58 protein-coding genes, 3 tRNA genes and 6 pseudogenes (1 of these 67 only partly in view) are annotated in these 55219 nt (G+C 49.2%); 31 read left to right on the top strand and 36 right to left on the bottom strand.

The window, feature by feature from the left end:
• Positions 1-356 precede the first annotated feature (356 nt).
• A complete protein-coding gene (uspC, locus tag ACO7SM_RS09400) occupies positions 357-785 on the top strand; it encodes a universal stress protein UspC (RefSeq protein ID WP_490470592.1) in 429 nt (142 codons plus the stop codon).
• A gap of 17 nt (positions 786-802) precedes the next feature.
• Here uspC and otsA read toward each other — a convergent pair whose 3' ends face one another.
• The 6 genes from otsA to ACO7SM_RS09370 form a co-directional block, all read right to left on the bottom strand.
• A complete protein-coding gene (otsA, locus tag ACO7SM_RS09395) occupies positions 803-2221 on the bottom strand; it encodes an alpha,alpha-trehalose-phosphate synthase (protein ID WP_490470591.1) in 1419 nt (472 codons plus the stop codon).
• Positions 2196-2999, bottom strand: coding sequence for a trehalose-phosphatase (gene otsB / locus ACO7SM_RS09390; RefSeq protein WP_490470590.1), 804 nt, complete (start codon positions 2997-2999; stop codon positions 2196-2198). The genes otsA and otsB overlap by 26 nt, the downstream gene beginning before the upstream one ends.
• Before the next feature lie 164 nt (positions 3000-3163).
• Positions 3164-4150 carry an arabinose ABC transporter permease AraH gene (araH, locus tag ACO7SM_RS09385; RefSeq protein ID WP_490470908.1) on the bottom strand — a complete coding sequence of 329 codons (987 nt, stop codon included), beginning with the start codon at positions 4148-4150 and terminating at the stop codon, positions 3164-3166.
• A 14-nt stretch (positions 4151-4164) separates the two neighbouring features.
• The gene (gene araG / locus ACO7SM_RS09380) at positions 4165-5679 is read right to left on the bottom strand and encodes an L-arabinose ABC transporter ATP-binding protein AraG (protein WP_490470589.1); all 1515 of its coding nucleotides are present in this window, start codon (positions 5677-5679) and stop codon (positions 4165-4167) included.
• A gap of 81 nt (positions 5680-5760) precedes the next feature.
• Positions 5761-6750, bottom strand: coding sequence for an arabinose ABC transporter substrate-binding protein AraF (araF, locus tag ACO7SM_RS09375; RefSeq protein WP_490470588.1), 990 nt, complete (start codon positions 6748-6750; stop codon positions 5761-5763).
• 319 nt (positions 6751-7069) lie between these two features.
• Positions 7070-7627 carry a DJ-1 family glyoxalase III gene (locus ACO7SM_RS09370; RefSeq protein WP_490470587.1) on the bottom strand — a complete coding sequence of 186 codons (558 nt, stop codon included), beginning with the start codon at positions 7625-7627 and terminating at the stop codon, positions 7070-7072.
• A 556-nt stretch (positions 7628-8183) separates the two neighbouring features.
• Here ACO7SM_RS09370 and ACO7SM_RS09365 point away from each other — a divergent pair.
• The gene (locus tag ACO7SM_RS09365) at positions 8184-8687 is read left to right on the top strand and encodes a non-heme ferritin-like protein (protein WP_490470586.1); all 504 of its coding nucleotides are present in this window, start codon (positions 8184-8186) and stop codon (positions 8685-8687) included.
• 173 nt (positions 8688-8860) lie between these two features.
• Here the strand turns inward: ACO7SM_RS09365 and ACO7SM_RS09360 are convergent, their stop codons facing one another.
• From ACO7SM_RS09360 to ACO7SM_RS09350, 3 genes are all read right to left on the bottom strand, one after another.
• A complete protein-coding gene (locus ACO7SM_RS09360) occupies positions 8861-9112 on the bottom strand; it encodes a DUF2766 family protein (RefSeq protein ID WP_490470585.1) in 252 nt (83 codons plus the stop codon).
• A 115-nt stretch (positions 9113-9227) separates the two neighbouring features.
• On the bottom strand, positions 9228-9311 hold the full coding sequence (gene azuC / locus ACO7SM_RS09355) for a stress response protein AzuC (RefSeq protein ID WP_004136622.1): 84 nt from the start codon (positions 9309-9311) through the stop codon (positions 9228-9230).
• 399 nt (positions 9312-9710) lie between these two features.
• Positions 9711-10349 carry an RpiB/LacA/LacB family sugar-phosphate isomerase gene (locus tag ACO7SM_RS09350; RefSeq protein WP_490470584.1) on the bottom strand — a complete coding sequence of 213 codons (639 nt, stop codon included), beginning with the start codon at positions 10347-10349 and terminating at the stop codon, positions 9711-9713.
• Positions 10350-10619: 270 nt separating this feature from the next.
• Here ACO7SM_RS09350 and ACO7SM_RS09345 point away from each other — a divergent pair, with 270 nt between their 5' ends.
• Both ACO7SM_RS09345 and ftnA read left to right on the top strand, forming a co-directional pair.
• A complete protein-coding gene (locus ACO7SM_RS09345) occupies positions 10620-10955 on the top strand; it encodes a YecR-like family lipoprotein (RefSeq protein ID WP_490470583.1) in 336 nt (111 codons plus the stop codon).
• Positions 10956-11153: 198 nt separating this feature from the next.
• Positions 11154-11651 carry a non-heme ferritin gene (gene ftnA / locus ACO7SM_RS09340; RefSeq protein ID WP_192612533.1) on the top strand — a complete coding sequence of 166 codons (498 nt, stop codon included), beginning with the start codon at positions 11154-11156 and terminating at the stop codon, positions 11649-11651.
• A 46-nt stretch (positions 11652-11697) separates the two neighbouring features.
• On the opposite strand, the gene ACO7SM_RS09335 is transcribed toward ftnA, so the two are convergent.
• A complete protein-coding gene (locus ACO7SM_RS09335) occupies positions 11698-11937 on the bottom strand; it encodes a YecH family metal-binding protein (RefSeq protein WP_490470582.1) in 240 nt (79 codons plus the stop codon).
• A gap of 228 nt (positions 11938-12165) precedes the next feature.
• Between ACO7SM_RS09335 and tyrP the strand changes: the two genes are divergently transcribed.
• Positions 12166-13377 (top strand): tyrosine transporter TyrP, encoded by a 1212-nt coding sequence (tyrP, locus tag ACO7SM_RS09330; RefSeq protein WP_490470581.1) that lies wholly within the window; start codon positions 12166-12168, stop codon positions 13375-13377.
• 56 nt (positions 13378-13433) lie between these two features.
• Here the strand turns inward: tyrP and ACO7SM_RS09325 are convergent, their stop codons facing one another.
• The gene (locus tag ACO7SM_RS09325; protein ID WP_490470580.1) at positions 13434-14099 is read right to left on the bottom strand and encodes a YecA/YgfB family protein; all 666 of its coding nucleotides are present in this window, start codon (positions 14097-14099) and stop codon (positions 13434-13436) included.
• 511 nt (positions 14100-14610) lie between these two features.
• On the opposite strand from ACO7SM_RS09325, the gene ACO7SM_RS09320 reads away from it, so the two are divergent.
• From ACO7SM_RS09320 to ACO7SM_RS09300, 5 genes are all read left to right on the top strand, one after another.
• On the top strand, positions 14611-15684 hold the full coding sequence (locus ACO7SM_RS09320) for a branched-chain amino acid ABC transporter substrate-binding protein (protein ID WP_490470907.1): 1074 nt from the start codon (positions 14611-14613) through the stop codon (positions 15682-15684).
• A 110-nt stretch (positions 15685-15794) separates the two neighbouring features.
• The gene (locus tag ACO7SM_RS09315) at positions 15795-16709 is read left to right on the top strand and encodes an ABC transporter permease subunit (RefSeq protein ID WP_192612538.1); all 915 of its coding nucleotides are present in this window, start codon (positions 15795-15797) and stop codon (positions 16707-16709) included.
• 19 nt (positions 16710-16728) lie between these two features.
• Positions 16729-18015, top strand: a complete 1287-nt coding sequence (livM, locus tag ACO7SM_RS09310) for a high-affinity branched-chain amino acid ABC transporter permease LivM (protein ID WP_490470906.1) — start codon at positions 16729-16731, stop codon at positions 18013-18015.
• A complete protein-coding gene (locus ACO7SM_RS09305; protein WP_490470579.1) occupies positions 18012-18887 on the top strand; it encodes an ABC transporter ATP-binding protein in 876 nt (291 codons plus the stop codon). Before livM ends, ACO7SM_RS09305 begins: the two co-directional genes overlap by 4 nt.
• Positions 18884-19600 (top strand): ABC transporter ATP-binding protein, encoded by a 717-nt coding sequence (locus ACO7SM_RS09300; RefSeq protein ID WP_490470578.1) that lies wholly within the window; start codon positions 18884-18886, stop codon positions 19598-19600. The genes ACO7SM_RS09305 and ACO7SM_RS09300 overlap by 4 nt, the downstream gene beginning before the upstream one ends.
• A gap of 173 nt (positions 19601-19773) precedes the next feature.
• Here the strand turns inward: ACO7SM_RS09300 and ACO7SM_RS09295 are convergent, their stop codons facing one another.
• Genes ACO7SM_RS09295 through ACO7SM_RS09285 form a run of 3 tightly spaced genes read right to left on the bottom strand, consistent with a single transcriptional unit; the run spans position 19774 to position 22884 of the window.
• Positions 19774-20835: a mannonate dehydratase gene (locus ACO7SM_RS09295; RefSeq protein WP_490470577.1), complete on the bottom strand. Its 1062-nt coding sequence runs from the start codon at positions 20833-20835 to the stop codon at positions 19774-19776.
• Positions 20836-20863: 28 nt separating this feature from the next.
• On the bottom strand, positions 20864-22162 hold the full coding sequence (locus ACO7SM_RS09290; RefSeq protein ID WP_490470576.1) for an MFS transporter: 1299 nt from the start codon (positions 22160-22162) through the stop codon (positions 20864-20866).
• A gap of 35 nt (positions 22163-22197) precedes the next feature.
• A complete protein-coding gene (locus ACO7SM_RS09285; protein WP_490470575.1) occupies positions 22198-22884 on the bottom strand; it encodes an RraA family protein in 687 nt (228 codons plus the stop codon).
• A gap of 243 nt (positions 22885-23127) precedes the next feature.
• Between ACO7SM_RS09285 and ACO7SM_RS09280 the strand changes: the two genes are divergently transcribed.
• The 5 genes from ACO7SM_RS09280 (at position 23128) to ACO7SM_RS09260 (ending at position 26446) form a co-directional block, all read left to right on the top strand.
• The gene (locus ACO7SM_RS09280; protein ID WP_490470574.1) at positions 23128-23835 is read left to right on the top strand and encodes a FadR/GntR family transcriptional regulator; all 708 of its coding nucleotides are present in this window, start codon (positions 23128-23130) and stop codon (positions 23833-23835) included.
• 230 nt (positions 23836-24065) lie between these two features.
• A complete protein-coding gene (locus tag ACO7SM_RS09275) occupies positions 24066-24404 on the top strand; it encodes a hypothetical protein (protein WP_490470573.1) in 339 nt (112 codons plus the stop codon).
• A complete protein-coding gene (locus tag ACO7SM_RS09270) occupies positions 24404-24847 on the top strand; it encodes a DUF2231 domain-containing protein (RefSeq protein WP_490470905.1) in 444 nt (147 codons plus the stop codon). The genes ACO7SM_RS09275 and ACO7SM_RS09270 overlap by 1 nt, the downstream gene beginning before the upstream one ends.
• Positions 24848-24949: 102 nt before the next feature.
• Complete coding sequence (locus tag ACO7SM_RS09265; RefSeq protein ID WP_490470572.1) at positions 24950-25675, top strand: ferredoxin--NADP reductase; 726 nt, start codon at positions 24950-24952, stop codon at positions 25673-25675.
• 51 nt (positions 25676-25726) lie between these two features.
• Positions 25727-26446, top strand: coding sequence for an RNA polymerase sigma factor (locus ACO7SM_RS09260; protein ID WP_490470571.1), 720 nt, complete (start codon positions 25727-25729; stop codon positions 26444-26446).
• Positions 26447-26479: 33 nt separating this feature from the next.
• Here the strand turns inward: ACO7SM_RS09260 and ACO7SM_RS09255 are convergent, their stop codons facing one another.
• On the bottom strand, positions 26480-26965 hold the full coding sequence (locus ACO7SM_RS09255; RefSeq protein ID WP_490470570.1) for an SRPBCC family protein: 486 nt from the start codon (positions 26963-26965) through the stop codon (positions 26480-26482).
• A 15-nt stretch (positions 26966-26980) separates the two neighbouring features.
• On the bottom strand, positions 26981-27652 hold the full coding sequence (locus ACO7SM_RS09250) for a sigma-E factor regulatory protein RseB domain-containing protein (protein ID WP_490470904.1): 672 nt from the start codon (positions 27650-27652) through the stop codon (positions 26981-26983).
• A 174-nt stretch (positions 27653-27826) separates the two neighbouring features.
• On the opposite strand from ACO7SM_RS09250, the gene ACO7SM_RS09245 reads away from it, so the two are divergent.
• Positions 27827-28222 carry a hypothetical protein gene (locus ACO7SM_RS09245; RefSeq protein ID WP_490470569.1) on the top strand — a complete coding sequence of 132 codons (396 nt, stop codon included), beginning with the start codon at positions 27827-27829 and terminating at the stop codon, positions 28220-28222.
• Between the two features lie 15 nt (positions 28223-28237).
• Here the strand turns inward: ACO7SM_RS09245 and ACO7SM_RS09240 are convergent, their stop codons facing one another.
• Positions 28238-29149: a LysR family transcriptional regulator gene (locus ACO7SM_RS09240; protein ID WP_490470568.1), complete on the bottom strand. Its 912-nt coding sequence runs from the start codon at positions 29147-29149 to the stop codon at positions 28238-28240.
• Positions 29150-29263: 114 nt separating this feature from the next.
• Between ACO7SM_RS09240 and ACO7SM_RS09235 the strand changes: the two genes are divergently transcribed.
• From ACO7SM_RS09235 to ACO7SM_RS09215, 5 genes are all read left to right on the top strand, one after another.
• Positions 29264-30412 carry a M20 family metallopeptidase gene (locus ACO7SM_RS09235; RefSeq protein WP_490470567.1) on the top strand — a complete coding sequence of 383 codons (1149 nt, stop codon included), beginning with the start codon at positions 29264-29266 and terminating at the stop codon, positions 30410-30412.
• Positions 30393-31790 carry a YfcC family protein gene (locus ACO7SM_RS09230; RefSeq protein WP_490470566.1) on the top strand — a complete coding sequence of 466 codons (1398 nt, stop codon included), beginning with the start codon at positions 30393-30395 and terminating at the stop codon, positions 31788-31790. The genes ACO7SM_RS09235 and ACO7SM_RS09230 overlap by 20 nt, the downstream gene beginning before the upstream one ends.
• Positions 31791-32188: 398 nt before the next feature.
• A complete protein-coding gene (locus ACO7SM_RS09225; protein ID WP_490470565.1) occupies positions 32189-33010 on the top strand; it encodes a hypothetical protein in 822 nt (273 codons plus the stop codon).
• A 190-nt stretch (positions 33011-33200) separates the two neighbouring features.
• Entirely contained in the window at positions 33201-36023 is a 2823-nt protein-coding gene (locus ACO7SM_RS09220; RefSeq protein WP_490470564.1) for a C1 family peptidase, read from the top strand.
• A 377-nt stretch (positions 36024-36400) separates the two neighbouring features.
• Positions 36401-36679: a YdgH/BhsA/McbA family protein gene (locus tag ACO7SM_RS09215; protein WP_490470563.1), complete on the top strand. Its 279-nt coding sequence runs from the start codon at positions 36401-36403 to the stop codon at positions 36677-36679.
• A 20-nt stretch (positions 36680-36699) separates the two neighbouring features.
• Here ACO7SM_RS09215 and ACO7SM_RS09210 read toward each other — a convergent pair whose 3' ends face one another.
• Positions 36700-37080 (bottom strand): hypothetical protein, encoded by a 381-nt coding sequence (locus ACO7SM_RS09210; protein WP_490470562.1) that lies wholly within the window; start codon positions 37078-37080, stop codon positions 36700-36702.
• Positions 37061-37273 (bottom strand): hypothetical protein, encoded by a 213-nt coding sequence (locus ACO7SM_RS09205; RefSeq protein ID WP_490470561.1) that lies wholly within the window; start codon positions 37271-37273, stop codon positions 37061-37063. Before ACO7SM_RS09205 ends, ACO7SM_RS09210 begins: the two co-directional genes overlap by 20 nt.
• Positions 37274-37327: 54 nt before the next feature.
• Here ACO7SM_RS09205 and ACO7SM_RS09200 point away from each other — a divergent pair, with 54 nt between their 5' ends.
• A complete protein-coding gene (locus ACO7SM_RS09200; protein WP_490470560.1) occupies positions 37328-37696 on the top strand; it encodes a hypothetical protein in 369 nt (122 codons plus the stop codon).
• Between the two features lie 525 nt (positions 37697-38221).
• Here the strand turns inward: ACO7SM_RS09200 and ACO7SM_RS09195 are convergent.
• From ACO7SM_RS09195 to ACO7SM_RS09175, 5 genes are read right to left on the bottom strand one after another with little or no spacing between them, the layout of a single operon-like run.
• Positions 38222-38386 (bottom strand): hypothetical protein, encoded by a 165-nt coding sequence (locus ACO7SM_RS09195; protein ID WP_490470559.1) that lies wholly within the window; start codon positions 38384-38386, stop codon positions 38222-38224.
• A gap of 40 nt (positions 38387-38426) precedes the next feature.
• Entirely contained in the window at positions 38427-39179 is a 753-nt protein-coding gene (locus ACO7SM_RS09190) for an antitermination protein Q (protein ID WP_490470558.1), read from the bottom strand.
• Entirely contained in the window at positions 39176-39322 is a 147-nt protein-coding gene (locus tag ACO7SM_RS09185; protein ID WP_490470903.1) for a YlcG family protein, read from the bottom strand. The genes ACO7SM_RS09190 and ACO7SM_RS09185 overlap by 4 nt, the downstream gene beginning before the upstream one ends.
• Positions 39322-39633 carry a Ref family recombination enhancement nuclease gene (locus ACO7SM_RS09180; protein WP_490470557.1) on the bottom strand — a complete coding sequence of 104 codons (312 nt, stop codon included), beginning with the start codon at positions 39631-39633 and terminating at the stop codon, positions 39322-39324. The genes ACO7SM_RS09185 and ACO7SM_RS09180 overlap by 1 nt, the downstream gene beginning before the upstream one ends.
• Positions 39630-39977, bottom strand: coding sequence for a hypothetical protein (locus ACO7SM_RS09175; RefSeq protein ID WP_490470556.1), 348 nt, complete (start codon positions 39975-39977; stop codon positions 39630-39632). The genes ACO7SM_RS09180 and ACO7SM_RS09175 overlap by 4 nt, the downstream gene beginning before the upstream one ends.
• 327 nt (positions 39978-40304) lie before the next feature.
• Here ACO7SM_RS09175 and ACO7SM_RS09170 point away from each other — a divergent pair, with 327 nt between their 5' ends.
• The 6 genes and pseudogenes from ACO7SM_RS09170 (at position 40305) to ACO7SM_RS09145 (ending at position 45270) form a co-directional block, all read left to right on the top strand.
• Complete coding sequence (locus ACO7SM_RS09170) at positions 40305-41225, top strand: lysozyme inhibitor LprI family protein (RefSeq protein WP_490470555.1); 921 nt, start codon at positions 40305-40307, stop codon at positions 41223-41225.
• A 422-nt stretch (positions 41226-41647) separates the two neighbouring features.
• Positions 41648-42100, top strand: coding sequence for a DUF4760 domain-containing protein (locus tag ACO7SM_RS09165; protein ID WP_490470554.1), 453 nt, complete (start codon positions 41648-41650; stop codon positions 42098-42100).
• A 1-nt stretch (position 42101) separates the two neighbouring features.
• The gene (locus tag ACO7SM_RS09160; protein ID WP_490470553.1) at positions 42102-42494 is read left to right on the top strand and encodes a BRcat domain-containing protein; all 393 of its coding nucleotides are present in this window, start codon (positions 42102-42104) and stop codon (positions 42492-42494) included.
• Between the two features lie 239 nt (positions 42495-42733).
• Positions 42734-42995 (top strand): annotated as a pseudogene (locus tag ACO7SM_RS09155) (thioredoxin domain-containing protein); the annotation flags it as partial.
• A 355-nt stretch (positions 42996-43350) separates the two neighbouring features.
• Positions 43351-43754: pseudogene (locus tag ACO7SM_RS09150) on the top strand (cell envelope integrity TolA C-terminal domain-containing protein).
• Positions 43755-43962: 208 nt separating this feature from the next.
• A complete protein-coding gene (locus ACO7SM_RS09145) occupies positions 43963-45270 on the top strand; it encodes a DUF3644 domain-containing protein (protein ID WP_490470552.1) in 1308 nt (435 codons plus the stop codon).
• Between the two features lie 254 nt (positions 45271-45524).
• Here the strand turns inward: ACO7SM_RS09145 and ACO7SM_RS09140 are convergent, their stop codons facing one another.
• From ACO7SM_RS09140 to ACO7SM_RS09125, 4 genes and pseudogenes are all read right to left on the bottom strand, one after another.
• Entirely contained in the window at positions 45525-46202 is a 678-nt protein-coding gene (locus ACO7SM_RS09140; protein WP_490470551.1) for a hypothetical protein, read from the bottom strand.
• A gap of 243 nt (positions 46203-46445) precedes the next feature.
• Positions 46446-46755: pseudogene (locus tag ACO7SM_RS09135) on the bottom strand (transposase); the annotation flags it as partial.
• Between the two features lie 22 nt (positions 46756-46777).
• On the bottom strand, positions 46778-48040 hold the full coding sequence (locus ACO7SM_RS09130; protein ID WP_490470550.1) for a hypothetical protein: 1263 nt from the start codon (positions 48038-48040) through the stop codon (positions 46778-46780).
• Between the two features lie 327 nt (positions 48041-48367).
• Positions 48368-49142 (bottom strand): annotated as a pseudogene (locus ACO7SM_RS09125) (phage replication protein O).
• Positions 49143-49297: 155 nt separating this feature from the next.
• Here ACO7SM_RS09125 and ACO7SM_RS09120 point away from each other — a divergent pair.
• Positions 49298-49609: pseudogene (locus ACO7SM_RS09120) on the top strand (site-specific integrase); the annotation flags it as partial.
• A gap of 130 nt (positions 49610-49739) precedes the next feature.
• Here the strand turns inward: ACO7SM_RS09120 and ACO7SM_RS09115 are convergent.
• The 6 genes from ACO7SM_RS09115 to uvrY form a co-directional block, all read right to left on the bottom strand.
• A tRNA-Leu gene (locus tag ACO7SM_RS09115) sits at positions 49740-49826 on the bottom strand.
• Between the two features lie 12 nt (positions 49827-49838).
• Positions 49839-49912 (bottom strand) — tRNA-Cys (locus ACO7SM_RS09110).
• Positions 49913-49964: 52 nt separating this feature from the next.
• A tRNA-Gly gene (locus ACO7SM_RS09105) sits at positions 49965-50040 on the bottom strand.
• A gap of 151 nt (positions 50041-50191) precedes the next feature.
• Positions 50192-50740, bottom strand: coding sequence for a CDP-diacylglycerol--glycerol-3-phosphate 3-phosphatidyltransferase (gene pgsA / locus ACO7SM_RS09100; RefSeq protein ID WP_192612565.1), 549 nt, complete (start codon positions 50738-50740; stop codon positions 50192-50194).
• A 56-nt stretch (positions 50741-50796) separates the two neighbouring features.
• Positions 50797-52629 (bottom strand): excinuclease ABC subunit UvrC, encoded by a 1833-nt coding sequence (gene uvrC, locus ACO7SM_RS09095; RefSeq protein WP_490470549.1) that lies wholly within the window; start codon positions 52627-52629, stop codon positions 50797-50799.
• Positions 52626-53282, bottom strand: a complete 657-nt coding sequence (uvrY, locus tag ACO7SM_RS09090) for a UvrY/SirA/GacA family response regulator transcription factor (RefSeq protein WP_490470548.1) — start codon at positions 53280-53282, stop codon at positions 52626-52628. The genes uvrC and uvrY overlap by 4 nt, the downstream gene beginning before the upstream one ends.
• 352 nt (positions 53283-53634) lie before the next feature.
• On the opposite strand from uvrY, the pseudogene ACO7SM_RS09085 reads away from it, so the two are divergent.
• Both ACO7SM_RS09085 and ACO7SM_RS09080 read left to right on the top strand, forming a co-directional pair.
• Positions 53635-53757, top strand: a pseudogene (locus ACO7SM_RS09085) (hypothetical protein); the annotation flags it as partial.
• Positions 53744-53968, top strand: coding sequence for a DUF2594 family protein (locus ACO7SM_RS09080; RefSeq protein ID WP_490470547.1), 225 nt, complete (start codon positions 53744-53746; stop codon positions 53966-53968). The pseudogene ACO7SM_RS09085 and the gene ACO7SM_RS09080, both read left to right, overlap by 14 nt.
• Before the next feature lie 61 nt (positions 53969-54029).
• Here ACO7SM_RS09080 and sdiA read toward each other — a convergent pair whose 3' ends face one another.
• Positions 54030-54752: a quorum-sensing transcriptional regulator SdiA gene (gene sdiA / locus ACO7SM_RS09075; protein ID WP_490470546.1), complete on the bottom strand. Its 723-nt coding sequence runs from the start codon at positions 54750-54752 to the stop codon at positions 54030-54032.
• 234 nt (positions 54753-54986) lie between these two features.
• Positions 54987-55219, bottom strand: the 3' portion of a protein-coding gene (gene tcyN / locus ACO7SM_RS09070; RefSeq protein ID WP_490470545.1) for an L-cystine ABC transporter ATP-binding protein TcyN. It continues 520 nt past the right edge of the window; only the last 233 of its 753 coding nucleotides appear in the window; the start codon falls outside the window, past its right edge — the gene reads right to left on this strand; its stop codon occupies positions 54987-54989.

The raw sequence follows: 55219 nt of genomic DNA, 5'->3' as shown, positions 1-55219 counted from the left end.
ACTTTGTGAAAATATAAGATTATTGGGTATGCTGTTTTTTGCAGGGTAATATTTAATTCTATTAAAACAATAAGTTAAATATTAAGGCCAGTTAATTAATACCCCATAGTTACCATAGGTTATATGTTAATTTTTGTTACATTGCAATTAACATTTTATTTTCATACCCACAAAATTTAATTTAAATCACACAATATTGTCTTGCTGATGATTTTTACCACAATTTCAACCATAAGATTACCTAATGAATAATTATGATAACCTTCACACAATTGCCCTCTCTAAGCGTTGCAGTATTGGTTTAAACAGAGTAAAGCTGAACTACCACCTCATATTCTTGCAATAAGGAGCGAGTTATGAGCTACACCCATATTCTTGTCGCCGTTGCTGTAACGCCAGAAAGCCGCCAACTGTTAGCCAAAGCCGTTTCCATCGCACGCCCTGTCAATGCCCGCATTAGTCTGATAACTCTCGCCTCCGATCCTGAGATCTATAACCAGTTCGCTGCGCCGATGCTGGAGGATTTACGCGAGGTGATGCAGGAGGAGACACAGGATTTTCTTAATACGCTCAGTCGTGACGCAGGTTATCCCATTGAGCAAACCTTTATCACTTACGGTGAGCTTAACGAACATATTCTGGATGTATGCCGAAAACATGCGGTGGATTTGGTCATTTACGGAAATCATAACCACAGTTTCTTTTCGCGAGCCTCCTGCTCTGCGAAAAGTGTGATTAGCTCCAGTCAGGTAGATGTTTTGCTGGTTCCGCTGGCGGGGGAATAAGCACAGAGAAGAGAATGTCAGGCCAGTTTAGGAAAGGTCGCGACTTTATTGTGCTGCTGACTTTCGGCGCTACGCGGTGAAACTTCCTTTAGGTCGTGAATAAAGCGTTCCTGCCAGTGATGAATATCATTTTTAACGATCACCGCCAGCATTTGGGCATGGCGCGAAATACGCTCGGCAAGGGGCATGGTTAATGCGCAATCCAACGCGGCGGCAACCTCGTCCCTGTCATACGGATTCACGATTAACGCGGATGTCAGTTCGTTGGCCGCGCCAGCAAACTGAGAAAGCACCAGTACGCCAGGGTTGGCGGGGTCTTGCGCGGCAACATATTCCTTCGCCACCAGGTTCATGCCATCCCGTAATGGCGTCACCAGCCCCACATCAGAGTAACGAAAGACTTTCATCAGCAGCTTGCGATCAAAATGTTGGTTCAGGTAGTAGAGCGGCGTCCAGCCCAGTTGACCGTATTTGCTGTTGATCCGCCCGGCTTCCGTCTCCAGTTGGTGGCGAATATCCTGGTAAGCCTGCACATCGCCACGCGACGTCGGCGCAATTTGCGTATAGCGAATGTTGCCGTGATGCTGGGGATAATGCTCCAGTAGCGCCTCATAAGCCTGAAAACGCTCGGGCAACCCTTTGGAATAGTCCAGTCGCTCGACAGAAAAAATATTCTGCACACTCTTCAATTCCGCCTTCAACTGCGCCAGTTTTGGCGGCAGCGCGCCTTTCGCCTGCTGAGCTATCTCCTCCGGCGCAATACCAATTGGATACACGTCAGTACAAAATGCCTTTCCCCACGCCGTATGACGTCGACCACGCGTGGTGACTTTGGTCTGACTCGCCAGACAGTCCAGGAAAGCCAGTCTGTCGTTTTCAGTCTGGAATCCAAGTAAATCGAAATGACACAACTGCTCCAGCAGCGAATGATGGGGTGGCAAGGCGTTAAAAATTTCGGGCGTCGGGAACGGAATATGCAGAAAAAAGCCAATGCGGTTATTCACGCCACGCTGGCGCAATTCGCTGGCAAACGGCAGCAAGTGATAGTCATGAACCCAGATCATGTCGTCTTCTTTCAGCAGCGGCAGCAGTTTGTCCGCCAGCAACGCATTGACCCGCAGATATCCCTCCCAGGCATTGCGCTGAAACTGCACTAAATCCAGCCGGTAATGAAATGCAGGCCACAGAACCGCGTTCGAAAACTGGCAGTAATACTCTTCGTAATCCTGCTCGCTCAGATTAAAAGACGCCCAGGTCATATTCCCGCGTGTCACTTTTTTTAACGGCTTATCTTCGTCCCCCGTCTCCCCACTCCAGCCGAACCACAGCCCCCCGGTTGCTTTCAGAGCGCCCAGTACACCAACCGCCAGCCCACCCGCACTGCCTTTATTATCGGGGGGAGCAATTCGATTAGATACTACGACTAAACGACTCATAGCCATCTCTCCTGTCACTCGCTGATTTTTGTTTTTGTTGTGGATAATGGATTTTTTCCAGCCAACGCCAGACGTCAGCCACGCTGGCTAAACGCCAGTTGGCCTGCGTCTTCCCGCCGCCGACTTTGACAGAAATGCCGCCCGCCCGATTCACCGCCGCGAACCCTGCTTCATCGGTCAGATCGTCGCCGATAAACAAAGGAATACGACCTGCAAAGGGGGCCTCCTGCATAAATGCGGCAATGGCTTCGCCTTTATCAGTCCCCCGGGGTTTAATTTCCAGCACACATTTACCCGGTTGTAACGCTAACTGCGGCCAGCGGGCGGTGATCTGTTTTGCCAGCGTTAGCAGCGCCGCTGCATGATGCGGCGCCTGTCGGTAATGCAGCGCGAACGCCATGTTTTTGCTTTCCAGCTCCGCACCAGGCAGGTTTTCCAGCGCCGCAGCTAACTGATTGTAGACGTCACGTTTTAACGCCTGTGGAAGCGTCACGATATGGGTTTGACCATGGATATCACGCCGCTCGGCTCCGTGTACGCCGGCAAGCGGAAAACGAAAAGGGGTTGTCAGCGCGTCGAGTTCAACCATCGAACGCCCTGAAATCAATGCCAGAGCCCCCGCATTCTGCGTGGCAAGGCGGTGAAGCATCTGGAGAACGGCATCCGGTATCGCCACCTGATCGGGGTGCGGCTTGATCTCCGCCAGGGTTCCATCGAAGTCAAAAAACCAGGCATGGTTTGCAGATAATTCAGGGGATACGGTTAACAAGTCTGTCACCCTGTTCTCCTCCTTATCATGGTTTTGGGAAGGCGAAAAACGCCCCCATTAGCCTGTAAGTATAGACAGTGTGACAATGCTCGCCATTTTGAAAGACAATCGCCAGCCTTATTAGGGGCTGGCGATCAGGGGGAACTATACTGAAAAGTTGGCTGTTAAAAACGTTACACGGTACGTTTCGCTTTTTGTTTGTAACGGTCGAAGATAACCGCAGCCAGCAGGATCAGGCCACGCACCACGTACTGCGCGAAAGGCGAAATATTCAGCAGGTTCATGGCATTTTCCACGGTTCCCAGAATCAACACCCCAGCCACCACATATGAGATTTTCCCGATGCCGCCTTTGAGGGAAACGCCCCCAAGTACACAGGCAGAAATCACAATCAGCTCATACCCAATCGAGGTCATTGGCTGACCGCTGGTCATACGCGATGCCAGAATGATCCCTGCCGCAGCAGAAACCAACCCCGAGAGCACAAAGATGATGATTTTGGTGCGAACAACCGGAACCCCAGCCAGACGCGCCGCTTCTTCATTACCGCCAATCGCCAGCGTGTTACGGCCAAAGGTGGTTTTGTTGAGCAGCAGACCAAAGATTATCAGGCAAGCGACCGTCAACCAGATAGGCGCTGGCAGTCCGAACCAGTTAGCATAGCCGAGGGTAAAGAAACGTTCGTCTTCAATACCGACCGCTTTCCCGTCAGAGATGATATACGCCAGGCCGCGCACAATCTGCATCGTTGCAAGCGTGGTGATCAGGGCGTTGATCTTTAAACGGGCAATCACGAAACCATTCACCAGACCACACAGCACACCGAGCAGCAGTCCCGCCGCCACGCCGATCCACAGGCTTTCGGTCATATTGATGACCACCGCGGTCGTCACCCCGGCGCAGGCAATAACGGAGGCGACAGAGAGGTCGAAATCGCCGGATGCCAGACAGAACAACATCCCGCAGGCCACCATGCCTGACATGGAAATAGCCAGCCCCAGCCCCTTCATATTAATAAAGGAGGCAAAGTTCGGCACAAAAATAACGCAGGCCAGGAACAGTACCGCGAACACAACCAACATTCCGTACTGATCCCAAATGCGACCAAGGTTAAACGGCGACTTAGGTGCGCCTGACCCCGATGTAGATACAGAGGACATCATACTCTCCTTAATCAGGCGACAGCCTGGCTGACTTTTGGCATAGCAAGGCTCAGAGCCTGCCGTTCATCCGCCTGTTCGTGAAGCAATTCACCGGCGATCTCACCTTCCCTCATCACCACAATACGGTCGGCGACGCCCAGAACTTCCGGCAAATCACTGGAGGCAAACAACACAGCAACGCCCCGCGCCGCCAGGGCGTAGATAACGTTGTAGATTTCGTGTTTTGCGCCCACATCAATGCCGCGTGTTGGCTCATCAAGCAAAATGACTTTCATCTCTTCCGACAGCCAGCGACCCAGAATCGCTTTTTGCTGATTCCCACCGGAAAGGTTCATGATCAGTTGCTCCGCTCCCGGTGTTTTAATGTTAAGTGAACGGATATGGTGGTCAGCGTTAGTCTCTTCCCAACTGTTGTTGATAAGACAGCCGCCCCGGACATGCTTACGACGCGCGCTGATGTTGATATTGTCGCGTACAGAGTGTACGGGGATTATCCCCTCGGCTTTACGGTCTTCCGGGCATAGCATCATGCCTGCCGCAATGGCATTGGCTGGCTTGCGGATATCAATCGGTTTTTCATCGATATACACCTGACCTTCGGTGATACGCGTGCCACCGAACAACCCTTTCATCAGCTCACTGCGTCCGGCACCGACCAGGCCAAACAGCCCGACAATCTCGCCGCTGCGTACCGTCAAACTGATCGGTGTTCTTACGCCTGGCGCTTTCACCTCATGCAGACGCAAACGCTCTGCACCATAGGGTCTTGATTCCCAACCGTAAATATCGCCGAGATCGCGCCCCACCATCGCCTGCACTAACGCGTCGTGGTTCACCTGCTGCATGTCGGCAAATGTTTTGACATAGCGACCATCTTTGAACACGGTAATGGCATCGCTCAACGCGAATATTTCTTCCATACGGTGCGAAACGTAGAGAATGATGCGGCCTTCTTTACGCAGTTCACGAATGACGCGGAATAAGTTCTCAATCTCTCTGGCTGACAGTGAGCTGGTCGGTTCATCAAAGGCGATAATTTTGGCATTACGCGCCAGCGCTTTGGCGATTTCGACCATCTGCCACTGCCCGATCGAGAGATATTTCAGCGGGGTAGCAGGATCAATATCCATACCCAAATGTTTTAGCTGCAACCCGGCTTCATAATTAAGCAGCGATCGGTTTACAATTCCGCCTTTATGCGGCAACTGACCAAGATAGATATTCTCCGCGACGGTCATTTCCGGCACGAGATGTAATTCCTGGTAAATAATAGCGACACCGGCGTTCAATGCGGCAGTGGTGTCAGCAAACGTGACCTCCTGCCCCAGAATCGCCAAAGAACCCGTGGTAGGCGCGTAATTACCGCTGAGAATTTTTAAGAGTGTTGATTTCCCGGCGCCATTTTCACCCATCAGCGCATGCACCTGACCGGCATAACAGTCAAAACTGATATCCGTTAGCGCTTTGACGCCAGGAAAGGTTTTCCCAATGCCGCGAAATGAGAGATACGGGGTAGACTGTTGCATAACGTCTCCGTGAATCTGGGTCGTTAGTCGTTAATCAAACCCTCTGCCGCCGCAGCGACAGAGAGTGTTTTCACCTGCTGATTACTTACCGCCCAACCCTTTTTTGGCCAGTTCTTCCTTGAAGTTGTCACGGGTGATCAGCACCACGTCAGTCACTTCAGTGAATTTTGGTGGTTCAGCGCCTTTGGTCACCCAGTTGTAGAGCATTTCACTGGATTTATAGCCATGTACGTCCGGGCTTGGCAGCAGCGAACCGTAGAAGCCGGTCGCTTGTGCCTTGGACAGCTCACTGACCGCGTCCACGCCGTTGATACCGATACCGATGACATCGGCTGCTTTAAAGCCCTGGCCTTCCGTCGCGCGCACGCCACCCAGTACGGTGTTGTCGTTCATACCGACAATCAGCCAGTGTTTCACTTCTGGATGCTGAACCAGCATGGAGTTCGCGGCATCAAATGCGCCAGGGATGTCATTGGATTTTGTCGGCACCTGGTAGATCTGTTTTTCCGGGAAGCCAGCGGCTTTCAGCGCTTCCATTGAGCCACCGGTACGGCGACGCGCGGTATCCAGCTCGTTTGCCGTGATAGCCATTACTGCGGACTCTTTCACATCCCAACCGCGTTTCTGCATCTCTTTGTACAGCTCTTCACCCTGACGCTCGCCAATTTTGGTCGCCGCCATCATGACCAGAGGAACGGTATCCATCGGCTTGCCTTTGGCGTTAACAAACTGGTCATCCACCGCGATGACTTTCATGTCGTAACCGCGCGCCTTGGCTGCGATTGCCGAGCCCAGTTTCGGGTCTGGGGTACAAATGACAAACCCTTTCGCGCCGCTGGCGGCCAGGCTGTCGATAGCATTCAGAGTCTTCTCACCATCAGGGACAGCGATTTTAATCACTTCAAAACCCAAATCTTTTCCGGCTTTATCAGCAAATTTCCACTCCGTCTGGAACCAGGGTTCTTCTGGCTGTTTCACCAGAAAACCGAGTTTCATGGTTTCTGCCATAGCGGATTGTGACATAACGGCAGCCAGACCAATGGCCGCCAGCGCTTTAGTGAATTTGTGCATGGTTAACTCCAGCTTTAGCGTTCTTTTATGTAGGGTAAAAACGACCGGTTTTTTGTAATTAAGACGAAAAACAAGGCATTACCATTTATATCAACGATGAATGCCAGTGCTGGAATAAGTTTTAGCGGGAAATTGATTCTCCATAGGAGAGCGGCATCACACCACAGAATTACAGTAATTGCGTGCATACATTTAGCGGGAAATGACATAAGAAAATGAATATTTGTCAGACAAATAAAAAGAGGTGTAGCAGATTAGTCCATAAGGTCAGCAAACGAATCCTTGTTCCCGAATACCGGTATATTCGGGAACATTTTATTTACCAGCGATAGTAAATATGGTCCGCATGATCGCGAACCGCCGCCTCGTCACCAAGCAAACGGGCGCTGAGCGTCAGTGCAAAATCAAATATATGGCCTAACCCTTTGCCGCTAATCAGATTGCCATCTTCGACGACCGGCGCATCCACATATTCGCCATCGGTCACATTCTCCCACAGCTCACCAGAGCAGACGTAGCGACGTCCCTTCAGCAATCCATTCCCCCCGAGAACGCGGGCCGCCGCAGAGCAGATCGGGCAAACTAATTTGCCTGCCGCATCATGGCGGGAAACGAAATCGACCACTTCAGCACTCGCTGCCAGATTCACGCTTCCCTGGGGGCCGCCTGGCAATACCACTGCGTCAAAAAGCGTGTCCAGTCGCTCAGTCAGCGTATTGTCTGCCACCATAGGAATGTTGTGGTAACTCACCACCGCGCGGGACTCTGCACAGGCTATTGTTTCAACGTCGATATGCAGTCGACGTAAAATATCGATGGTAACAATGGCCTCTGCCTCTTCAAATCCAGGCGCCAACAGAACAGCTACCTTTTTCATTCACTACTCCTCTTTTCTATCCGTGCAAATCAAACAGCCAATGACAAAAGGTGATTGGCTTTACGTTTTAACGTTTCTAAAAATGATCTGGCGCACACTTCAACCCTGGTGGAAGACCTGCCAGTACAGCTTCATCTAATAATTTCCGAAACAGGCGTAATGGATAATTATCATTGAACAAATGATACCCGATGAAACTATTTCATTCTGTGATTTGAAACAATGTTTCAAAAATAAACTTTCACTTTAATCAGCGTTAAATCATGACGTTGGACGGTTGAGGCATAATGTCTAAAATTCCTGGTTCACAACCAATTTTTACGGAAAATATGTAAAAAACTTTAAACATTTCACTATAAGGATTTTCTTATATCCATACAGGCGGTATGCTTATTTCGATCATCAACGGAAATGACTACGTGATCACATAAAGGACCGGCAGAACGGATTTATTCTGCTAACAGTATCACTTGTGCGTAGATGTTAAGTGTGGCAGCAGCCTGCTGCGCTGATGCGGGTTACGCACAGCCCCTTTTCTGGAAATAAGGATATTGACATGGCTGCAGTAGGAATGGCTCACAAACTCAACGCCCAGATGAATCTTGAGTTTTACGCATCCAATCTTTACCTTCGCCTGGGCGACTGGTGTGCGGATAACAGTTTGACGGGCACTGCGATGTTTCTTCGCACTCAGGCGCAAAGTAACATCACCCAAATGATGCGCATGTTTAATTTTATGAAGAGCGCAGGCGCTAACCCCATCGTTAAAGCGATTGATATTCCCGGCGATGAGTTAACGTCACTTGAAGAATTATTTCAGAAAACACTCGACGATTACCAACAGCGTTCCAGCACCCTGTCGAGTTTAACCCGCGAAGCAAAAGCGTTGAATGACGACCTCACGCTTGATTTTCTCCACGATCTGAAAAAAGAACAGCAGCAGGATGGCGTGCTATTACAGACGATCTTCGATGAAGTTCGCAGCGCCAAACGCGCAGGTCTGTGCATGGCACAAACAGACAAGCACTTACTCAACGTCGTCAACCATCAGCACCACTAATGGCGCTATAGCGTCGGATTAACGCCATAACCCCCGGTCTGGCCTGCAAGAACATCTACCGCAGGCCGGGCAACCGCAGTATTGCCGACTCCCCCGATGATTCAGAAACGATTACGCCCCCTGATTCAGGAGGCGTAATAAACAGGTTTCTGCACTCTACTACATTGATTTATTTAGTGCGCTTCGCCCTGCGGCGTGAATTTCAGCTCGATCAAGGCGATGGCTTTCTGGATTGCACGCATCGTCACGGGGTCGGCTGCAGCAGGATGGCTTAAAAAATCGATGTTTTTCAGTTGGGTAGCCATTTTCTCGCGAACTTCGACGGGGGCGATCACGTCAAGAACGTCCAGAATTTGTTTGAGAACCAGTTGGCAGGCAACAACGTCAGAGACCAGTTCCTGATCGACGTTCAGTGTTTGGGACATAATGAGCTCCTTATAGAAAGGTCGTCATAGTACCTATTCAGGAGCAGAAACGATAGCCGCGTAAAGGCAGCAAAAAAATGGGTATAAAAAAACCTGCCGTAGCAGGTTTTTTTTATCAGAACATACCGCCTGGCGGTACATCTTTGAATGTTTTGCAATAATTTTCGAACATGCTTTTCAGAATTTTGCGCAGTTTCATAGCATTGCTCCGTTTGATTGTTGTTCAGGTTTTATTGTCTACGAGCAATATAATATGACATCCGTCACAAAAATCAATATTTATGTGACGCAGATCACACACCAAAATGTGCAAATTCTCTTCGTTTTTATGTTTTTAGTATATAAATCATAAATTTAATGCATTGCAGGTTTTAGTAAATTTTTATAATTTTTTTTGATACACACCATCATCAGCGGCAAAAGATGGGGTTTTGCAGGGTGATTGCTACGCAGAAGTCAGCCAGTAAGAGAGGAAGCTCGGAATCAAATAATAAAACAACACTGTCGCCCGGCCGCGCAATGCTGGCCGGGCCGACATGCGGCATCTTACGGGCCAGTAAGCGTTGCGCTATCCGGCCCCAATACCCTCTAAAGTGCCTTACCCCAGGATTTCACGCACAAACGCTTCGATCGCTTTGTCCTGGCCATTGTCGAAAAGACACTGCTGGAAACGCGGACCCGACACAGCGGTTCTCACCAGCTCAGGGTCGATTGCATGCAACGTATCCAGATAGTTCTCTTTCACCACGGCGGCTTTCACCTGGTTCAGAATGCCTGCGTTGCGAACCTGCGGCTCTTTACGCTCCGGCGGGTAGCCTTCGCCGTTACGACCGGTGAACGCTTTTTCAAAGATGAAACGCACATTCAACTCGGCGCCCCAGCCAAAACCTTTCGCGAACGGCAGAGAAAGCGCATTGCCGTTGTTGATCTGGGCAAACAGAAACGCATCAGCCGGGTCGATACAGTATCCGCAAATCACGCCCGGATGGATGTTCAGAGACATCAGCGCCCCCTGACCCGTTCCGCAGCCGGTCACGACAAAATCAACCGCTTTAGCATTGAGCAGAATACTGGCCATAATGCCAAGATGAATATAGGTCAGATGATGGTCATTCTCATCGCTCATGCCCACGTTAAAGACGGGAAATCCCTTCTCATCTGCGACGGCCTTGAGTTCGTTATGAATGATGGCATTTTTGCTTGCCTGGCTGTTTTCCATCATCAGTGCAATTTTCATACTGTATCTCCTGAATGCGTCGCGATAAATCCCGACGTGAGTCTCTGAAATTGACGCCACAGTACTACGCAATGAACGTACTTTCAAATTTAATGAAAGCTGGTTTTAAAAAACAAAAACAGGCTCACGTTTTTTCTGCCTGCGGCGCATTTTTTGCACATTGCCCCCGGTCGTTGCCATTAAACATGGGTGATCTTCAGGCTATTCAAGCCATTGGACAGAGGGTGTATCAGGTAGGATAGCGTATCACCGAACTTTCAGAGCGATATCATGAAGAGCCTTTTTCTTGCCCTCTCGCTGTTAATGTTGGCGGGATGCACCGTCACCCGACAAGCCAACGTCAGCGAAGCCAACGCAACCAGTGGGATTGTTCGCCTCACCTGGAATCAGGCGATGCTGCAAACGGCACGTACTGACGACTATGTCGCCAAAGGTACCGCCACGCGTGAATGTCAGCAAATGGGCTACGCAAACGCCGTCGGATTTGGTCAGCCTGTCTCCACCTGCAGTGTTTATGCGGGTTCTCTGTGTCTGAATACGAAAATAACTTTATCGTATCAGTGTCAGGGTGTGGCGATCCCCTCTACAACGCCTGGCTATTATTAAACGTTCAGGTCAGTGTATTAATAACTGGCCTTTTATTATGTCAACGGGCCTTTATTTATAATTTAATAGCGCTAATGCGTTTTATTCCCATTCGCATTTTTAATAATTGATTTTATTATTTTACCTTTTGCAAATAATTAAATAACAAATTATAGTGGCGCCACATCGACATATCATTAACATGTGTGGAGCAGAATAATGCTGAAAACAGAAATGATCGAAAAACTGAATGAACAGATGAACCTCGAGTTATATTCGTCTCTGCTCTATCAGCAAATGAGTGCGTGGTGCAGCTATAACAGCTTTGAAGGTGCCGCCGCGTTCCTGCGCCGTCACGCTCAGGAAGAGATGACGCATATGCAGCGTCTGTTCGATTACCTGACCGACACTGGCAGTCTGCCGCGTATTAATACCGTCGCGTCTCCTTTCGCTGAATATGCGTCACTGGATGAACTGTTCCGCGTCACGTACGAACACGAGCAATTGATCACCCAGAAAATTAACGAACTGGCTCACGCGGCGATGACCAACCAGGATTATCCTACTTTTAACTTCCTGCAATGGTACGTCGCTGAACAGCATGAAGAAGAGAAGTTATTTAAATCAGTCATTGATAAGTTAACGCTGGCAGGTAAAAGCGGTGAAGGCCTTTACTTCATCGACAAAGAACTGTCGACGCTGGATACACAGAATTAATTTTTCTCCGGTGAAGCGGGTATTCAGCCCACTTCACCGGACGCTCTTAATGACGGCAGATTTTGCTTTCGTGCGTCGTAAAACCGTCATCCTTCGCAATAAATTTCCCCTTCGCCGCCAGAAAAGCCACCAGCTCTGCTGCCGTCATCCCTGTCGCTGAACAGGTATGAAAACGCGCCTGTGCGCCAAACCGTGAAACGATCGCCGCCTCAAGACTGGCATGGGTGTATTGCTCGCCTGATGCAATCATCATGTTAAGCACGTCGTGGCCGTGAATAGAATCCATACATCCTCCTCAATAAAGCGCCTAGCCTAAAATGAAGCCGCATGATCTGCTTTGCGCTAACGCAGGTTTACATCTTTCGGCCACCGACATGATGCGGGGCCACCCACGCTTATAAAAACCGTAAACAAAACTTCACATTCATTGTAACGACGATTTGACGAAAATCGCGTAATGCCTTACCCTGCGCCGCAGATACCACTATTGATTATCTCTGGAACAGAGGAAAGCGTGAAGAATAGAACTCTGGGAAGTGTTTTTATCGTGGCGGGAACCACAATCGGTGCAGGTATGCTGGCCATGCCGCTGGCAGCGGCGGGTGTGGGTTTCAGCGTCACGCTGGCGTTATTGATTGGGCTGTGGGCGCTGATGTGTTACACCGCGCTGTTGCTTCTCGAAGTGTATCAGCATGTTCCGGCAGATACGGGGCTGGGTACGCTGGCAAAACGCTATCTCGGACGCTACGGTCAGTGGGTGACCGGTTTTAGCATGATGTTTTTAATGTATGCCCTCACCGCGGCCTACATTAGCGGCGCCGGTGAGTTACTCGCGTCCAGTATCAACGACTGGACTGGCAGCGAAATATCGCCCGCCGCTGGCGTACTGCTGTTCACCTTTGTTGCCGGTGGCGTGGTCTGCGTAGGAACGTCGCTTGTCGATCTGTTCAACCGTTTTTTGTTCAGCGCCAAAATAATCTTCCTGGTGGTGATGCTGGCGCTGCTGATGCCGCACATTCACAAAATCAATCTTCTTACCCTGCCGCTGCAACAAGGGCTGGCGTGGTCTGCCATTCCGGTAATTTTTACCTCGTTTGGTTTTCACGGCAGCGTGCCCAGCATTGTCAGCTACATGGACGGCAATATTCGCAAATTACGCTGGGTGTTTATCACCGGCAGCGCAATCCCGCTGATCGCCTATATCTTCTGGCAGCTTGCAACCCTCGGCAGTATCGACTCCTCAACGTTTATGGGGCTGCTGGCCAATCACGCTGGATTAAACGGTTTGCTTTCGGCATTACGGGAAGTGGTCGCCTCACCTCACGTTGAGCTGGCGGTACACCTGTTCGCCGATCTGGCGTTGGCGACCTCGTTCCTCGGCGTGGCGTTGGGATTATTTGATTACCTGGCGGATCTGTTCCAGCGTCGCAATACCGTTGCCGGACGTCTGCAAACTGGCGCGATTACTTTTCTGCCACCGCTGGCGTTTGCCCTCTTCTATCCGCGCGGATTTGTTATGGCGCTGGGGTATGCCGGTGTCGCGCTGGCGGTTCTGGCGTTGCTGATCCCTTCTTTGCTGACATGGCAGAGCCGAAAGCATAATCCTCAGGCGGGATATCGCGTTAAAGGCGGTTCAGTGGCGTTAGGTCTGGTGTTTCTTTGCGGGATTGTGGTGATCGGGGTTCAGTTCTCTATCGCGGCGGGACTGCTGCCCGAACCAGGATAAAAGGTGCAGATGGCGCTTAAACTGCGGGTTAAGCGCCATCTGACCAAAACGCGCAATTAATGCAGGCAGCACTGCTTATATTTTTTACCGCTACCGCAAGGACAAGGATCGTTACGCCCTGGTTTGGCTTCCGCTTTCACCGGTACCTGCAACGGCGTTTCTTGCGGATGCGCCATCCACCAGGCATGAAGATCCAGCGCCGCCAATCGGATAGCGTCTACGCTTTCTTCAAATGCCTCTGGCGTCATCTTCTCTACCACGGCAAAGTTCTCTTCCGTACCGTGCAACGCAATCGCCTCCAGCGCCGGTTTCAGCGAGTCTGGCAACGCTGACCAGTCAGAAAGCGCCACACCGCGCATATAACCAAAACACCACTCTTCGACAATCGTCAGCTCATGACCTTCAATTTCGCGCAGACCAAATAAAGGTTCAAATTGCTCCGGAAACTCGTTTAGTCTGTCGGCGGTATCAGCCATATGCTGGAACGCAAGATTCATAAAGCGCGTCATCTCTTTTTCCGATGACCAGCGCGGCACATATTGCGGCCCGCCCCATACAGCCACCAGCCACTGCTCCGGCTCAATCTCACGTGGAGAACTCAGTACCGCCGTCAGCAGACCATCCAGCTCTGACACATCCAGAATCGCGTGTTCGGTGTTGTACTTCGTCAGTACATCATCCAGCCACTCCAGTTCGCTTTCGTTCAATGGTCCCGTTTTCATAACGCTCATCCTCAGTGAAATACGCTTGCCTGCGCCCATCTTACAGGGTGGACGGGGATTTTTCTAAACAAAACGGGGAGTTCAGAAACCCGGACTTTCTGAGCCTTGCGCATCGCTGGAGTGATCCTCTCCGCATTTTTGCACCGACAAGGTGCGCAGCCTGACTTTTCTGCATCTATGTTTAAGATTCTGGACGGTTTGGATACCACGCATCCCAGTCTGCCACGTGAAGGCAACCTCCTCCTTAGATAACGATTGACACTGACCTGATGAAATTGCGACGTCGTATTTCACATCGCCTCGCTACGTCTGTCAGAAAACAATGTCGATATTTATCAACCTGGCGGAGTTTTTGCTTAAAAAAAGACAGCCGTACGCGGCCCGCTTGATAACGCAATAAATGACGAAGTTTATGATTTTCCCCGCGCCTCCCGGCGCCTGGTATTGAACAGTACTGAGGAATATCCAAATGTCTATTAAAATGATTAAGTTACCTCTGCAGATTGCCGTTATGGGTTGTTTAAGTACCGCATTTTATGCACAGGCAGATATCACGATTGGCGTGGCCGGGCCGTTTACTGGCCCCAATGCCACATATGGGGCGCAATACTGGAAAGGGGCATCGCAGGCGGCGGCAGATATCAATGCGGCAGGCGGTATTAAAGGTGAGAAAATCGTGTTGGTGCAGGGCGACGATGCCTGCGAGCCAAAGCAGGCCGTCGCGGTAGCAAACCGCCTGGTCGATGAATCTAAAGTCTCCGCCGTGGTCGGCCATTTCTGTTCGTCTTCCACCATGCCAGCGTCCGAAGTCTATGATGAAGCGGGCGTATTGACGATTACCCCGGGGTCAACCAACCCACTGATTACCGAACGCGGAATGAAAGGTATGCTCCGCATGTGTGGCCGTGACGATCAGCAAGGCGTCACCGCGGCAAACTACATGCTGGACGTGCTGAAAGCGAAAAAAATCGCCGTCATTCACGACAAAGATACCTACGGTCAGGGCTTAGCCGACGCAACCAAAGCCGCACTGCAAAAACGGGGCACCAAAGAAGTTCTGTATGAGGGACTGTCGCGCGGTGAAAAAGATTTCAATGCCCTGGTGACCAAAATCGGCGCGCTGAAACCGGACGTGGTCTACTTTGGCGGTTGCCACCCGGAAGCGGGCCCGTTGGTGCGTCAAATGCGGGAGCAAGGGGTACAGGCGAAATTCTTCTCCGGCGACTGCGTGGTGACGGAAGAGATGGTGACGGCGGCCGGTGGCGCGCAGTACACCAATGGCGTGTTGATGACCTTCGGTAAAGACCCTCGCACCATTGCGGAAGGCAAAGCGGTCATTGAGAAATTCCGCGCCAGCGGTTTTGAACCAGAAGGCTACACCCTGTATGCCTATGCCTCAATTCAGGCCATTGCTGCTGCCTACAGCGCCGCAGGCAAGGACAACGCCAAAGCGGGAGAATGGCTGAAATCACACGATGTTGACACGGTGATGGGGCCCAAATCCTGGGACGAGAAAGGCGATCTGAAAGTGTCTGATTACGTCGTCTACCAGTGGGATGACAAAGGTAAGTACCACCAACTCTGATACCGTCAGCTCGGTACTGACTTCTCGCTCCCCTCTCGGGTGAGGCATTGCAACCCTGAAGGCAACCGGATTGTGCGACCCGGTTGCCTTACCACTGGCGGGAATTTCAAATGGATGCTTTCTTCTTACAACAGATGATCAACGGTCTGACGTTGGGAGCGGTGTATGGCCTGATTGCCATCGGTTACACCATGGTCTACGGCATCATCGGCATGATCAATTTCGCGCATGGCGAAGTTTACATGATCTCCGCGTACCTCTGTGCTATTGGTCTGGGCCTGCTCTCCTACTTTGGCATTCACTCTTTCCCTCTGCTGATTTTTGGCACCCTGATCTTCACCATCGTGATAACGGGGGTCTATGGCTGGGTCATCGAACGTATTGCCTATCGACCCCTGCGAAATTCAACCCGTCTGGCGCCCCTCATCTCTGCCATCGGTATGTCACTCATTTTGCAAAACTATGTGCAAATCAGTCAGGGGCCTAACCAGCAAGGCATCCCGACACTGATGAGCGGCGTGCTGCGTTTCAACGTTGGCGATGGAATGGTGCAAATCACCTGGACCAAAATCTTTATTCTGCTGGCGGCGTTTGTCGGTATGGCGGTTCTGACCTGGGTTATCCAGTACACGCGACTGGGGCGCATTTGTCGCGCGACGCAGCAGGACAGGCGTATGGCCTCCATTCTGGGCATTAACACTGACCGGGTTATCTCGCTGGTGTTTGTGATGGGCGCATCAATGGCGGGGCTGGCGGGCGTTCTGGTGACCATGAACTACGGAACGTTTGACTTTTATGCTGGCTTTATCATCGGCATCAAGGCGTTTACCGCCGCGGTACTGGGCGGGATCGGTTCGCTTCCCGGCGCGATGTTGGGCGGCCTGCTGCTCGGCATTGCAGAGGCGCAATTCGCCGGGCTTGTGAACTCCGATTATAAGGACGTGTTCTCCTTTGCCCTACTGGTGGTGATCCTTATCTTCCGCCCGCAGGGGTTGCTGGGACGTCCAATGGTCGTGAAGGTGTGAGGGCAAAACGATGACAGAGATGACAGAGGCCGTCGTGAAATCAGAATTTGATCTTAAAAAATGCCTGCTCGACACCGTATTAGCCGGACTGTGCGCGCTGATAGTATTTGGCCCCATCGTGGGGATCGTTCTAAAAGGCTACAGTTTCACGCTGGCCCCCACCCGCGTAGCGTGGCTGGTCGCCGTGGTCATGGCAGGACGCTTTCTCGTCAGCCTGGCGCTGCAAACCCAGATCGGGCAGAAATTCACCAGTCGATTTGAAGGCGCTGACGACGGGGTGTACGTCCGCCCGGTGGGTTACGTCTCCCGTATGCGTTGGGTAATTCCAGGCTTGATGTTGCTGGCTATCGCCTTCCCCTTTGTGGCGACCAAGTATCTGCTGACGGTGGCAATTCTGGGGCTTATCTACGTGCTGTTGGGGCTGGGCCTTAACATTGTGGTCGGACTCGCCGGATTACTGGATTTGGGGTACGTGGCCTTTTACGCCATCGGCGCGTATGGGCTGGCGCTGGGATATCAGTATCTCGGGCTCGGTTTTTGGGTCATGCTGCCCATTGGTGCCGTTATGGCGGCGCTGGCAGGCGCGCTACTCGGGTTTCCGGTCTTGCGAATGCACGGAGATTACCTGGCGATTGTCACCCTGGGATTTGGTGAAATTATCCGTCTTATCCTGAACAACTGGCTGAGTTTTACCGGTGGGCCAAATGGGGTGTCAGTGCCTGCCCCCACGCTTTTTGGTCTGGAATTTGGCCGACGGGCGAAAGACGGCGGCGTACCGTTTCATGAGTTTTTCGGTCTGACGTATAACCCTAACCTGAAGTTTATTTTTATCTACACGGTTCTGGTTCTGGTGGTGTTGCTGGTGCTGTTCATCAAACATCGCTTAACCAAAATGCCTATTGGTCGCGCCTGGGAAGCGCTGCGTGAAGATGAGATTGCCTGCCGCTCTCTGGGCTTAAACCATGTGTTAGTCAAACTGTCCGCCTTTATGATGGGAGCCTCGACAGCCGGGATTGCTGGTGTTTTTTTCGCGACCTATCAGGGATTTGTGAATCCCACCTCCTTCACCTTCTTCGAATCTGCGCTCATTCTTGCCATTGTTGTACTCGGCGGAATGGGGTCCACGCTCGGTGTCGTGCTGGCGGCCTTTGTTCTGACCGTGGCCCCTGAGTTACTGCGGGATTTTGCCGAATACCGGGTACTGCTGTTTGGCGTATTAATGGTGTTAATGATGATCTGGCGTCCCCGTGGACTGGTTCGCACCAGCCGCGCCGGTTTCGCTATTCGCAAGGGGGTCGCGCCATGACTGACAGCATTTTACGCGTTGAAAATCTGATGATGCACTTTGGCGGGATAAAAGCCCTCAACGATGTCAATCTGGAGGTCGCCCGGGGTTCAATCACAGCGTTGATTGGCCCCAACGGTGCCGGTAAGACCACGGTGTTCAACTGCCTGACCGGATTTTATCAGGCCTCTGGCGGCGCGATTGTGTTTAATACCCGCGCCAAAACCACCGATGTGATTCAGGTGTTAGGGCAAAAAATCCACACCACTGATTTTTTCAATCCTGCGCGTCTGGCCTCACGCATCTACTACAAAATGTTCGGCGGTACGCATCTGGTCAACCGCGCCGGACTGGCGCGAACCTTCCAGAATATCCGCCTGTTTCGCGAAATGTCGGTGATCGAAAATCTGATGGTGGCCCAGCACAGGCAGGCGAACCGCAACCTGATTGCCGGAATTTTTAACACGCCCGCATATCAGAAAGCCGAAAATCAGGCGCTCGACCGCGCCTTTTACTGGCTGGAGGTGGTGAACCTGGTGGATTGTGCAAACCGCCTGGCCGGCACTCTTTCCTATGGTCAACAGCGCAGGCTGGAAATTGCTCGCGCGATGTGTACAGGGCCGGAGATGATTTGCCTCGACGAACCGGCAGCCGGACTCAACCCGGTGGAAACCGAGGCGCTCAGCAGTATCGTGCGCGTCCTGCGTGAACGGCATGGCGTTACCGTGTTGTTGATTGAACATGATATGAGCATGGTCATGGAGATTTCCGACCACGTTATCGTGCTCGATCATGGCGATGTGATTGCCCGGGGAGCACCCGCGGAGATCCAGCACAACGTCAGCGTGATTGCCGCCTATCTGGGGACAGATGAAGAGGAGCTTGCCAGATGAGTCAGCCATTGCTGGAGTTTCGCCATGTGGACGTTTTTTATGGCCCGATTCAGGCGCTAAAAACGATTTCGCTGACGGTAAATGAAGGAGAAACCGTCTCGTTGATTGGCGCCAACGGTGCCGGAAAATCGACCTTGCTGATGTCCATTTTTGGGCAACCACGCATCGCGCGCGGGCAGATTTTTTATCGTAACGACGATATCAGCCACAAATCCACCCATTTTATCGCCACTAACGGGATTGCCCAGGTCCCGGAAGGACGGCGAATCTTCCCGGACATGACGGTCGAAGAGAATATACTGATGGGCAGCATCCCTATCGGCAACCGTTACCATAAAGAGGATAAAGAACGGATGTATCACCTGTTTCCCATCCTTGAGGAGCGGCGCAATCAGCGCGCCATGACCCTCTCAGGAGGAGAGCAGCAGATGCTGGCTATTGCCCGCGCGCTGATGAGTCGCCCCAAATTACTGCTGTTAGATGAACCGAGTCTGGGGCTAGCGCCGCTGGTAGTGAAACAAATTTTCCAGACGTTGCGCGAGTTAACACGGGCGGGGATGACGCTTTTTTTAGTCGAACAAAATGCAAACCACGCGCTTAAACTGTCGGATCGCGCCTATGTGATGGTCAATGGCGAAATTCGCCTGAGCGGCAGCGGTCAGGAACTGTTGGTCGACCCCGAAGTGCGAAAAGCGTATCTGGGCGGTGCATAACTATTTCGTCGCGGAATAACCCTAGACGCTGTAAAAAATAGCCGCTGTAAAAAGCGGCTATTGTTTTATTAAACAGGGTCTGACCGTTCGGCATCTAAAAATTCATACTTCCATGCCTGGTGTTGACTGCCCGCCATTCCCTCTTATCAATTTTATTATTTACGCAACGGTCATCAAATAACTTGCATTAAGGCTTTCATATATCCCATGGCGTAGGCCATTCCTGAATGCCATGGCGCAGGACAGGTCATTTGTGGTGAATGATCCGGAATTAATACGCCATCAAAGTTATTTTCTTTTAGTATCCGTAATACTTTCACCATATCAATGTCCCCTTCGTCGATAAAGGTTTCATGATAGTAAGGGACTTTCCCTTTTACGTTACGGAAATGCATATACGCAATGGCATCCTGACGCGCATACTGTTCTACCGCCTCGTAGACATCGCCTTCTGACATTTCAGCAATGGTACCCAGACAAAACTCAAGTGCATTAGAAGAACTGGGAACCAGATCCAGCAAATCTTGATAGAGATGCGGTTGGTTAACCAGTCTCGGTTGACCACGTACGAATTCAAGCGGCGGATCGTCAGGATGCGCTGCCAGCCTCACACCGGCTTCTTCTGCCACCGGCACAATCTCTTTCAGGAATGCGTCCAGCCGTTGCCAGAGCTGTTCTTTGGTCACCGGTGGTCTGATACCCTCAGCCTCTTCATCCACCACCATATTCCATGCCATGCTGGCCGGTAACGGACTTTCGGTTTGTTCGTTTACACCGTTTAAGCCAACTGTTTTTGCGCCGCCTCGTGCCTTATTTTCCTGAATTCTTCCGGCGACGCCCGCCAGGCTAAAGTTATAACCGAAGACGGGGATACCCGCAGCGCCGACATTACGGATAACCTGTTTTACCGTCTCGATTTGTTCTGCTTTCCGGGGGCCATCAAATAAGATGTCATCCCAGTGGCAAGGGTCGAAATTTTCAATAGCAAAAAAGGTTAAATCGAATTTCGCCATTCTAGCGCGAATATCTAACAATTCTTCTATTGTCCAGACATCTGCCTGCGCCGTTCCCCAACCACCGGTATCACCGACCGGCTGATCGCTACGGGAAAAACGTGCATTCTGATGAAAATAATCAACCATATGAACGACAATATGCGTCGCACCACACTGTCTGGCAAAAGCAAAATGTTCGTCGTCCAGCATGTGACGGTACAGTCCAAAGCCTAATTTCATGTTCTGAATCTCCGGTGGAAAGAAATTATCATTCTTGTCTGATTACATCGGCAACATTTTCGCGCTGCATTGGAATGGGTTTAACAAAGACAGCCACGGCAAGTGCGCCAAGTACGGCAATCCCCCCCGCAATAAAGAACGCTGCATTATATGCCCCTGTCCATTGAATAATGTAACCCGTCACAATCGGTCCTAATATTCCGGCAATATTCGCCGTGGCATGAACCATACCGCCCACTGCGCCCATATTCTGGCGTGCGACGGTGTCTTGCAAAATAGCCCAATAGGTTGTTGCCGATAAATAGAGGAAGAAAATGCCGCATGCCATAAGGGAGACCGCCCCTGCGGCACTGGAAACATTTCCAACGCACATCACAAAAATCGCCGAAGCCCCCAGGCAGGTCACGAGCACGATTTTACGGGAAAACAGAGGACGCCCTGTTTTACGCAGTACGTAATCACACAGGAACCCGCCAGCCGCCATTCCGACAGAACCCAGCAGCCACGGAATCACACTCACAATACTCATATCCTTCAGGCTGAGATGTTGCGAGTTCGACAAATAACTTGGGAACCATGAGAGAAAGAAAAAGAGAATATAGTTCAGGCCAAAAAAGGCAAATGCCGTTGCCAGTATCGTAGGCTGCTTGATATAAAAAGAGAGCGGCATGGATACTTTTTCAATCTCTTGGTTATTATCGTTTTGCTCCTGCTGTCCTTCCTGAATTAACGCTAATTCCTCACGGCTGATGGTTTTGTGTTCTTCCGGCTTGTCCTTTGCCATTTTGACCCAAAACAGCAGCCAAACAATGCCTAAACAGGCAATGGCAACAAACGCCATTCGCCAGCCGATAATCAGCACCAGCGACCCCATGATAGGCCCGGCCAGCGCGCCGCCAAGCGGGTTACCGGCAGTGGCGACGCCGATGGCGCTGGCGACTTCGCGGCGAGGAAACCAGTTACTGACGATTTTATTTAAGGTCGACGCAAACGGCCCTTCCCCGGCACCAAACAATACCCTGATGACGAGCATTGAGGTAAATCCGACGGCGACGCCAATCAACCCGCAGAAGAATGACCAAAATGCCATACTGACCGCAAAGACCATTTTTGGCCCAAAACGGTCAGAAGCATAGCCACCAACAAAGTTAAAAAGCGCATAGCCGATAGAGAAACTACTAAAAATAATACCTAATTCACCTGGCGTTAATTGCAAGTCTTTAGCAAACATGGGGGCTGCGATTGCAAAGGCAGAGCGATCCATGTAATTGATCGCCCCACCCAGCGAGAGTAGGAAAACAATACTCCATCGTTTACTTTTGAACATACTGATGTCCTCATATCATCAAGACTGAAGGGGATTTACATCACACCAAAGCGATTCCATGCTTCTACAGCACCCATGCCACCACGAATGGCATCGCGAACTTTGTTTTCCGTCACGCCTTTTTCTAACGCCAGACCAATAACCTCTTCTTCGACCCGTCTCGGGACAACCAGAACGCCCTCTTCATCTGCCACAATAAGATCACCCGGCGTTATCATCACGCCATCAATCGTTACCGGAACCCCATAATCGAGAACTTTTCCGCGAACCTTTTGATCCTGAGAATAAGATCCCAGGGAAAAGACAGGGAAATTGAGTTCAAGGATCTCGTGTTTATCCCGTGAATAGCCGTTAAGAACCGCCCCTGCCGCGTTAAGGTGAACAGCGCGAGTCGACATCAATCCCCCCCACAATGCATACGTCGGGGACGAACCGCTGGCAATATACACTTCGTTTTCTTGCAGGCTGTCCAGCGCTTCGAACATCACGCCAAATGCTTTATCGCCGAGGGGGCCGTTGGAATGCGAACCGGTAAACGTCGGGTAATCCGCTTCCAGCACCGGCATTGCACGCCCGGCGATGCGCATCCGTTTTTCCAGTGGTTGCAGCCGTGGATTGAGGAATTGATTCTGTAAGCCAATGGTGTCCATGACATCACCCAGCAGAGCGGTACTGAGATTGTTCTTTATCTTTTCAAAAAATTGCCTTTCTTCTGAGTGCATAATTCATTCCTGTGTGGTTAAATTAAAACAACCTTACTGTCTACCTGTAGGACAGGTTAGCCAGGATTAAGTGATCAGAAAACACTCAAATCGCCGTGATGTGACAGACCCGGCAAAAATTTACGCCGGCATGTTGTTGGTAATAGTGAAGATGAGTCGATAACATATGCAGAATTTCAGCCCAAACATCCTGTCCCGGATGGATACGGAACGACCGCTTACGAAGAGAGGGAGAGTTGTCGCATGAACATGAATAAACCCATCATTGAGAAAAGCACGCTCTCCGAACAAGTTCGTAACTACATCCTCAATGTCATCACCACAGAACAGCTCGAACCCGGAGCCAGAGTGCCCAGTGAAAAACAGTTGACCGAAACGCTGGGGGTCAGTCGGGGTGTGGTGCGGGAGGCATTCCAGGCGTTGTCGATTCTTGGCATTCTGGACATCAGCAGCGGTAAATATCCGCGCGTGCAATCACTGAACTCTGCAGCGCTGGAAACGATTTTCAACTATTCGGTCGTAACGCAACAGATTTCAGCACACCAGATACTTTCTCTGCGCAGTACTCTTGAAGTTCACTGTGTCGTACTGGCGGCGCAAAATGGTACAGAAGAGGACTTTTCCCGCTTACGCGTAGAGATGGATAAGATAAGTGAAGTCTTCGGCGATCATCAGTCATTTATTTATCATGATGCACGCTTTCACATGATTTTAGCCGAGGCATCCGGCAACCCTCTTTACGCCCTGCTCTTACAGGCACTTCGTGTTCCTCTGGAAAAATCGATCTCGGCAGGTCTGCATGCCCACGATACCCATGACCGTCGTCAGCAAATTATCGATGCGCATCAGGCCATTGTGGAAAAAGTGTGCCAAAGAGATGCTCAAGGCGCGGCCCAGGCAATGCAAAAACATTTCTCATCAGCAATTAACGCATTGATTATTGAAGAGTAATCCTGTCTATCACGCTATGGCGTTCTGACATCGCTGTTCAGCCCGCCATCTACGCGCTCACCACATCCCGTTTTCGGGAACGTCACCGCATCTCACACCATCTAATGGTAAGAAGTGAAGCAAATCTGTCTGGCTGACAGAGTAAAAAAGATCCGTCAAGACCGGAGAGATTGCCTTACGCCCCGGGCAATGACGAGCCGCACTATCCGCAGCTTCTCTGGAGAATACACATGCTCAATTACGCCATCCTCGTTTTTGCCATCGGCGCGCTCGGTGGACTGGTGCTGGCCGCACATGTACTGCGCAACAAATTCGCCCCCTGGTTTCTGTCTCTTTTACATGCCGGGTTAGGCGCGACAGGGCTGATTTTGCTGATCCTGATGCTTGTTCAGGGCAATGCGCCGCAGCAGGTACTTATCGCCTTCGTGTTACTGCTGGTGGCTGCATTGGGCGGATTCTTTCTGGCCTCGTTCCATTTGCGCAAGACGTTACCGCCGAAAGCCATTGTCGCCGTTCATGCCAGCGTCGCCGTCGTCGGTTTTCTCACGCTGGTTAGCGTGTTCCTGTGATGTCCCGTCATCCGCTGCATCCGGCGCTGGTTCATTTTCCCATCGCCTGCTGGTCACTGGCCGTTGCCGCCGATGTTGCCGGGGTGTGGTTTGGTGAGACGGCCTGGCAGTGGTCTGGCGGACTGCTCGCCGTTGGCTGTTTGATGGCGTTAATCGCCATGATTGCGGGCATGTTAGAACTGTCTCGCGTGCCTGAGGGCGCGCCAATGCGGATGGTCTGGTGGCACATGGGCCTGATGTGCGTCGCGTTCGCGCTCTTTGGTACCCGTCTGTTGATGGGGATTGAGAATATGCACCTGCAGGCGCCGGACACACTATCTTTATTGTTAGATGCCACAGGATTTATTTGCCTGATGGCAGGAGGCTGGCTTGGCGGAACACTCGTCTATCATCATGGCGTCGGGCGTTCCAGTGACCAGAATCCTCCCCCATCCGTAAAATAATCATGAGGTCATCATCCCTAAGTTCGACGCTGACATGCTGAGAGACGGTGTTGTATTCAGGGTAAAAAAACACCCTCCTCAGTTTAATACCGGAGTTTCATCATGGTCGAATATAACGTTCATCTGACCGCCCGCCACCAGATTGCCAAAGGCACGATGGCCTTCCACTTCGAAAAACCCGTCGGGTTCAGCCACAAACCGGGGCAAGCCATCGATCTCATTTTGCCGGGACATCAAACTGACACCCGGCCATCGGATACCCGCCACACCTTTTCCATTGTCACTGCGCCTGAAGAGGACGAACTGGTGGTCGCCACTCGCCTCGGCGAAAGCGTTTTTAAACGTGCGTTGTGTACGTTGCCGATGGGGACTGAAGTTCAGATCAATGGCCCATTTGGATCCTTCACATTACCCAAAAATCCGGAGCGCACTGCCGTGCTTATCGCCGGGGGGATTGGGATAACTCCCTTCATGAGCATGTTGCGCCACGCAGCCAAACAGCAGACGCCGCAGCAATTGATCCTGCTGTATAGCAATCATCACCCCGAAGATGCGGCCTTTCTGGATGAATTACAGCAGCTTGAGCAGCAGAATCAGCGATTTCAGTTAATGGCGACCATGACGGATATGGCGCATTCGACCCAATCCTGGGACGGCGCTACGCAGCTCATCGACAGCGACTGGATAACGCGGATTGTCGCAGGGCTGGATAACCCGGCCTTCTACGTTTCCGGCCCACCCGCCCTGGTGGAGGCAATGCGTCAAACGCTCACGCTGTCTGGCATTGATGAGGACAACGTGCGCAGTGAAACGTTTTACGGTTACTAACGCGGTATCCACTGTCGCTGCGAAAAACAGATCCCGCACACAGGAGACGCTATGCAGAATACACGATCGCTGTCCTCTGGCCTGCCGTCGGCCCCTCCCCCCGATGCTGATCTCGTCACACGCGCCGCGTTGGGGGATGCGGCGGCATTTACGGAAATCATGCGCCGCCACAACCGGTTGCTGTTTCGGACCGCGCGCAGCATTTTGAAAAACGACGCGGAGGCTGAAGATGCGCTTCAGGAGGCCTATCTGAGCGCCTGGCGCGCACTGAAGGGATTTCGTTCTGAAGCCACGCTTTCAACCTGGCTGGTGCGTATTGTGGTGAATGAATCATTGGGGCGTCTGAGGCGAAAAACCGCCTCCGTTATTCCCCTTGATGCTGCCATGAATGCCATTGATTCTGACATCCAGGCATCGTTAAGCGATACGCCTGAACATCACCCGGACTATGCCGTGATGCAAACCCAAATGCGCCAACTTCTGGAAGCCCGTATCGACTTGCTGCCCGAGGCTTTTCGTACCGTTTTCATGCTCAGGGCAGTTGAGGAGCTGAGTGTGGAACAGATTTCACAGGCGCTGGATATCCCCGAAGCGACGGTGCGAACCCGTTTCTTTCGCGCCCGCAGTCTGCTCCGTGAGGGACTGGCCAGCCAAATGGATATCGCCCTGAACGACACCTTCGCGTTTGACGGCGCACGGTGCGATCGGATCGTTGCGGGGGTACTGGACAACGCAAAGGCCGAAGGGCTCTCAAATCCAAAAACAGAATAACGTGGTGCCACTGACGGGTAATACGATCGTGCATTACCCGTTGTCGATGCCATACATTTCGACATGTGTGCCTAATTTACGGGCCAACCCCTTTGCGCCATCGCGCATCACGGTATGGTGATTCCAGCGAAAAACAGGCGCCGCCAGAGGCGCGAGATAATTCATCCACCGGGTGTTGGTCCGAATATTCCAGTCATACCTGACAATCGTTTCCACCCCATTTTCTGAAAATGACCACACTCCACGCCCTTCAACTTCACCACTGGCTTCGCCTTCCAGCAGATAAAAAGGGGTGATGTTAAGGACATGGATGTCAAAGGTGATTCGATAAGGTAAAGCCCCTTTCCAGGTATAACGATGCAACGCCCCGATCCCCTGGACATCCCCTTTTTCGATTTCAGTGATCTGCTCCAGGCTCGCCCACCACTCAGGCCACTGGTCAGGATGAGAGAGCACCTCCCACACCTCCTGTACAGAGGCCGCAACCCGCCAGGTGGTGGTAAACTGGTATTCAGCCATAAACCCAAACTCCCATTACGGTGTGAAAAAATCAGCGGGGAACTGAATGTTGACCACCATGGCATCCATCAGGACGGTTTCCAGCAGGCTTCCCTGCCGGTCGTAGCTGACAACTTTGGCCGGGAGTCCATGAGATTTATCTAACCAAATTTCATACCGATTAACGTCGTCGACACTTACACCTTTAGGCCCCGTCACGGACAGATGTAATGTGGCGCGTCCCGCCAGCGTCTCGTCACCGACAGTCACTGTTGTCCCATCGTTCTGTAACCGGCGAATATTACTCAGCAATACGCCAATGTCGGATTGATCCACCCGATGACCGTGATCGTCTTGTATCAATGAATCTGTCGGGGAAAGGTTCAGCACCGGAAATGTCCCCAACCCAAAGGGCCATAGCTTCACTTTACGACTGAGCGGGCTATAGATAAGCACCGCACCGGGATGGGGGCGGGTGAAATCCATCCTCACAAATCCCGGTTTGCGATAGCTATAGCGAATGATTTTGCTTTCATCCTGCGGTGACGAGGAGCGCAACAGCACCTGATAAGATTGAATGTGTTGAAATTGTTGCTGAGATATACCGATCGGATTAGTCGTCTTTTCACTTTGCGAAAAAGCCGATGCCACAGCGAAATTTTCCGCTGAAGGCGCCATACCGCTAAAGAGGAGTAATGCCGCACACATTACCGCCAAAGAGATGTAGTCGCTAATGATTGTCTCCTGCCTTAAGAGGGTCAGCAAACAGTAACCATCACCTGCTGTCATTCGTCAGTATAGTGCTTATTTGAACCGCCCAAACGGGTGTCACGCCTGCAAAAAGCTATACTTTAGTAACCACACTTAAAATGAGGATTAATCATGAAACTGCTACGGGCGTCTTCATCCATCGCCCTTGCGCTACTTCTGATGACCTCCTCTTATGCCGCAGCCAGCGCCCTGCAGCACCAGGTCGACAGGGAGCGAGAATTACGCATCGCGGTGATTACCGGTAATGGTCTAAACCGTTTCGGGGGAGACGTTGGCTTTACGCTCAACGCGCAAAACAGGAAGATCCGGTCATTTGGTACTCACCACGTCGTCATCATTGATCCCGTCATCATTGATAGTTTTGGGATGCGCGGCGGAAATCCTGCCCGCGATGGCTTTATCGGCAACCCCGCACGTGATGGATTTATGAATAATCCTGCCCGAAACGGATTCAGGAATAATCCCGCCCGCGGAGGGTTCATGACAAATATGCCCCTTCGCAGATAACCGCCCATATTACCGTCAGGGTAACCCGGCAAAATAACTATTTAATAAACGCCACAGATAACTTGCCGCTGGCGTCATACGATGGTCATTAGAGCGCAACAAATGGCACTGACTTTCGCGAGCAATACGATGTTCAATTGGAACAGCCACCAATTGTTCGCGAAACTGAATACTTTTCAATGTTTGCGGCGTCATAAATGCGACGCCTTGCCCGGTCTGGCATAAGGCGATAGCGCTGGTAAACAGATTACAGCGGTATGCGGGCGTAAAAATAAGGCCTTCATTTTTAAAAATGGCGTTCAAATAGCGCTGTATACCAAAATCTTCGCTCATGACAATTAAGCGGTGGTGCGTTAATGCTTCGGCGGTGACAGTGGGTAAAGCGGCGATGGGGTGTTCGGGCGGGACAATGGCGCAAATCGGTCCACGCCGAAAACTGTGACACTTCAAACCCGGCGGCGCGGACGGCCCAAAACTCACCGACATATCCACCTCCCCTTTAGCCAATAGTGTGAGGGTGGTTTGCATATCGCCAGACTGAATGTTGACGAAAACAGCAGGATAGGCCAGGGAAAACGCACTAATGACATGCCTCACCACCTCTTCCACCATGCCCTGACCTACGCGCAAGTTCACCGACCCACCGCGCATATGGCGCAAATCCTGCAACTGACGCTCGAGTTGTTTGCGCCGCTGCACCGTCAGCGCATAGTCTTCTGCCAGCAGTTTCCCGACATCCGTTAATACCACGTTGCGGCCACGCCGTTCGAGTAACGGCAGTTGTAACGTTCTTTCCAGTTCGGATAACTGACGGCTCACGACCGACGGATTAATGCCCAACGCATCGGCTGCGCGTCGAATACCGCCATGTACGCCAACTTCATACAAATACCCGATGGATTTTTCTGGATAGGTGGAGAACGTCATATTTTTGGCTTATTCGTTGCTCACAGGGCAACAATAATAATCATCACTCCTCATTTTTTACAATGCCAATTCTGCGCATACTGCCTGTGACATCCAAGACAGACGGAAAAATACATGAAAAATATAAAAACGTACCTGCAACAACACGCATCAGACATCCTGAATGATATCAAACGGTTGGTACTGGCAGAATCGCCATCACATGACAAAACCGCAGTTGATGCGTGTGGCCGGGTGCTGGAGGATATTTTCCAGCAACGTTTAGGTGTGCAGGCAGAAATCGATGAACAAGAACACTACGGCAACCACCGTAAATTCACTCTGGGTAACGACGGGCCGCAAACGACGCTGATAGGTCACTTCGACACGGTATGGGACAAGGGTGTGCTGTCTCTACGCGAGGAAGACGGTAAATTATACGGGCCGGGTATTCTGGATATGAAATCCGGGCTGGTGCAGGCCATCTGGGCGGTGCGCGCGTTGCAACAGCTCAACATGCTCGGGTGCCAACGTATCGTATTCCTGTGCAACAGTGACGAAGAGCTGGGCAGTCCGAGCTCGCGGGAATGGATTGAAACACATGCGCGCGGTTCCGCGCAGGTGTTCGTCGTTGAACCTGCCGTCGCGGGCAGCGGCGCGCTTAAAGTCGCGCGAAAAGGCACGGGCCACTATGAAGTAACTATCCACGGGCTGGCGGCACATGCCGGTAATAATCCAGAAGAAGGCGCCAGCGCAATACAAGAGATGGCGCAGCACATTCTCTATCTGAATAGCCTCAATGCGCCTGAGCGAGGTACGACCGTCAACGTAGGTATCGCCAACGGCGGTAGCCGCTTCAATGTGGTGGCCGATCGCGCCTATCTCGGCATAGACACCCGAGTCACTTCGCAAGAAGAAGCGGCGAGTATTCATGAAGCCATTTGCCAATTGCGCCCCTACGATCCGCGCATCACACTGCAGGTCAGCGGCGGCCAGGGACGCCCACCGATGCGCCAGACGCCCGCATCACGCACGTTATTGACACGGGCGCAGCATGTGGCGGAAGCATTAGGCTTCACCGTGGCGGGCGAAAGCGTTGGCGGGGGCAGCGACGGTAATTTTACTGCCGCGCTCGGTTTACCCACGCTGGATGGCCTCGGTGCGACCGGTTCCGGGATCCATGCCAAGCATGAACATATCAACATTGCCAATGTACCGCTACGCGCAGCTTTAGTGGCAGGGGTAATCGCTGAAGGGGGAAATCATGACGCAATCCCACGTTGATTCGTACTCACCTCCGGTTTCCCGGCAGGATAAAGGGCAAAGTCCCTATCTGTTGCTGTTTATTATCCTGGTCCTCGCCGCCGTCGCGACCTGGATTATTCCCGCGGGCGTTTATGATTATGAAACACGCGACGGTATCAAGTTTGCGGTAAAAGGCAGCCTGCATGCCGTTGCGCAAAGTGGTGTCTATCCGCTGGAAATCTTTACGGCGATAGCCAAAGGCATGGTAAAACAAGCGTCGATTATTTTTCTGATTCTGTTTACGGGGGGCGTGTTAGCCGTCATCGAAAAAACCGGAGCCATTGCGACTGCGCTTAATTCTTTATCGCACAGCACGAAACTCAGCGACAAATGGCTCGTGCTGATCTTTGCCGCCATCTTCGGCCTGCTGGGTACGACTGGCGTCGTGGTGAACGCGGTGGTCGCGTTTGTGCCCATTGGGCTGCTGATTGCGCGTTCGATGGGATTACCGCCAATATTAGGGGCATCGTTGGTCTATCTGACCTGCGCGGCGGGCTTTAATGTGGCGATCCTCAATCCTGCAACGACGGGGCTCACACAACATCTGGCGCAGTTACCGCTCTTTTCCGGCATGCTGTTGCGTGGCATCACCTGCCTGTTATTTATTATTACCGCTGCGGCCTATTTGATCTGGTCAATTCGCCGTAGCCGACAGCAGGGTTCTGTGCGTCCCACTCTGGAAGCTTCTGGCAATGAAGTGTTGAACGTTACGGCGCGCCATAAATGGATTTTAGCCATCACCGTGCTGGCCCTGATTCTGTTTATAGCCGGGACAATACAATTCCATTGGGGCACCAATGAGATGTCGGCAATGTTTATCCTGCTGACAATAATCGTAGGACTCATCGGCCGCCTGTCCGGATCGGATATCGCAAATACCTTTCTAGCGGGCTGTTCGAAACTGGTAAAAGGCGCATTTATCGTCGGTATGGCCGCAGCCATTTCACTGGTGTTGCAGCAAGGCAACGTACTGGATCCGATTGTCGGGAGCTTATCCGATTTACTGGAGCCGGTGCCGATACATGCGGCGACCCTCGGGATGTTTATCAGCGCAGCGTTGATTCATTTTGGGATATCGTCGGGTTCCGGTGAATCAGCCCTGTTGATCCCTATCTTTTCTCCCCTTGGTGATAACCTTGGTCTGACTCGTCAAGTGATGGTTCAGGCGGTATTGCTCGGTGAAGGTATTGTCAATTGTATGAACCCGACCTCCGGGGTTCTGATGGCCGTATTAGCCACGGCCGGTGTGCCTTATGGTAAATGGTTGCGTTTTGTGGCGCCGGTGATCGCCATCTGGTTTGTCATTTGCGTCATCATGCTATTAATCGGCGTGGCGATTAACTGGGGACCGTTTTAAACCGATAGCTGAGCGTCAGAAACAGACAGAAAATACCCGGTAGCATCGTCTACCGGGGTATTGTCAGAATCACAGGCTAATCTGAAATGTCTGAAGTATCCGTGGCGATTCGCTGTTGAGCACCAAAATATAAAAATAATAGTCTTATTATTTCGACATGCTATTAGCAATGCAAATCACGCATCAGGTGTTTATCATCACGGATATACTCACACCTGCATTTGTTTTATATTTTTAAACAATCAGCAAGCACCCGCTTCCATACACGTTGTCAGGTTCATCCATAATCAATATGGTTGATATTAAAAATAATAAACCATACACCACACTTACCTTTCAGACGTTTTTTATCTATCAAAATGATTAACAACATTTGATTTTACTGAGAGGTAAAAAACATGACAGATAAATCAGATAACACCGATCAACACAATTTGCGCTTCGGTATTCCCCCTGTTAAATGGCTACTCACTAATATTCAACACCAGGACGCACGATTGGGACTGGTGATTTCGGTCTTTCTTCTTTTGCTCTTAAGTTTTACCTGGATTACGGGTTCTTTTGGCAAGATAACTGAAATGAGTTTCTCTGATCTCACTTACTTTTTAATCAAATTTTTAATGTTGGCTGCAGGTATCGTTATTTTTTTTAAAGTCCTCGATGGCAGTATCCTTCCCCGCATCATCCTTTGGTATGTCACTACCCTTTTACTGATCACGGTTTCTCTGTTCTGGATGCAGACACTGCTCCGCACCCCCGCCGTATTTGTGGTCGAGGCGAAATGTTTTGTCGAGCCCTGGACTCAGGGATGTCCATTGGGTAAATCCATCCCAACAACAATAGTGGAAGCTCCCAGTAAAGAAGTGCAAAACAGTAATATACAGAATCTTCCTTTTCCGGATTCGCGCAATACAGTATTTGTCCAATTTGCCGGGACACTAGCACGACAGGCGGTAATAGACGTTTCAACCGAGCTTGAAAAGCGTCACTGGAATATTCAGGGGGCCGCGCTCGGAGGTGAACGTACAGCCCAGGCCGTAGGAATCAATCAGGTACGTTATTTTCATAAAGAGGATGCGGAGCTCGCCAAACGATTAGCCACAGAGTACAACGCAACGGCGGAATGGCCTGGCTTCATTAAGCTGAGTGTCGCCTTTGTCGATGGATATACCACCAGAGTTTCACCGGGTGTTCTTGAAGTCTGGACCAGCGTCAATTGAGGCCATCATTTAACGTCATTTGGCTGAAAGTAATGCGCTGCACTACAGTCGATCTCAACATCACGGTTCCACGACGTGGATATCACCGCAAAGTACTCGCTTTATTGAGGGGAAAGTCATGGTTAAATTGCTGTTGCAAGGCTCATCTGGGCCGGAAGTTGTTCAACTCCGCAAGTATCTGGCGACGACATTGGGCGCAGATGCACAAATGTTCGACCTGCAGGCGAAGAATGACCAGTTCGATGAGACGCTTGTGGCAGCAGTACGCCACTGGCAGTCAAACATCGGTATCCTTGCCGACGGTATTGTCGGCCCTTACTGCCAGAGCCTGCTGGGTCTGATAGAACTCCCCTCCCTCGGGCTGCGTGCAGATGATGTGCAAAAGTTGTTCCCGGCCACCAAGCCGTCCAACGTATTGCGGTATCTGCCATACGTTGCCGCAGCACTCGCCAGTGAAGGACTCACGACGACCCCGTTAATTCTCGCGGCTCTGGGAACCATCCGCGCGGAAACCGAAGGCTTCGTCCCCATTTCCGAATATCCTTCGCAGTTCAACACAACCCCTGGGTTACCGGCATTCAGCGCCTACGACGCAGGAACAAAACCTGGTAAGAGTCTTGGCAATACCGAACCGGGGGATGGCGCCAGGTTTCGCGGACGCGGTTTCGTACAGCTCACCGGGCGTGCGAACTACGAAAAATACACCGCCCGCACCAGCGTGCGTATCGATAAATCCCCTGACCTCGCCAATGCGCCCGAAGTGGCGGCTGTATTGTTGGCCATGTTCCTCGCCGATCGCCAGGAGGAGTTAACGACCGCACTGACAGCCACGCCACCGGACTACAGGAAGGCGCGCAGGCAGGTGAATGGCGGTTCGCACGGATTGGATCGATTCAAAAACGTTTTCACACTTGCCGCTGCCATGCCAACCGTCGGAGTAATCAGGAAGACGATGGCGAGTAGCGCGCCTCCGAAAGCGGGCAAAAGCAAGAGTGCCGCGGCGGCGATTCCCGTCTCCGCACTCGTCTCAGGCCCCGTACTCAATGCGTCGAAGGATCCGGTCGATCTGCGCGATCGTACCTACACACCGCCACCGGTGAACTTACCTGATTTGTGCCCGAGCAATACGAAGATCGCAACGTTACTGACTGTCTATACGAAGGCGGCGCTGATCCTCGATCAGGGTCAGGAAGGAGCCTGTACGGGCTTTGGCCTGGCCTGCGTCGTGAATTATCTACGCTGGTGCAAAGCCGATTTTCCCACGAAGCTTGATTCAGTGAGCCCCCGCATGCTTTACAACTTTGCCCGGCGATACGACGAATATGCGGGTGAGGATTACGACGGCTCGAGCTGCCGTGGCGCGCTTAAAGGTTGGTTTCACCACGGCGTGTGTCTGGAACCTGACTGGCCCTATCAGGCGCAGGATAATGAGCCACCACAGTACGGCTATGCGGAGCGTGCAGCCAATACGACACTGGGTGTCTACTATCGAATAGACATCAAAAACATCACCGACATGCAGGCCGCTATCCATGAGGTCGGTGCAATCTACGTTTCCGCCTTCACGCACGAGGGTTGGCAGACTGTGCCGCAAGTGAACACGCCCATCACGGATCATTCCTCGCTTTCCGTTATCGCCTTTGATGGCAAGCCCTCAAAAACCGATGGTCATGCCTTTGCACTGGTGGGGTTCAACCGCGATGGTTTTATCGTGCAAAACTCCTGGGGAAATAACTGGGGTTGCGGTGGTTTTGCGGTGCTGAGTTATGTCGACTGGCTGACCAATGCGATGGATGCCTGGGTTGCCGCGCTGGGCGTACCCGGCGTGGTGCCAGGACAACTCGCCACTGGCAAACGGGCCTATGCCACACTTGCAGGAACGGCCAATAATGCGCTGTGGTGGGATGAAACGACCGCTTACGAGCACAGCATCGTAATAGGCAACAATGGACGTGTGACGCGCTACCTCACACAAGACGAGATGACGCGAACGCTGATGTACCAGGGTTGCGTGTTGCCCGATCGCTGGTTCCGAACCCATGACACGAAAACCAAGCGTCTGGTGATTTATGCCCATGGCGGGCTAAACGACGAAGCTGGTTCCATTGAGCGGGCGCGGGCGATGGGTCGCTATTTCACAGGCAACGACTGCTACCCTTTATTCCTCGTGTGGAAAACGGGGATTCTGGAATCCATTGGCGACATTTTCTCTGACCACTTTCGTCGTGAACCATCACGGGCTGGAGGCGTTCGCGAAGCGTTGACCGATGCCTCCGACATGTTACTGGAACAAACTATAGGTAGACCTGTCGCCAAACCCGTCTGGAGTGAAATGAAGGAGAACGCGGAATTTAGCTGTGTCTCGGGACGCGCAGGCGACCTGCTGGTGACAGCACTGCAGACGCTTGCTGCGACCTGGGGTGACGCCCTGGAACTCCACATCATCGGTCACTCGGCAGGCAGCATCATCCTCGGCCATTTCGTCGATCTGTTGTCAGCGCGCGGTCTTGGCGAGCAACTTAAGTCTGTGCATCTCTATGCGCCGGCATGCACAGTGCAATTTGCTAACCGCCACTATGCACCGCATGCAGAGCTGATGAAACGCATGTATCTGCACATTCTCTCCGAACGCAATGAGCGCGACGACAATGTGGCGGCAATTTATCGTAAGTCGCTACTTTACTTCGTTTCGAATGCCCTGGAAGGCGATCAGCGCACACCGCTACTGGGTATGTCCACTATACGTGACAAAAACTACACAGGCTGGGACGGTTCGTCGAGTACGGGCGAAGCTCTGCGCAACTGGCGCCGTGCTGCTGCTGAGGCCGGGCTGGAAAAGAGCGGACGCACGAATGTCATTGAGGATGACAAGGTGCCCACCGGTCCGAAAGTATTGATTGATGCTTCGCACGGCAGTTTCGACAACAATATCGACGTCCTCAACCTGACACTGCAACGAATCGTTGAAGCGGACAAACTGGAGATGCCCGTAGACGATCTGAGAGGCTTTTAGCTGGTGCGCTCTCAATGAGATGCAAGCGTTCATCGATTATTATTTCAGTAAGATAATCATTGATATACAGGAATAATGGTGCCAGGGATGGTTGATGTAAAAGGTGGAATTCCGTCACAAATAAAACCCAGGTGGTTTCACATCGCTATTCATCACAGTGCATTGCTGATTTCGTCTATTCTTCTTAGCTGCTGTTAACAGAAACTAGATAGTTATGGATAGCGCTGATCACAGAAGCGGCACAGACGCCTGAAACCGCCGACGGGGTACTGATTGAGCACTAATCCGTAGTTTCTTCACTATCTTCTCTTAGCAACTACACTTTAAAGTGCCCGTTGATTCTGAGCTCTCAGCAACCTGAGGCTTACGAGGATGTAATGATGAAAAGACGACTGTGTTTCTCTGTAGCGGCGGCTCTTATGGCACTTCCGATAGTGACCATGGCTGCAGCCACTGTTACGCCCGCCAAAGAATTAGCACCAGGAACGACTCACCAGCAACAAATAGGGACTATCTCTGCCTGGGGAGATTCCTCTGATGATGTAGAGGCTTACATTAGTAAAACAGCCACTCATAAAGGCGCGACAAGTTATAAAATAATTTCTGAGACAGATTTTGAAGGCCAGATCTACGGAACGGCAATCCTCTACAAATAGTATTCATCCACAAGGTCGAACTAAGCCTTATAAGTTAACGGCTTCCACCGAGGGGAGTCGTTAACAAGTGATGTGAAGAACGTCCCTCCCGACGATAACGCCAGTTTCAGGTGGAAGGTGTAACGCAGCAGGAAACGTTTAGCAAAGACGCCGGTTTGCACGGCGTCTTTGACGCCCGCAACCTGAATCTGGTTTCCCAGCGCCAGTTGTGTTGCCTGATTGGCCTGGCCCAGCGCGATTTGCAGTGCGGTGTTATTGATCAAGCCAACACCGGCAGCGATTTCAGTCTGGGTTTGCGCGGCATTCAGGGGGACGGCGCCTTCGATTGTGCCGAGTTTCCCCGGGATTGCAGCATCAAAGACCTGACGACCGCAGGAGTTGCTATCCCCCCCCCCCCGCAACCGCCACCCCAGCCGCCAAGGCCACCACGCCCCAGTAGTGCGCCGAACAGCAGACCGCCAGCAAGACCACCGCCGCCACCGCCAAGAAAACCATCATTACAGCCACCGTAGAGGCTGAACTGTGACACCAGTATTTTTTGAGTGGATGTACTGACTCGGTGACAATATCTACCAGCGCCCGTTCCTGCGTCATTTCCCCGGCGCGTTTATCCGCACGCCGTGGCCTGAACTTTATAGCGATCTGGATGTGCATTGTGTCCGTTCAAACACAGTTCTGCGCACTCAGCGTAAAAACGAAATCTGCACGGATCACGATTTTTCCCCGCAGCCCAGGAATGCCAGAACAACGCGTATTTGTTATGGCCCGCAGAAGCTGGCGAACGGCGGCATTATCCACGCATTCAGAACGCAATTTGGTGTGTCTGGCCCGCTGGTGTTCGACCTGCCGAGCTTTAACAATGTGCACCGCAAACTTCCGACCGATTGCCGCATTGCGGTGATTCGCCCGGCTACCGTTCGCACCGAATGGGCCAGCGGCAGCCGCAACCCGGATCCGCATTACCTGAATGTTGCCGCGCGTATGCTTCGCCAGTTGGGTTACCCATCAACTGAGTGAACCAGTCAGCGATACTTGATTTGTATGGCATGTTAATTACCAGAAGATAGCGCCTCGCCCAACAATGTCAGGGTATGCGATTGATTAGGCTGATTGGGCGGGCGCTTATTCGAATATTCCCACCGGAAAATACTGAGGTTTATTGATAATTTGATTATCACGCCTTCCAACAGCATTTAATGTAAATAAATGAAACGCAGAACTGATACTAATAAATGGCAAGCCTTTTAGTGTTTTGTTTTGTGATAAGTACTGCCCTCATTTAAGGAGGCATTATGCAAAAGAAACAACATACGTCGGCAGGCATGCATGACAATAAACGCGTGAATTTTCAGTCAATCCGGTATGTTATTGCACTCGTTATAATAATCTCAGCCATCTTGTGGCTTTTTTATCCGTAACAATGTTCTTCTCTGTAAAAGCCTGCCTGGCCCCCTCTATCAAGGGGGCTGATAGTCTCCGTTCGCCAGAAATAACTACACACGCCAGTGCGAATTTTGGCCCTTGGTGCGTTGAGGATAGCCGTTACATTAAGAGCGGCGGAATCGCGCCCTGAGACTTATTGAAAAAGAGATTATCTCTCAGATCGATGCCAGTCACCGGAAAGCAAAAAGCCCCGGCAGATGCCGAGGCTTTAAAATCAGTAACGTCACAGGCGTAATATCCCAGCGTTAGAATCAGCGTATCCATTTTCCGCCACTTTTGCAATGGCATAATTTCATTATGGTTATTATCCAGTCACCGCTTTCAGCATCCTTTCAGCGCAGGACTCTTCAACATGGCAATGCGTTACCAGGCGATCGAAAAATAACTTATAGTTTCGGCGCCATGTTGTTTCAGGAATGCCCAGTGCTTTAAAAATCTCAGAATCCTTCAATCGTGGATACCCACGACCGGCACAGCGCTTACACTGCGAATAGACCGGTACTCCCTGAAATTCTGTTTTCTTTTTGTCGAGAACCTCACCGCGTCCACGGCACCGGCATTCATTCCTTGTGTGCCCCTTCCCTCCACAAGGTTTGCAGATAACGCAGATTTGCTCACGAACTTCACGCGGTCCCTGCCAGATTCCTGAAATACGTACTGACTTCATCGTGAATACCTCAGCATCAATGAAACCTGACCCTACACAGTGGTCACACTTAATTTCACTGGCAGCACTGAGCGAATAATCACGGAAAACAAACTCCGCCAGTGTGCGCAAGAAGATGCGGCGCTGGTGTGCTGTCATTTTTTGTAGCGTGCGATTTTTCTTTCCTCGCTCGAGCGCCAGTTGCTCGATGTAGTTTGTGATGTTGTCTACCGGCAGAACACCAGCCTTTGCCAGATAAAGCTCAATGCCGATCGCTGATTTGGCGGCAGCCATCCCAAGTGATGCCATCACATCAGTGATGGTCAGCGTCTCAGCAGTAATTCCGCACGGTACAACGCCCGGCATCATGGATTTAGGAGAAAAATATTTACCGATACTTTCGAGGTTCATACTTTTGGCTCCCGCGTCATGAGTCGATGGGCGTAGTTTTTGATAATTCGATAATCGGTCAGGACAGAACCAGAAAAGCGATATACGCGCAGGCGCAGCCACTTTTCACGCAGCGATAAAAAAACCAGCTGATTGATGATCATCATTTTGCCCCTCCCAGCTCATAAAGAACCTGTCCAAGGAGGTCGGTTTCAGTGCCGTATTTCATTTCCCAGGTTTTGGGGCAATCGTGATATGAAACGCCAGCACCATGAAATTGATGAGGTGCGGGGCAAAGAGGGATTGTTTCGAAATGACTGGAGCGCTGACCTGCACCCTGACCGGTTCTGATGTGATGAATAACTGCTGGGGATTCACCAAGACCTTCATTGCGGCAAACAATACAGCCCAGCGCCACCACGCGGTCCAGGTGCCTTTGTTCGGTTTTGGTTTTGTAAGTGCGCTTTTTGCTCATGCTGTACCACCTGCACGAACAAAAGCACCGCCCTGAACAGGACGGCGAGAATAGGTTACTTCAGTTTTATGCGCCATCGTGTACTCCGGTTGGCGCAGCTTATACTCAGTCAGGGTGTTCAGCCCTTCAGAGATTATAGCAATGGAATTCTTTTGATATCCAGACATCAATTCAGCTTCCGCCAGCATCCTGAGACTGGTGACGAACTCATCAGGAGCCAGAGCAAATCCGCTATCCACCCTCAGCTTATCCATATCAAACAAAACCGGACCGGTTAACTCACGCAAACCGGGAACCAGGGACTCCGGAACGTAAATCACTATCATGTTTTCGTTAATTGACATGTTGTTCATCCCAAAGGAATGATATTCGCCTTTTCGGGATTTTCCGTTTTACCTTCCAGCGCTGGAAATTCAGTTTGGTGATTGTTTAAGTGCGCAACTAACTAGTTTGATCTTGATTTCGACCAGAGAACCTCAAAAAAAGGAGTGTAACTAAAACGGATATGCTTACAAACCACTAAAGCTAAAGCTCACCTACCAAATACCGTTATGTACATAATAGTGGCAGGTGTTTTTTTGACTGATATAATGCAATACACAAAATATCTCATCAAAAATGCACTCTCGGGCATTGTATATAAAACGCACAAATTACTCTAAAGGGAACTCATGAGAATAAAATACGCACCTCTATTACTCGCCGTTATAATTACGGGTTGTAACGATAATAAAGAAGTGATCGGTTGTTCATCGGAAATGACAAAATCCACACTAATGGACTTGATTAAAAAATCTGCCTATGAAGATTTGTCTGAACAAGTTGATGAATATCCAGATGTTACGAACCAGACTAAGAGAAGTGCTTTAGATAAAATAAAGCTCGCGATCTCTGAGGTGTCCACAACCTCCAGTGACTCAGGTAGCACTATGAAAACCTGTGAAGCTACTGTGACGATGAGTATATCTGCAGATGAATATAATAAACTCTATGAAGCATATAGGTCTAATTTCGGCAGGAATCTCGATAAGCAACTGGAGAACCTGGATCTGGAAAATAATGCAAACGTCTTTTCTAAACGCATTAGCTATACCGCACAAGCTACAGATGACCAGAAAAATGTATTTGTAAAAGCATCTGCTGATAATGCGATATCTTCGGGTGCAAGCCTGCTGACGGCGCTATCAATTATCAATCCGATAGTCGAGCAACAGAAAGTACAACAGGAAAAAGAACAACAACAACGGCTCATAGAAGCACAACAAAAGGCACAGCAGCAAAAGACACTGCAGCAGACTCAACAGCAGGAACAGCAGCCAACATACCAGCAGCCCCAGCAGAACATTTCTGACACCCTTCCTCAATCAAGAATTCAGTTCGCAAATTCTGATTCTGACCTGAGTACTGCCTGGAGTTCCTTCAGCCCGGAGAAGAAAAAAGAGTTGCTGCCTTCTCAGCGTCAATGGATCAAAACTAAAGATGCGATGTGCGGGAAAGTGTCTATGCAGGGCAATGACTATGAGGTAAAAAAAATGCTTGATTGTCAGACTCAAATGACATTATCAAGAATCCAGTTTCTCAGAAACCAGTGAGTAAAGGGGAATCTTTCCCCTTAATGATACTGATTCGCAACGTCTTCGGCGGTAATCGTTTAAGTCGGTAGTTTTGATCATTAATGATAACTCCCAACTCCCGCTTTCCGCGTGAAACTGCCGACTATGATTGCGGGCGCCCCGCCAGGTGCCAACAACGGACCTTATAAACATCGTGCTATGTTAATCAATGGGGAACTGGTTACAGTAATCTCTATAAAGTTGAATAGCTGGAATGCAAGTTGCATGTTCGAGATCATCCATAAGCAATTGATTACAAAAAATAAAACAACACACCCTTGCTATGAACTTAACACAAATGCGCATAGAACTCAAAGATGCCTATAGACACTATATGAGAAAATCAGGATTATAAGTATGAAGTGTACTGTTCATATTAAAGTTGCCATAAGGAATAAAAGTTGATTTTCGAAATTCTAAACACATCGTTTCAGTTGATATTAATTTACACTGTAATAATTGCAGCGATGGCATATATCAAAAATTTGAGGGATAAGAAAAAGCTACTTACTCTATCCTATATAAAAAGATGGAATGATCGAGCTTTTGACACTCACAATAAAACTGACAACAGCGCTTCCTTCGCTCAAATCTCAGATAGGGACCATCAGTCCAAATTGGAGTTAACGGTACATCTTAATTTAAGTTTTTTTGACGAACTGGCCTTAGCAATATTTAGTTCACAAGCAGACGAGAAACTTGCAAAAGAATTTTTTTATTACAACTTAATGTCTACATACAGGTTTGCTGAAAAAGAAATGCAAAATGAGCGACTCATTTTTAGCAACAGCCTCTATAGAAATGCGGAACGTTTGTACGGGCGTTGGTTAAAAGATCTTGAAAAAGGGAAGTAATATGACGTTACCTATGCTTCCTAATCAAATACCGGATGGACCTATAGATGTCACAGAACTTGTTATCAAGCAGATGGAATGCCCGAATCCTAATTGTAATTCAAAATTAGATGTTACAAACATTAATGTGGGTACGAAAATCCAATGTAAAGATTGTAGCAATGTTACATGGCTTCCTGATTATAAAAAGCAGAAATGGTGGCAAAAACCTGCTTCCTTTATTGCTGGAATTCTTTTGAGTTATGTGGTAGGCGTTGGCTCATCTATAACAGCATCGCGGATTTCAGAAAGTAATGTTGCAACGGATGCGACTACTGCTGCAGATAACAAGAATATACCTATCACTCAGCAACCCATTTTAACTGAAAAAAATAACCAAACTACTCCCCCCTAAAATAAAAATATTATTCATGGGTAGCAAAGTGTTAGAGCGTGATTGGCAAAATGAATTTTTAAAATAAAAATGGTAATACAATCATGAAAAATAAAATATTTATGTTGTATTTGGTTAAATAATACTAAGACACACTGATTGTGTAGAAGCGGCAGGTCTGATCGTAAAAGATATGGAGAATGTGATAAGAGCAGTAACCATAACTGACGATATCGAACGTCTGATAGTACTGGACACGCCCGATTGGGGCAGGCCTTGAAGCGCTCTACAAGAAATACGCCGTCCAAGGGTGGTGGTATTTCCCATGCAGGCAGTTCGCTAAGCAGGAACCCGGTGTTTCGTTACCCGAAAGAAGAATTGCCCGGGGTGCCGGGTGGGAGAATCAAGTGGAACTTCACTAAGTACCTGATCGGGCGCGACGGCAAAGCGATCAAGCGTTTTGCACCGTTAACCACCCCAGAGAAAATTGAAGCCGCAATTCTTGCTGCACCTAAAATCTAAGTGTTCCTATAAATCTAGCGATTCCCTTTTAAAGAGTTCCCGACAAACTGATGATATCCGAGTAAGGTTAACGTCCGCCTCACGCTGCAAGTTCAATGGTTCTTAGCCGACTTTCAGATTTAACAGTGCCCTGATACTGCGAACTGCTCGGTGATCTGTAGACTCAACTAGGGAGTCAACTCTACGGTGACCTTACTGTGCCCTTTCTGACTTTTGCCTGCTATTTTCAAGCCTGCCCCCCCTAAAATTGGGGGGTTATGAGGCAACCCCCCCCCTCTCTGATTTACGTGCCATAATGCCCCGATTCATTGGTGTGTATCGGTACTTTTTGGAAAAATCATAAACGGACTTAGACATGACCAAAATCCTGATGCTGGTAGTAATGGTAGCCTCCATTGCTGGTTGCACTCCATTTACCCCAAAAGACTGTCAGAAGAAAAACGCTCTTGATTCGTGTTCTTATAACCGTTCAGGCAAAGTAACCGACAAAGACATCTATGGCGAACAAGCATCAGGCATAAAAAAGCACTCGATGCAGCACTTACCAAACCCCACGCCTGGAATGGTAAAAGATGTAATTTGCACCTGGATTTCAATATGGACGGCACCTTGCAGAATTTCATCATAAAGAGTGGAGACAAGGATTACTGCCATGCTTTAGTTGAAGCCTCCAGGCGAGCAAAATTCCCAGCATTTACTGACCAGCATGTTTACGACGTCATGGGTTCTGCCCGGAGGGATATGCATGGGCAACCATAAAAATATCTTCTGACTGTCAGTCCTGCACTAAGAGATGACATCGATAGCGTTAAGATTAACAATATATTCAAAAAAATTTAAGCATGCATTTTAATTTGATATTTTGTTATTGACTTTAACTACTTCAAATCATAGAAAATAACATGCAAGCACAGCTAGTAAAATTTTCTTCTTCAGCAACAAGACCAATAGATGAGGGACTGTCAGAATGAGCAAGTTTGATAAGGTTGACTTGGCATATGAATTTTTAGTTTCGAGAGAAAAGAACCAGGAGTCATTTACGATAGATGAGTTAGCCGCCGCCACTGGATGGAAAGTCCAAACCTGCAAAACATATCCAACCAAGACCTGGAACAAATTCATTTCCAAAGATGGGAAGCAATATACAACTCTTGGCATAAAATATATTAGCAAGGAAGAGTTTAGACACATTAATACGCAGAAACACATGGACTCTATTCCCCAATCAGAGCGAAGCATCAATTTAAAGAAAGCCAGGGAATTTGCATTACTTGCAGTCGCAACTTATAACAACCCTTTTACTGAGTTCAAAACATTCGGTTTTATAGTAAATATAATTATTGCATATACGTCACTTTTTCATGCTATTTTTGCAAAAAATGGCACAGCATATAGTTATCTCGAACCTGATGGAAGTCCAAAACTAATAGACGGTGAAGAGAAGGCCTGGGAGTTAAAAACATGCTGCCAAGAATATTGGTCCGGCGTTGAATCTGCTGAAAAAGCAAATCTGCTATTTCTTATTGGACTGAGAAATATAATAGAACACCGAGGACTTCCAGCCATTGATTTGTTAACATTTGGTGAATGCCAAGCTGCAATTAATAATTTTGAGAATATTATTATAAAAGAGTTTGGCGAAACAAATGCACTAATGATTAATTTAGCACTTGCAATGCAGTTGACCAGAGCAACTCAACAAGCTCAAATTGATGCAATTAAACAATTCCAAACAGAGAATTTTAATGTTATTAAAAACTTCATGGATGATTATAAAAATGAATTATCTGATGACATAGTTCAAAGCCAACAGTATAGATTAAGAGCATTACTAGTACCACTAGTTGGAAAAAACGCCAAGCAATCAGACTTAGCAATTGAATTTATAAATGTCAGCAATCTTAGTGATGATGAAGTAGAAAAATATGAGTCCGGAATAGCTTTCATAAAAAATATCGAAAATCAATTCAAATTAAAACCAACAAAAGTTGTTTTATTAGTTCAAAAAAAAGAAAAAAATTTCAACATTACAACTCATACGAAATTTTGGAAGCATTATGAAGCCAGACCTATTGAAAATGATAAAAAATTTAAAGGCAAATATTGTGGGTATGTAGAAGGTTTTGATGGCTATCTATATTATCAGGAATGGGTTCGTTTTATTTTAGATGTTTATAAAGATAAAAATGAGTTAAAAAAGTTCTTGATTCCTAGCGTAATCAATCTTTTTATTATTAACACTCAACTCAAGTGGTCAAGCAAATTTTTCTCTTAACAAAAATCCTTTAAACGTCATCATAATATAGATGATGGCGTTTAAAGGCAGCCTTAAGTTAACCTTACTGCCGTCTCCGATATAATGCAAAAACCATTTAACTTCTGTAGTTCCTTCCTGCAACTCAATTTAAATATTATCACCAATATCACTTTTAATTAGGGTTATTATTATTTTATTCAAAGGTGGGAATTCATTATCCATTTTGATTGGACATTAGCATTCAAGCCCTCTCTTATCATGCGATAATAAAGTTATGCCAAGCCTGAACGACGCCCTCTTGATATCATATTACTTTGATATGAAGTAGTTCCCTCTTCAATGAGTCTTGTGAGTTCACTCAATCCACCACGAATTCTCTGAGAAACTATAAAATAAACATCCCTTTGAGCCAACGTAGGAATTAGATATTCATACTGTTCAGAATCGTCACAATAATCCATAGCGCACATACCCCACTCGGAATTTATAAATGGATCTATGACCTCATAGATGAATTGAGATGTTAACAGTGATACATCTTTATTAGGAGCAGCAAAATGTTGAATAGAGTTCCTCAACCTACCAAAGTCATTATATAATTTAATATTATTGATTTTTTTACCAGTAGCAGCCCAAACCTTCTCAGGCAATTCTGAATAAGTAATTGTCTGCCCCTTTTCCAATAAACTTTCAAAATCAAGAAGCCCTGTTGTTTTATTTACACAATCCGCAGTTGATTTTGGTAATGACTCAAAAATTAGAAGAGGGTGTTCCTGAGCAAGACGAGCCTTGAGAAAAATTTCGCAAGCATGGGCTGCCTGCAAAACTCCCAATTGGGACCACATTGGATTACTCATATCATAAAAATGAGCAAGGTAGTTAGCATGCGCAAGTGAACCTGCGCCTAATTCAATCATATGCTCATAGACTTTTTTTAAATTAAGATCCATTTATATCACCAAAATTAAAGGTTGTCCTAATATACAAAACTAGCCTGGGCATTGCGCCTATGTCAATAAAAAATCAATAAATTAAATCTAAATGCTATTATCGCGGAAACGCGGAAATTTGAAGAATCTGGTTTTGAGTGAAAGATGCAATGCCTACTTCATGCCCTGAGGCATTCAACAAGCTTTTGTAGTTTCGTCATAACGGGTTCTGGTCTTCCAGCAGCGGTAGATGATCCTTATCTATTCGAATGCCAGAGCCTGGTCCGAGGATTGATGAGATTTTACTTTTTCTTGTTGTCCCTGATAATACAGTAGTTAACCGTATTCGCAGCCCATTACATGAACGTCTGTCGAACAAACGTGGCATATTGGCAACACCAGTTTGCCTAAGACTTCTGTCCGCTTCGTTCGACTACTGTGCAATAACAGCAACGTTTTTAATTTCTTCTGCACTGTTGAAGAGTTTGCAGTTATCACCCAGTGCTATAAGCATTCGAGATCCCATGCCTGGAAATGATGTAAAAAAACCTGCATCGTACACGATATTGAACAATGGATAATTAGTCCCATGCACACTATTTTTCAATATTTAAGAGCACTTGACCTTTCGCTGTGATACCACCAAAGTGCAATGGATCAACATATAGCATGAGTTCGGCGTAGGGTTTAGAAAAATCAGGAGGGGAAGATATATTTATAAGCTCGGACATCTGGACAAGTCCATTTTTAAAATCCTTAGTAAATTTCACAGGCACTGAGAATTTTAATACGTCAGCAGAACCCGGTTTTACAACTACCAGTTTCTGTACGCCCTCAGTGGTCGATTCAGCCTCCGGATGGTGAATTTCGATTTTCGGATTCTCTTTGGAAAATGTGAGAACTGTCTGCAAATCCGAAATTTCGCTGACATACAGGTCATCGGTCCTATTCTCGATAAGCACTGTATAGGTAAGAAAACCTTCATTCGATTCTTTCCAATTTTTGGTGAGTTTGAGAAAAGGGATGCCAACGAACTTAGCAATAACATCTTTCGATGGAAGTTTTGAGCGTTCAAATGCGGAAAAAGCGCCGGGAATACTAGCAGTGTAGGAAAAGACTAAAAATACCAGAAATACGTAAAATGGGCTAATCCAAACTCTCAATGCAAACTTACTTGCACTTACTTTTTCTAAGATTCGATTTCCCTGAATCAGGAGCAAAATCGGGCATATAAGGGATATTGACGGCACTACGAGCATTGCACCCAATATACCCCAAACAAAAACCATCGGTTCCTCAAACATCGAAGTATCGATTCCAAAATGCTCAATCAAAAAACTAAATGCCGAGATTATGTAAAAAAAGAAATAGAAAAATGACGCAAACCCAAATGCGTAAGCCGACAGTTCTACTATTGCCCGGCGAAGTTTTGGTGGGTACAGAATGCGAGCATAAACATTGGAAAAAAAACTAACTGTTAAAAGGACAGGTAAAGAGGCCAATAAAAGTGTCGATAATGTAAGAACCTCTCTCCACCGCTGCTGCAATTCACCAACAATTTTTTCAAATGCCCATATTCCATCATTAAATGCTCCCCATGCCCCATAAGGTATGGTTGCAATTGCAATTGTAAAAATAAACCCGCCAAATGTTAGATATGTGTGTGGAGCGACATATTTTTCAAAGAATTGGTCTCTGTCTATGACATGTTGCGCAAAAGAAATGGGGTGTCTAAATATGAGCCAATGCGTCTTTAAATATTGAGCAAAAAAGCCAACAAGTCCAATTACCGTAGCCTCAATCTTCTGTGAGAGACCATTCGTACTAACTTCGCTCGTTGATTCATCTTTTTTAACCATAGGGTTTTCTAGGCCTTGTTACATGGGCGAAGACTTCGTGACATTTACAATTTAGTATGTAACTGCATAATGCTTTTTTCCACCCGAATCAGGATAATTCATATCATTTTTCCAATTCAACTCAACCGGTATAGATAAAACCTTTCTGCCTGCTTAGATGATAACGTAAAAATGTTATTGTGATTAATCTGCACTGCTGCTGACCAATGCCCCGTAGCGCCCGTAGGTCGTATGTCCCTCCTTGAGTTTGCTTCGCTCATAGCAGCTTATTCTCTTAAGGGGGTTGTTGATGCAAGGATAAGAAATATTTCCATTAACTTCTCCTGCTTAAACTCGAAATCCTGAGTTAGCAGCAGCCGCAAGGTCGTTATCGTAGTAATCATCATCAATAACTCTCCCGTGCAAATCATTGACCGGCGATAGTTTGAGGGATAGTTCATCCCATTTTTCGCGCAGCTTCGACGGGCTCAGGACGTTCTTGCACCAAAACGTATCGTTCTGCACGCGCTTAAACAATTCGCAAATCTGTCGATGGCTACGCCCGTCGATGGCACGCATCAGGCGAATCTCATTCGCCCAGGTATTCCAGTTAGGGTCTTTAGGGCGCGACACTTCGCCATCCGTTTCGGCAGCTTTCTCGTAGAGTTTTTTAATACGGGAGAAAATCCACTGAGCGCACTGGTGATCTTCCTGTGTACCCCATTTTCCCTTTGGAGCTGGTTCGATTTTTTGAACTGAGTTTGCGCCGTCTGAGGATTCGTCAGAATTCTCAGACGTAGAGATCTGTTTAATTGATGGATCTTGTTTTAATGACGGATCGTGTCCAGATTCTGAACCCTCAGAACCGGGTTTTTCATCGTTTTCTGTACGTTCAGGATTTGGACGTTCAGATTCCGAAGGTTCAGAATCTGAATGCTCAGATTGTCTAACCCCCGTTGCTTCGCCCTGCCCCGACCTGCCGTGCGAGCGTCTCAACCGCTGGCCAGCAAATCCCCTCATCAGAACTGAAATCAGCCAGACGTGCCATGACCAGCAGTTTTATTCCCTTCACACCCTGAGTGGCGCACCCGTCCCACACCCAAGCAGATAATTTTACGCTCACTGATCTAATCAACGGTGTGATTTTCTTCCAACCGCCCTTCTTTCCATCCTTAAGCGCCCACTCTTCCAGTTCTATCGCCAGTGTTTTGATCTCGTTGAGTTTCATCAGTCAGGTTCCCTCTGTGATACAGAGGGAATCTGTTTACCGACTCGTTTATAGAACTGGCAAAGTCGTTACCCCTCAAACAGGGTTTATCCAGTGTTTACGTCCTTCACCAGCAGAACGGTCGCCGGTATACACGGGACGGATTCAATAGTCGCTGGCAGCAAGCCAGAGAAGAAGCACAAGCGAAACACCCTCACCTTCTTTTTGACTTTACTTTTCACGACCTGAAGGCCAAAGGTGTTTCGGATCTGGAGGGAAGCCTGCAGGAGAAGCAGCAAATTTCAGGTCACAAAACGATTACGCAGACCGCGCGTTATGATCGCAAGGTTAAAATCGTGCCAGTGATTGGCGGTCAGAAATGATTGCATCATGTGCAACATGACGAATTGATGTTAGGAAACATGTTAGGAAATTGGATTTCAGACACAAAAAAACCACCCGTAGGTGGTTTCACGACACTGCTTATTGCTTTGATTATACTTGTCTTTCCCATGGTGCCCGGAGTGGGACTTGAACCCACACAGCGCGTACGCCGAGGGATTTTAAATCCCTTGTGTCTACCGATTCCACCATCCGGGCTCGGGAAGAAATTGGAGGCGCGTTCCGGAGTCGAACCGGACTAGACGGATTTGCAATCCGCTACATAACCGCTTTGCTAACGCGCCAAATTCTTCAGGCTTTTCAGCCAGACACCCGCAATTGCCGATGTCTTTAAACTGGAGCGGGAAACGAGACTCGAACTCGCGACCCCGACCTTGGCAAGGTCGTGCTCTACCAACTGAGCTATTCCCGCATCACCAAGTAACTTTGTTAATCACTTGATTTTGTTATCGTCTGGCAATCTGTGCTGCCGTTCGATGCGTTGCATTCTACTTACCTGGCGCACTGAGTCAACGATATTTTTCGTCACACACGATCGTTTGCTGAAATTTGCGGCGAAACGATCACTGATCAAGCAAATCTCCGCGTGCAGCGCTCAAATACTGCAGCATCGACCACAGCGTCAGTATGGCTGCGACAAAGAATAATGCGATCCCGGCATACTCGACCCAAATGTTTGGACGCCATAATAACCACGCCAGCGCCGCCATTTGTGATGTTGTTTTGACTTTTCCGATCCAGGAGACAGCCACGCTGCTGCGTTTACCGAGTTCCGCCATCCATTCGCGCAATGCGGAAATAATGATTTCACGGGCGATCATCGTTGCGGCAGGTAACGTCACCCACCAGCTGTGGTAGTGCTCTGTCACCAGAACCATTGCGATAGCGACCAGCACTTTATCTGCCACCGGGTCAAGAAACGCGCCAAAGCGGGTGCTCTGATTCCAGCGACGCGCCAGATAACCATCAAACCAGTCAGTTACGGCTGCAATACAGAAGATGAGCGCACACACAAACGGTGCCCAACTGAATGGCAGATAAAACGCCAGTACAAAGAAGGGAATCAGTATGACGCGAAACAGCGTGAGCAATGTAGGAATATTAAATTGCATAGTGACGGGTAACTATCTGTTGTCAGAGAATTTACCCCTATGTTGCTACAGAGACCTCAATGTTTCAACGAGTAGAAGATCTTTTCTGCCAGACCTTGCGAAATACCCGGCACTTTTGCAATTTCTTCTACGCTGGCGTTACGTAATCCTTGCAAACCACCCATATATTTCAACAACATTTGCCGACGTTTAGGGCCAACGCCTTCAATGGTTTCCAGCGTGCTGGTGTTTTTGACTTTCGCCCGTTTTTTACGATGCCCGCCGATCGCATGGTCATGAGACTCATCGCGGATGTGCTGGATAACGTGTAACGCCGGAGAATCCGGGGGCAAACTGAACCCCTCACCTTCCGGTTCGAAGAACAGAGTTTCCAGACCCGCCTTACGATCGGCTCCTTTCGCCACCCCCAGCAGCAATGGATGCTGTTTGTCCCAGGGAACATCCAGTTCAGCAAAGACCGCTTTCGCCTGCCCAAGTTGCCCTTTTCCGCCATCTATCAGAATAACGTCAGGGATCTTACTTTCTTCAATCGCTTTGCCATAACGTCGACGCAGCACCTGATTCATCGCAGCATAATCATCGCCAGGCGTAATACCGGTAATGTTGTAACGACGATATTCAGCGCGCAGCGGTCCGTTGGCGTCAAAGACTACACAGGAAGCGACCGTCTGCTCACCCATGGTGTGACTAATATCGAAACATTCCATGCGTTTTACCACCGGCAGTTTCAACACCGTTGCCAGCGCCGTCAGACGCTGGGTAATGGTGGACTGCTGGGAAAGTTTCGTCGTCAGCGCTGTCGCGGCATTGGTTCGCGCCAGCTTGAGATACCTTGCGCGATCGCCGCGCGGTTTCGTCTGCACATTAACCCGACGTCCGGCCAGTTCCGACAGCGAATCCGCCAACAACGTTTTGTCACTCAGATTAAAATCCAGCAGGATTTCGCCCGGCAGCGTTCGCATCTGACTGCCTTGCAGATAGAACTGCCCGACAAACGTCTCCACGACTTCGCCCATTTCGGTCCCGCCCGGCACCTTAGGGAAATAGCTGCGGCTGCCCAGTACTTTGCCCTGGCGTATAAAGAGCACGTGCAGGCAGGCCATCCCTGCGTCGAAAGCCACCCCGATAACATCGAGATCGTCGCCGGTGTTCGACACAAACTGTTTTTCGGTCACACGACGCACCGCCTGGATTTGATCGCGAATGCGTGCGGCTTCTTCAAATTCCAGATTGCGGCTGGCGTTTTCCATTCGCGCGATCAACTGCGTCAGAACCTGATCGTCTTTACCGGATAAAAACAGACGGACATACTCGACCTGCTGGGCGTATTCTTCCTCGCTGACCAGGCCCGCCACGCAAGGGCCAAGGCAACGTCCAATCTGATATTGCAGGCAGGGGCGCGAGCGGTTGCGGTAAACACTGTTTTCACACTGGCGAATTGGAAAGATTTTTTGCAGAAGCGCCAGTGTTTCACGCACGGCATAGCCGTTGGGGAACGGGCCGAAATACTCGCCTTTGGCGTGTTTAGCGCCACGGTGCATCGCCAGACGCGGATGCGTATCGCCACTCAGAAAAATAAAGGGATAGGATTTGTCGTCACGCAGCAGCACGTTATAGCGGGGCTGATACAACTTGATGTAGTTATGCTCAAGCAGTAACGCCTCGGTTTCCGTATGGGTGACCGTCACATCAATTTGCTGAATTTGCGCGACCAACGCTTCGGTCTTCCGCGAAGCAAGGTTGCTGCGGAAATAGCTGGAAAGCCGTTTTTTCAGGTCCTTCGCTTTACCGACATAAATAACCGTACCACCAGCATCATACATACGATAAACGCCGGGCTGGCTGGTAACGGTTTTCAAAAACGCTTTCGCGTCAAACTCAAGGCTCACTGACTTGCTAACGTCTCCGCATTACACAGGCCATGGCGTATTGCCAGGTGAGTCAGCTCCACATCACCATGAATGTTTAGTTTACTGAACATTCGATAGCGATAACTGTTCACCGTTTTAGGACTGAGATTCAGTTGTTCTGAGATCTCATTCACCTTCTGGCCTTTGGTGATCATCAGCATAATCTGCAACTCGCGTTCAGACAAACTGGCAAACGGGGTTTCCGTTTTTTCGGGTTCGATCTGGCTAAGGGCCATCTGCTGTGCAATGTCGGAAGCAATATAACGTTGTCCGGAGAACACGGAACGGATCGCACTAACCACTTCCTGCGGAGCCGCACCTTTGCTCAGATACCCCGCAGCGCCCGCCTGCATGACTTTGGCGGGTAACGGGTTTTCCGTATGGACCGTCAACATGATCACTTTAATGTCAGCCGTTGAACGCGCAATTTTTCGCGTCGCTTCAAGACCGCCAATTCCGGGCATGTTCATGTCCATCAACACGACATCAGCGGTATTTGCACGACACCATTTAACAGCATCCTCACCGCAACATGCTTCGCCGACAACTTTTATGCCCTTTATATCTTCCAGAATGCGTCGTATCCCTGCGCGCACCAGTTCGTGGTCATCAACAAGAAGAACGTTGATCAAAGGAATATCTCCAGAATAGGGATAACGCTACTGATAGTTACTCGGCCATATATTAGCGGGTTTTATCTCAACTTTGAAACGCAAAAAACACCGCCTCTTAGATTTTGTTCTCGTTTTTGGAAATTAGATTGTACGGAATGTGGAAACTTCCCCCGTAAAACGGCCGTTCCCATCGACTATATCTCTCTTGAAGTTTCAGAATAGTGACAAAAAATTCACTCCCTTCGGTTTAAATGATAAATAGGAAGCAACTTTGTAACAATAATTAACGCGTAAAATACGCGCCATAAACAATGAGCGAAGAAAATATATCCACGGCAAGACATTGTTTATTTTAATGGCTAAGGCTGAAGTTTCGCTGAAAAAACAACCACTGCTATTTTTAGCGCGGCTTATGGTATACTCCGCCGCCTTAACATTTGCCATCGCACTTTTTCACTGTCACACAACGAGGAAAATAAATGAGTACGCCTGATTTTTCCACTGCCGAGAATAATCAAGAACTGGCTAACGAAGTCACCTGCCTGAAAACCATGTTAACGCTGATGTTGCAGGCAATGGGACAAGCCGACGCAGGGCGCGTGATTCTTAAAATGGAAAAACAACTCGCGCTGATTGAAGACAAATCACAAGCAGCGGTATTTTCCAACACTGTTAAGCAAATTAAACAAGCTTACCGTCAATAAGATGAAACCGGCTGAGAGCAGCGCTTTCGGCCGGTTTTGCGCCTGAACACGAAAATCACATTTAAATCAAACCGATAGCCGCAGCATAGCAGGCAATTTGCGTCTTGTTCGGCGCGTTAAACTTCTTTTGCATATTCTTCTGATGAAAATTGACGGTGTTCTCCGAAATCGACAGGATCATGGCGATTTCAGACGACGTTTTCCCTTCCGCCGTCCACTTTAAGATTTCCTTTTCTCGCTTGCTAAAACGCATCTCCGGCGTCGTGACCATGTTATCTTCCAGCCGCGTAAGCACAGAGAGGCTCTCACGTACCAGTAGCTGCAGTTTCAGCTCAACTTCATCAGAGGCAAAGGGCACATTGCGTACGTTCGACCGTGAGACGGAGAGGAACCCCAGCGCACGATTCGGCAGCATACAGTACTGGGTGATCCCCTTGCGTAAGCCGTGGGAGCGTGCCGCATCCCACAGTGTCTGGGTATCACTGAATAAGGCGTCATTCCAGGGTAAATGTCCCTGTTTGAAGTTTTCCGGTTTCAGCACCGGGTCAATAGCAAAATAGTTTTCAGACTGATAGTGGGTAATCCACGCCTGAGGATATGTCGTTTGAAGAGAGATTTTTGGTCGAGTAAACGGAACCGGATGACGAACGCATAATGCGTAATAATCGAACTCCAGTTGACACGTCTGGTGCTGTAATTCCCGATAGACATCTTCTGCCGTCGCCATTTCCTGAAAGCGTATCAGCATACTCCGTCGCCAGGTGAAGAAATCATTTTCCTGCATATCAGGGGATACCACCTCTGAGATTGATTATCATTTTAAATGAGTAAACACGCTACCACATATTGGGAGTTTATATGAATAAAATATCGGTCAGGAAGGGGATTACTTGAGTTTTATTTCAATACACTTAGCAAGATCAGGGTGAAAATGCATTAACCAGGCGGAAGGACGTCATATTTATTCAAATATACTCGCCCGAAAAGGGATTATTTCGGGCGAGTCACGCAAGGCCATTTATTTCATCAGAAACTTCTCAAGAAACTGGCGCGTTCGGGGTTGCTGCGGATGGCTAAATAACGATTTCGCCGGGCCCTGTTCCACAATTCGTCCCTGATCCATGAATATCGCCCGGTCAGCCACATCACGGGCGAAACTCATCTCGTGCGTGACAATCACCATGGTTCGTTTTTCCTGCGCCAGTTGGCGGATAGTATTGAGCACCTCCCCCACCAGCTCAGGATCGAGCG

Source organism: Citrobacter sp. LJND-P06, from assembly GCF_058188415.1.
Note: the sequence above shows the minus strand (reverse complement) of the source record. Positions and strands in the feature narration are given on the sequence as shown.

What these genes read in the sequence shown, in the direction of transcription:
- uspC (WP_490470592.1), top strand. Translation starts at nt 357, where the DNA reads ATGAGCTACACCCATATTCTTGTCGCCGTTGCTGTAACGCCAGAAAGC.
- otsA (WP_490470591.1), bottom strand. Translation starts at nt 2,221, where the DNA reads ATGAGTCGTTTAGTCGTAGTATCTAATCGAATTGCTCCCCCCGATAAT.
- araH (WP_490470908.1), bottom strand. Translation starts at nt 4,150, where the DNA reads ATGTCCTCTGTATCTACATCGGGGTCAGGCGCACCTAAGTCGCCGTTT.
- araG (WP_490470589.1), bottom strand. Translation starts at nt 5,679, where the DNA reads ATGCAACAGTCTACCCCGTATCTCTCATTTCGCGGCATTGGGAAAACC.
- araF (WP_490470588.1), bottom strand. Translation starts at nt 6,750, where the DNA reads ATGCACAAATTCACTAAAGCGCTGGCGGCCATTGGTCTGGCTGCCGTT.
- ACO7SM_RS09370 (WP_490470587.1), bottom strand. Translation starts at nt 7,627, where the DNA reads ATGAAAAAGGTAGCTGTTCTGTTGGCGCCTGGATTTGAAGAGGCAGAG.
- ACO7SM_RS09365 (WP_490470586.1), top strand. Translation starts at nt 8,184, where the DNA reads ATGGCTGCAGTAGGAATGGCTCACAAACTCAACGCCCAGATGAATCTT.
- ACO7SM_RS09360 (WP_490470585.1), bottom strand. Translation starts at nt 9,112, where the DNA reads ATGTCCCAAACACTGAACGTCGATCAGGAACTGGTCTCTGACGTTGTT.
- azuC (WP_004136622.1), bottom strand. Translation starts at nt 9,311, where the DNA reads ATGAAACTGCGCAAAATTCTGAAAAGCATGTTCGAAAATTATTGCAAA.
- ACO7SM_RS09350 (WP_490470584.1), bottom strand. Translation starts at nt 10,349, where the DNA reads ATGAAAATTGCACTGATGATGGAAAACAGCCAGGCAAGCAAAAATGCC.
- ACO7SM_RS09345 (WP_490470583.1), top strand. Translation starts at nt 10,620, where the DNA reads ATGAAGAGCCTTTTTCTTGCCCTCTCGCTGTTAATGTTGGCGGGATGC.
- ftnA (WP_192612533.1), top strand. Translation starts at nt 11,154, where the DNA reads ATGCTGAAAACAGAAATGATCGAAAAACTGAATGAACAGATGAACCTC.
- ACO7SM_RS09335 (WP_490470582.1), bottom strand. Translation starts at nt 11,937, where the DNA reads ATGGATTCTATTCACGGCCACGACGTGCTTAACATGATGATTGCATCA.
- ACO7SM_RS09325 (WP_490470580.1), bottom strand. Translation starts at nt 14,099, where the DNA reads ATGAAAACGGGACCATTGAACGAAAGCGAACTGGAGTGGCTGGATGAT.
- ACO7SM_RS09320 (WP_490470907.1), top strand. Translation starts at nt 14,611, where the DNA reads ATGGGTTGTTTAAGTACCGCATTTTATGCACAGGCAGATATCACGATT.
- ACO7SM_RS09315 (WP_192612538.1), top strand. Translation starts at nt 15,795, where the DNA reads ATGGATGCTTTCTTCTTACAACAGATGATCAACGGTCTGACGTTGGGA.
- livM (WP_490470906.1), top strand. Translation starts at nt 16,729, where the DNA reads ATGACAGAGGCCGTCGTGAAATCAGAATTTGATCTTAAAAAATGCCTG.
- ACO7SM_RS09305 (WP_490470579.1), top strand. Translation starts at nt 18,012, where the DNA reads ATGACTGACAGCATTTTACGCGTTGAAAATCTGATGATGCACTTTGGC.
- ACO7SM_RS09300 (WP_490470578.1), top strand. Translation starts at nt 18,884, where the DNA reads ATGAGTCAGCCATTGCTGGAGTTTCGCCATGTGGACGTTTTTTATGGC.
- ACO7SM_RS09295 (WP_490470577.1), bottom strand. Translation starts at nt 20,835, where the DNA reads ATGAAATTAGGCTTTGGACTGTACCGTCACATGCTGGACGACGAACAT.
- ACO7SM_RS09290 (WP_490470576.1), bottom strand. Translation starts at nt 22,162, where the DNA reads ATGTTCAAAAGTAAACGATGGAGTATTGTTTTCCTACTCTCGCTGGGT.
- ACO7SM_RS09285 (WP_490470575.1), bottom strand. Translation starts at nt 22,884, where the DNA reads ATGCACTCAGAAGAAAGGCAATTTTTTGAAAAGATAAAGAACAATCTC.
- ACO7SM_RS09280 (WP_490470574.1), top strand. Translation starts at nt 23,128, where the DNA reads ATGAACATGAATAAACCCATCATTGAGAAAAGCACGCTCTCCGAACAA.
- ACO7SM_RS09275 (WP_490470573.1), top strand. Translation starts at nt 24,066, where the DNA reads ATGCTCAATTACGCCATCCTCGTTTTTGCCATCGGCGCGCTCGGTGGA.
- ACO7SM_RS09270 (WP_490470905.1), top strand. Translation starts at nt 24,404, where the DNA reads ATGTCCCGTCATCCGCTGCATCCGGCGCTGGTTCATTTTCCCATCGCC.
- ACO7SM_RS09265 (WP_490470572.1), top strand. Translation starts at nt 24,950, where the DNA reads ATGGTCGAATATAACGTTCATCTGACCGCCCGCCACCAGATTGCCAAA.
- ACO7SM_RS09260 (WP_490470571.1), top strand. Translation starts at nt 25,727, where the DNA reads ATGCAGAATACACGATCGCTGTCCTCTGGCCTGCCGTCGGCCCCTCCC.
- ACO7SM_RS09255 (WP_490470570.1), bottom strand. Translation starts at nt 26,965, where the DNA reads ATGGCTGAATACCAGTTTACCACCACCTGGCGGGTTGCGGCCTCTGTA.
- ACO7SM_RS09250 (WP_490470904.1), bottom strand. Translation starts at nt 27,652, where the DNA reads ATGTGTGCGGCATTACTCCTCTTTAGCGGTATGGCGCCTTCAGCGGAA.
- ACO7SM_RS09245 (WP_490470569.1), top strand. Translation starts at nt 27,827, where the DNA reads ATGAAACTGCTACGGGCGTCTTCATCCATCGCCCTTGCGCTACTTCTG.
- ACO7SM_RS09240 (WP_490470568.1), bottom strand. Translation starts at nt 29,149, where the DNA reads ATGACGTTCTCCACCTATCCAGAAAAATCCATCGGGTATTTGTATGAA.
- ACO7SM_RS09235 (WP_490470567.1), top strand. Translation starts at nt 29,264, where the DNA reads ATGAAAAATATAAAAACGTACCTGCAACAACACGCATCAGACATCCTG.
- ACO7SM_RS09230 (WP_490470566.1), top strand. Translation starts at nt 30,393, where the DNA reads ATGACGCAATCCCACGTTGATTCGTACTCACCTCCGGTTTCCCGGCAG.
- ACO7SM_RS09225 (WP_490470565.1), top strand. Translation starts at nt 32,189, where the DNA reads ATGACAGATAAATCAGATAACACCGATCAACACAATTTGCGCTTCGGT.
- ACO7SM_RS09215 (WP_490470563.1), top strand. Translation starts at nt 36,401, where the DNA reads ATGATGAAAAGACGACTGTGTTTCTCTGTAGCGGCGGCTCTTATGGCA.
- ACO7SM_RS09205 (WP_490470561.1), bottom strand. Translation starts at nt 37,273, where the DNA reads ATGACGCAGGAACGGGCGCTGGTAGATATTGTCACCGAGTCAGTACAT.
- ACO7SM_RS09195 (WP_490470559.1), bottom strand. Translation starts at nt 38,386, where the DNA reads ATGGATACGCTGATTCTAACGCTGGGATATTACGCCTGTGACGTTACT.
- ACO7SM_RS09190 (WP_490470558.1), bottom strand. Translation starts at nt 39,179, where the DNA reads ATGAACCTCGAAAGTATCGGTAAATATTTTTCTCCTAAATCCATGATG.
- ACO7SM_RS09185 (WP_490470903.1), bottom strand. Translation starts at nt 39,322, where the DNA reads ATGATCATCAATCAGCTGGTTTTTTTATCGCTGCGTGAAAAGTGGCTG.
- ACO7SM_RS09180 (WP_490470557.1), bottom strand. Translation starts at nt 39,633, where the DNA reads ATGAGCAAAAAGCGCACTTACAAAACCAAAACCGAACAAAGGCACCTG.
- ACO7SM_RS09175 (WP_490470556.1), bottom strand. Translation starts at nt 39,977, where the DNA reads ATGTCAATTAACGAAAACATGATAGTGATTTACGTTCCGGAGTCCCTG.
- ACO7SM_RS09170 (WP_490470555.1), top strand. Translation starts at nt 40,305, where the DNA reads ATGAGAATAAAATACGCACCTCTATTACTCGCCGTTATAATTACGGGT.
- ACO7SM_RS09160 (WP_490470553.1), top strand. Translation starts at nt 42,102, where the DNA reads ATGACGTTACCTATGCTTCCTAATCAAATACCGGATGGACCTATAGAT.
- ACO7SM_RS09145 (WP_490470552.1), top strand. Translation starts at nt 43,963, where the DNA reads ATGAGCAAGTTTGATAAGGTTGACTTGGCATATGAATTTTTAGTTTCG.
- ACO7SM_RS09140 (WP_490470551.1), bottom strand. Translation starts at nt 46,202, where the DNA reads ATGGATCTTAATTTAAAAAAAGTCTATGAGCATATGATTGAATTAGGC.
- ACO7SM_RS09130 (WP_490470550.1), bottom strand. Translation starts at nt 48,040, where the DNA reads ATGGTTAAAAAAGATGAATCAACGAGCGAAGTTAGTACGAATGGTCTC.
- pgsA (WP_192612565.1), bottom strand. Translation starts at nt 50,740, where the DNA reads ATGCAATTTAATATTCCTACATTGCTCACGCTGTTTCGCGTCATACTG.
- ACO7SM_RS09080 (WP_490470547.1), top strand. Translation starts at nt 53,744, where the DNA reads ATGAGTACGCCTGATTTTTCCACTGCCGAGAATAATCAAGAACTGGCT.
- sdiA (WP_490470546.1), bottom strand. Translation starts at nt 54,752, where the DNA reads ATGCAGGAAAATGATTTCTTCACCTGGCGACGGAGTATGCTGATACGC.